Origin of the sequence: Paraburkholderia fungorum, assembly GCF_003610895.1 — a bacterium.
Classification (GTDB): Bacteria; Pseudomonadota; Gammaproteobacteria; order Burkholderiales; family Burkholderiaceae; genus Paraburkholderia; species Paraburkholderia fungorum_B.
The window spans coordinates 1-54808 of sequence record NZ_MCAS01000042.1; the positions used below are offsets into that span (position 1 = coordinate 1).

The following is a 54808-nucleotide window of genomic DNA, read 5'->3' on the forward strand; positions in this document are numbered from 1 at the left end:
CGAAAGACCGGCCGAAGTGGAAGACCGCGCGGTGCCCGGGCATTGGGAAGGCGATCTGCTGGCGGGCTCGAACAACACCTACATAGCCACACTGGTGGAGCGGCACTCGCGTTATGTGATGCTGGTCAAGGTGGCAGGCAAGGACACGGCAAGTGTGGTGTCCGCGCTGATAAAACAGGTGAATAAACTGCCGAAACAACTGCGTGGCTCACTGACATGGGACCGGGGTACCGAGATGGCGAGCCATCGGAACTTCACGATTGCCACGGACGTGCAGGTGTATTTCTGCGACCCGCGAAGTCCATGGCAACGCGGCAGCAACGAGAACACGAATGGGCTGCTGCGTCAGTATTTCCCCAAAGGCAAGCCAGTGGACGGCTATTCGCAGGCAGACCTGAACAAGGTCGCTGCGCAACTGAATGGTCGACCCCGTCAGACCTTGCAATTTATGAACCCTGCTGAAAAACTGGCAGAAACGTTGGGTGTTGCAATGACCGGTTGAATCCGCCGGCTCACCCCGCCAGCTCATAAGCGGGTCCCCCGCACAGTTGCGGTAGTGGCGCATCTGGAATCTGTGCCCTCGCACATTCGGCGGCAGTGACACAGCAGTCATACTTCCGGCGGCGCTGCGCGCGCCGAGATCCATTCCAAAAGACAATCAGTTATGCAAAGCATATCTTGGTTTCCCTGGCAGACCCGTCCGCGACGCACGCAGTGCTGAGTGGGAGCTGACGAATCCTTTGTCACTCACGCGGAGTGTGCGGGGGCACGGATTCCAGATGCACCACTACCGTGGCTGCGCGGGGGACCCGCTTAAGAGTTAGCGGTTTGAGCTGCTTTCTCTTGCCTACTTCTCTTTGCAGCCGGCAAAGAGAAGTAGGTGCCGCCCCGCACAGGGGCAACGCTAATAGACCAATAACAAATCAAGGAAAGGCCAAAGCAGAAGCCAGAAGAAGGAAATGCCAATACCATAAAACCACGGACAAACCAGACCACCAACCAATCAAGAAAAGGCCAAAGCCACAGGCAAACAGACAAAAGGCCAACGCCACAGGCAAACAAACAAAACAAAGCGCCACGCAGGCCAAAAAACCATCCCCCGGCATACCCCTTGCTGCACCAAATTGAAATGCAAAACCCAAGGACAACCACCATGCCGGACTACGCCACCGCCACCGCCACCGCGACAGCCCTCCCGAAACACGCTCACCGCCCCGAGCCCATCGAGCCACCATCACCGCCCCCTGCCGAGCCCGACACGATTCCGAACCCCAGCCCAACACCCGACCCAATCGAACCGGTTGCACCTCCAATCGGCGATCCCCCACCGCAACCCACGCAAACGCCGAGCGCCGCTCAGCGCTCACCCTCAGTGCAACTCTGACACGCCCCACACCCTGAACCCCGGCCCGCCGCATCGATTTTATGTACTTGTTACAAAGCCGGCGCATCTTTTACCGGCAATTTGCCGTAACGACCCCTACACTAAGTGGATGCCGTCCCGATGACGGCGGGCTTCCCCGGAGGCATCGATCATGAGACATCCAGCACTGCGACGCTCCGCGCGCCACGCGAAGCGCGATTCCCGGCCCGGCAGCAGCCAGAACAGCCCAGCCGAGTCCCCAGACCCGGCAGCGCAAAACCGCGTCGCGCCGAATGCGCCGCCAGACGGCGAGCACAACCAGGGCGGCGTGCGTCAGGAAGGGCTGGAGTACCAGCGCGATCTCGGCTCGGAGCAGGACGCCTGAGCCCGCCCGGCGGCCAGTAGCAAGGGTTCCGGTTTCGTCATACAAAGCAGAAAAAAATTCTTCGCAATGCTTCACTGTTGCGTGTTTTTGCTCGCTCGATACATTTGTAACCATTTTTATTTCCAACATCTCAAAAAACGGCACGCGACTTGCATACACCTTAAACGCACATATCCGTATGCAACGAAACAACTGACGAGGTGGAGCACCAATGAGCAGACTGATCGTGGTATCGAATCGTGTGGCGCCAATCCAGGAAGGCCGCCCGGCGGCAGGTGGCCTCGCGATCGGCGTGCTGGACGCATTGAAGGAAACCGGCGGAGTCTGGTTTGGCTGGAGCGGTGAAACGGTGAGCGAGCCGTCCGCTCCGGTGATCGAGAAGCAGGGCAATGTGACATACGCGACGGTGGGCCTGACCAAGCGCGATTACGACCAGTACTACCGCGGCTTTTCGAACGCGACGCTGTGGCCGACGTTCCACTATCGCAACGACCTGTCGCGCTACGATCGGCAGGAGTACGCGGGCTATCAGCGCGTCAACGCGACGCTCGCCAAGCAGCTCAAAGAACTGCTCAAACCCGATGACATCATCTGGGTGCACGACTATCATCTGCTGCCGTTCGCGCGCTGTCTGCGCGAGCTCGGCGTGAAGAATCCAATCGGCTTCTTTCTGCATATTCCCTTTCCAGTTCCAGAAGTACTCCGTACGATTCCGCCGCACGAGGAACTGGTCAAGGCAATGTGCAGCTATGACGTGGTCGGCTTCCAGACCGAGGCGGACCGCCAGTCTTTCGTCGACTTTATCGAGCGCGGCCAGCACGGCACCTCGAGCGAAGACGGCATGGTGCACGCCTGCAACCGCTTCCTGAAAGTGGCGGCCTATCCGATCGGCATCTATCCGGACGCGATCGCCAAGGCCGCCGAACAGTTCACCGACCGCAAGCCGGTGCGCAGCCTGCGTGACGGCATGCGTGGACGCAAGCTGATCATGAGCGTCGACCGGCTCGATTATTCAAAGGGGCTGGTGGAGCGCTTCCAGGCATTCGAACGGCTGCTGCTGAATGCACCGGGTTGGCACGGACGCGTATCGCTGGTGCAAATCGCGCCGCCGACGCGCGCCGATGTACAGACCTATCAGCGCATTCGTCAGACGTTGGAAGGCGAAGCGGGCCGCATCAACGGCCGTTTCGCGCAACTCGACTGGACGCCGATCCAGTACCTGAACCGCAAGTACGAGCGCAATCTGCTGATGGCGCTGTTCCGTCAATCGCAGGTCGGCTATGTGACACCGTTGCGCGACGGCATGAACCTCGTCGCCAAGGAGTACGTTGCATCGCAGGATCCGGCCGATCCCGGGGTACTCGTGTTGTCGCAATTTGCGGGTGCCGCCGAGCAATTGCCGGGCGCGCTGGTCGTCAATCCATTCGATCTGTCGCAGATGGCCGAGGCGCTGGAGCGCGCATTGTCGATGCCGCTCGCCGAACGTCAGGCACGTCATGCGGACATGATGGCGCCGATGCGTGAAAACAATCTGTCGGTCTGGCGCGATACGTTCCTGGACGATCTGCGCAACATCGCGACTGCCTCTTCGGTGACGGCCAAAGCGGTAAAGCTCGCTGACGTGACGGCATCGTCGTAGCCGCATTCGCGGCGGCGCGGCTCCTTCAGGAGTCGCGCATGCTGGTCACGTCGAACTGTTTGGGCGAGGCAGAAACATTGAAAAAGGGCGTGGACCGCGGCATGCGATTCGCGCCCTTGTTGTATGCGGGGACAGTCCTGCAATGATGCCTGTCAGACGCTCACGGCGTCTGCAACCGCTTCTACGCTTACGCCCGCTGCATCACGCGCAAGGTGCTGACCACGGCCGCAACCGCCGAAAAGCACGCGGCAACATACAGCACGATAGTCGGCCCATGCTGCGGCGCGATGCCGAAGATCAATGCGACGAGCGCAGCGCCGAGCGTCTGTCCGGTCAGGCGCGCGGTGCCGAGCATGCCGCTCGCGCCGCCGCTGCGCTCACGCGGCGCGGAAGACAGCATGGTCCGGTTGTTCGGCGACTGGAAGATCCCGAAACCCGCGCCGCACAGCGCCATGCGCCACGCGATCTGCATGGGCTCGGGATGCGCGCCGAGGGTGGCGAGCAGCAGCAGGCCCACCGTCATCGCAGCGAGTCCGATGCCGCCTAGCCAGCCCGACGACACCTTGTCCGACAGCACGCCGGCAATCGGCGCCGCGATGATGATCACCGCCGGCCACGGCGTCATCAGCAAACCGGTATCGACCTGCGAGAAACCGAGCGTGTCCTGCAGCAGAAACGGCAACGACACGAAGGCCAGCATTTGCGCGCAGAACGAACAGACCGAGGTGCCGATCGACAGGGCGAATACCGGAATCCTCAGCAAATCGATCGGCAGCAGCGGCGCGGGCTGGGTCAATTGACGGCGTACGAAGAAGTAGCCGATCACGACCGCGCCGAGTGCTTCCGCGGCGACCCAGCCGATGGACTCGCCGTGGCCGAGACCGTCGACGGCGAAAATCAGCAGGCCGAACACAAACGCGTTCATCACCGCGCTCAGATAGTCGTACGGAGACTCGTGGCCGGGGTTCATCGGCAGCGCCTTGAAGCCGCCGATAATCGCCGCGATTCCGATCGGCACGTTGATCGCGAACAGCCACGGCCAGGAGGCAACGGCGAGCACCCCGGAGGCGATGGTCGGCCCGACTGCCGACGACACCGCCACCACCATCGCGTTGATCGCGACGCCACGTCCCAGTTGCGACGGTGGATAGATCATGCGCACGAGGGCGGTATTCACGCTCATGACGCCCGCCGCGCCGAAGCCCTGGACCACGCGGGCGAGCGCGAGCGTCGGCAGCGAGGTGGATAACGCGCAGCCGAACGACGCCACCGTAAACAGGATCAACCCGGCCAGATAGATGCGCCGGTAGCCAATACGATCGCCGAGCGACGCGAGCGGCAGCAGGGAAATGGTGATGGCGAGCTGGTAGGCGTTGACGACCCAGATCGAGCCGGCTGCGCTCGCATGCAGATTGCGCGCGATGGTGGGCAGCGCCACGTTGGCGATCGCGCTGTCGAGCACCGCCAGCGTGAGGGCGAGGGCGATGACCAGCATGGCCCAGTAGCGTTGCGGAATCGGCAAGCCTTGTTCGGTGCCATCCGCGAATGGTGTGTCGGCGGCGAGTGAGGCAGCGGCGCCGGCACCGGCCGGCATCGGAGTGTCCTTGCGCGATGGTTGTGCGTGCATCGTTATTCTGGATTTGGAGTAGAGCCGCTGATCGATCAAGCGATCAAGCCGATCAAGCGACCCGGCGATGAACCACGCGCGCTGCGTGCGGCCCTGCAAAGACAAGACGATACAGCGACGATGCCGAAGCGCGGCAACCGCGCAACGGCATCGCGTCTCGCGCGTTATTTGAGTTCGTACAGACCAGTGTGGGTGGTCGAATCGAGCTCGTTCAGATGGGTCATGAAACGCGCCACCGCATTGGTGGTCTCCGCGTTGACCGGCAGGTGCGGCACCTTCAGTGCATGCAGGCGGAAGATGTAGCGATGCGTCCTGTCGCCACGCGGCGGCGCGGCGCCGCCGTAGCCGACCGTGCCGTAGTCGTTGCGCACCTGCAGCGCGCCCTGCGGCAGCAGCGAGCCGTCCGCCTTGCCGGCGTTGCGCGGCAGGGAGCGGGCATCGGCCGGAATGTTGACGATAACCCAGTGCCAGAAGCCGCTGCCGGTGGGCGCGTCGGGATCGTGAACGGTGAGTGCGAAGCTTTGGGTGTCGGCCGGCGGCGCGTCCCACTGCAACGCGGGCGAGATGTTCTCGCCGTCCACGCCGAAGGCCTTGTCGTGATATTCGTGGGCTTTCGGCATAAAGCCGTTGGTGGGGAAATCGTCGGACCAGAGACGGAAATCAGCCATGGTGTGCCTCCCTTTCTTAAGCGGTTCTGGGATGGTGGGAGCGTGCGTTTCTGCCGCCGGCCTGCTGTCCGATTTCTGCAGATTCGGCATGCAAAAAATGTCCCAAGCTAGCCAATCGAGTGTATCACCAGCAGCTTCGGGATTCGTTCGAAGCGGGCAGGCTACAGGCAGCTTTCAGCCGCGTTCCTCGAAGTGCGTCGCGTCGCTCTTCAACCACTCGACGAGCCGCTGCAACACACCCTCGATATCGCGATTGGCGCCGCGCAAAGCGCATTCCCATACGACGCCGACGCGCCAGCCGCTCGCGAGCAAGGCCGCTCGAACCTTCTCGTCGTTGCTGCGATTGCGGCCGATCTTGTCGCGCCAGAATTCCGGTCGCGTTTGCGGCCATTTGAAGAGATGACAGTCGTGGCCGTGCCAGAAGCAGCCGTGTACCAGCACAACGGCACGGTAGCGCGGCAGCACGATGTCCGGGCGCCCCGGCAAGTCGCGCGCGTCCAGACGGAAGCGAAAACCCTGGCGATGCAGCAGGCTGCGGATCAGAATTTCCGGTTTGGTATTGCGGCCGCGAATGCCGGACATCATGCGGCTGCGTGTTGCGCTGTCGACGATATCGACCATGGCTAGCGCCCGGATACCGGATCGGGCCGCTCAGGAATAGAGCGAAAGGGCTTGCTTCGAGCCATTGTGCGTTTCCTCGGCGAGCAGGGTTTGCACGTGCGGCAGCATGATGCGCGCCACTTCCCGCATCACCGGCATGACGACGCTGTTGCCGAACTGCCGGTACGCCTGGGTGTCGCTGACCGGAATCCGGAAGGTATCGGGAAAGCCCATCAACCGGGCGCATTCACGCGGCGTCAGGCGCCGCGGCCGCAGCTGTTCGCCCTGATAGACGAGAATTTCCGAGCCATCCTTGTGATAACGCGCGGAAAGGGTACGCGTGACACTGTCGGGATACGCCATGCCGAAACCAAAGCCGTTTCCCGCCGCGCGATGCTTTGCTGCGTAGTTTTGCAGATAGGTCCAGAGATTCGGCGTGAGCGTGTACTTCGGCTGCACGCGTTTGGCGGCGTGGTCGAAGAACCGGTCGTGGTCCCACGGCAGCACCGGCTCGCTACCGTCGGTGCGATGCAGGATCGAGCCGAGGCGCGGACCGCTTTCCGGCAGACGCAGATCGTCCCACGAGAACGACGTCTTGCCGCGAAAGCCGACGATGATGATGCGCTCCCTGTGCTGCGGCGTGAAATGCTGGCCGTCGACCACGCGGTAGTGCACTTCGTAGCCGAGTTCGTCGCGCAGGGTTTGCAGGATCACGTCGAAGGTACGGCCCTTGTCATGCGAGAGCAGATTCTTCACGTTTTCGAGCAGGAACGCGGCGGGCCGTTTTGCCGCGATGATCCGCGCGACGTCGAAAAACAGCGTGCCTTGCGTCGTGCATTCGAATCCGTGCGGGCGGCCCAGCGCGTTTTTCTTGCTGACGCCCGCGATCGAAAACGGCTGGCACGGAAAGCCGCCGAGCAGCACGTCGTGGCTCGGCACTTCTTCGGCGGGAAACGAAACAATGTCGCCGATCAGTGCGTGCTCGCTGTCGGGCGGGTAGTTCTCGCGATAGGTCTTGGTGGAGAAATCGTTCCACTCACTCGTGAACACGCAGTCGCCGCCGTGCGCCTCGAAACCCATGCGAATGCCGCCAATGCCGGCAAACAGATCGATAAAGCGGAATTGGGCGCCATGCGTTGCCGCGCCGGCTTTCTCCCGGCCGCTGCTGTGCAGCAGATCGCGCAAGGCCGGTTCGAGCATGGACGGGCACGGCGTTTCGCCCTTTTCCCAGCGGCGCACCGTCTTGATGTCCTTACCGACGTGCGCTGCGATTTCGCGTTGGGTAAAGCGGGCGCGGGCCTGTTTGAGCAGGTCGAGCGGTGCGGCGACGGTCACGGAAGTCCTTGCTGGGAATTTTTGCGGACATTATGACCTAAGGTCGTCCCTTTTTCCTATTTTTGCCGCCGAAGTCAGGAAATCTCCCGTAACGCGCAGACCGCTTTCGTCTAAACGCGACTGTCACAGTTGGACGTGTAGGCTGGCGGTGTGACGCGAATTCCCCGCGTTGCGACGTGTTCAGGCCGCGACAGGATTCGCGGCCTTTTTTTAACGGGAAGAAGTTGGACGAGGCGGCGCAGAAGGCCGGCCATCAAGGCTTGTAGCGGATCAGATATGAGGGTGGGCGGTCACGGCGTGCAATGGCGGGCGCGGCGTAACGGTTGCCGGGGGCAGTTCATCCCATGCGGGCTGGGCGCTCGCCTCGAACTGATCGAGCTGCAGCAGGAGGCTATCTACCCCGCATAGTTGCGCATGGGACAACTGGCCCGTGTCGAGCAACTGGTGCAGGCGCTTGCGCCAGTAGGTGGCGGGCAGAATCGGGCCGCCCAGATCACCGTGTAAAGACGGCCGCATGACGCGCCCGATATGCGCGATGTCCTGATCGATCAGCGTTGCCTGGGTCGACCCCGCCAGCTTGATGAGTGTGCGTTCCATAGCCCCTCCATGGCTCCTTTACGGCAAGCTGCGGCAGGACTTTAGGGCATTTTGAAAATATTTTTTGTGGCCGGCTTGACGAGTCAAAACGCATGCAAAACGGTAGGCGCCGGGTGCGGGCACACCCGTTGCTGAATCGGGATACTGGCGCAACCTCGCGCCGGCATTTCAGATATCGGAGCCGAGCATGAACAAGGATCAAGTCAAGGGCGTGGGCGAGCAGATCAAGGGCAAGGTCAACGAAACCGTCGGTAAAGCGACCAACAACCCGGGTAAGGAGCTCAAGGGCGACCTCCAGCAAGCCGCCGGCAAAGTGCAAAAGGCTTATGGCGATGCCAAGGAAGACGCCAAGGACAAGGCAAAGCACAACGCGCCGTAATTCGGCTCGCGGTGTTGCCTGACGGGGGAGGCGCTTCGGCGCCTTTTTTTGTTTCCGCCTGGGAGTAACCCGGGTTCGCCGTCGCGGACGCTCCGTGCACCCTGCGCCGCCTTTAGACTTGGCGCATCCAACCCGGAGGAGACGCCCATGACACCCGAAAAAGTGCTTTCGATGTTCGAGCGGCAGTACCTGCAGGGCAAAGCGCCCGTCGACCTCGAAACCACCTGTGCAAGTTTTGCCACCTGGCTGGCAGCGACGTGGGAGCAACTTGGCGACGAGCAAAGGATCCTGCTGCTGACGGTCGGCGCGGTGCTGTGGCGCGAAGGATATGACCTGCGCGCCGGTACGGCGACCAAGGACTTGTGGTGAGCCTGGGCGTCGCCTTGCTTTTGGCGGCTAGGAAAGCGCGTTGATTGTTGGGTGCTCACGGGTGCCCACCTTCGTGCCGGGGTTTGAGTCGGTCCAGTACGCGTTGTGCCGAGTCGGTTTATATTTGGCGGTCGCGCGTTCGGGTCTTTCGTTTCGGCCTGCTGGCCGATCGCGGATTCCCGATTCCGTTTTCCAGCCGAAGCTCTCGCACAAGGGTTACACCATCACCATGACCGATCTCTCCGCCTTCCCGATCACGAAGAAATGGCCTGCCGAGCATCCGGACCGGATTCAGCTGTATTCGCTGCCGACGCCCAACGGCGTGAAGGTGTCGATCATGCTCGAAGAGACCGGTCTGCCCTATGAGCCGCACCTTGTGCGCTTCGATACGAACGATCAGATGTCGGCCGAGTTTGTTTCGCTGAATCCGAACAACAAGATTCCGGCGATCATCGATCCGAACGGCCCTGGTGGCAAGCCGCTGCCGCTGTTCGAATCCGGTGCGATTCTGATTTACCTGGCGGACAAGAGCGGCAAATTGATGCCGCAGGATGCCGCCGGCCGTTATGAAGCGATCCAGTGGGTGATGTTCCAGATGGGCGGCATCGGCCCGATGTTCGGCCAGGTTGGCTTCTTCCACAAATTCGCCGGCAAGGAGTACGAAGACAAGCGCCCGCGCGACCGTTACATCGCTGAGTCGAAACGTCTGCTTGCGGTGCTGGATCGGCAGCTCGAAGGGCGCGACTGGATTCTGGGCGATGCGTACTCGATCGCCGATATCGCGACTTTCCCGTGGGTGCGTAATCTGATCGGCTTCTACGAAGCAGGGGACCTGGTCGGGATCGACGACTTCGCGAATGTGAAGCGCGTGCTGGCGGCGTTCGTTGCGCGTCCGGCGGTGGCTCGGGGATTGGAGATTCCGAAGCGGCCGGCTTGAAGAGGGGCCGCGCGCATCTCAAGCGGTGCGTGCGGCCAGCTAGCTTTGGCGGAAATCCCAATCCGTGTTGTCGTTGTCAAATGGCGTTGCGCCGACGTCTCCTGCCCAGTTACCCGCTGCGGTAATAGCGCTGAATATGTCGATGGTCGGGTCATACTGGCGGCCAAGGGTTAGTGTTCCATATTGCTGCGAGGAGAGGCCTATATATGCCTGCCGACCAAAGATTCGTCCGTCCCGGGCGAGCGCGCCGTTGCTGGCATTAAAGCCGCTCTCCAGCCGAAAGACCGCGCTCACTCCGCCACCCAGAGATTCGTTGCCCTTGATGCCCCAGCGGCTGCCCACGACGTCGCCGCTCTGAATCTTGTAGGCCGGGCCATCACCGCCGTTGTTTGTGAAGTTAATACCTTCCTCGATCAGGCCATACATTGTCACGCTGCTTTGGGCATGCGCCCCCGCGCTGACAAGCGCCAAACTACCCGCCAATTTCCATATCAAACGTTTCTCGACTTTCATGGCTCTTCGTCCGATTCAGTGTTAATTCGTTGGATGCAAGGACCTGGCGATCAATGCCAAAGAGACGCACTACTCCGGTACTCATCAACATTCATGATTAGTTATACGAATTTGTGTGTCGACGCGAAATTCCGCGTCACCGATTCACGCCATCGCTGCGATTGCGTCGAACAAGGCGAGGTGCTGGGCCTTCACATCGTTATTGGTCGGCTTCGGTTGTGAGGAAAACTTGGCGATCACAGTTTCCCGTAGCGGGTCGATGTATAGCCACTGGCCGTGAATTCCGATCGCGAAGCAGGCTCCACTGGCATTGCCGACCTGGTACCACTTGTTGCGGTACTTGCCGTTCGGCAACCAATCGGCGAAATTCCCCTGTTGCCACGCCTCGATGCTCCCGCCGGTCAGCGTATCTTTTATCCAGTCGGCGGGTATCAGGCTGCGTCCGCCGACAGTGCCGCCGAGGCGCACCAACTCGCCAATCCTCGCCAGATCGCGCACGGTCATGCACAGGCCACCGCCCGAACGCGCGGTGCCGGCGAGGTCCACCGTCACGCAGCCGTCGTGTCGTAGACCCAGCGGTTGCCACAGACGCGTGGCCGCGAAGTCGGCGTAGCGCTTGCCCGAGGCACGTTCGATCACGAGGCCGAGCACGTCCGAGTTGGGGGAGCAGTAATGGAACGGACCGCCATGTTCTCCCGCGCCTTTGGGCAGCGAAGCGAGGAAGCCGATTACCGTCTCAGGTTCCTCACCGTCCCGTCGAGGATCCAGCAGACCGGCCCGGCGATAGCGGGCATAGACGCCGTTCGGGTCCAGATAGTCTTCGTTGAACGCGAGGCTGGTGCGCATATCCAGCACGTGCCTGACGCGTGCGTCGCCAAATGCCGAGGGTGCGAGTTCCGGCACGTAATGCGCAACTGGGGCGTCGGGGTCGAGAAGGCCGTCTCCTACGAGCATACCGGCGAGCAGGCCCGCGACGGACTTGCTGGCCGAAAACAGGATGTGGCGGCTCTGCAGGGTAAAGTGCGGCGCGTGGAAATCAGCGACAAAGCGCCCGGCTCGCATCACCGTGATGGCATCGGTCGAGGTCTCGCGGAGAATCGCCGCGACCTTGCAGCGTTCGCCGTCGAGTACGAATTCGTGTTCGGTCAGCGCGGCGGCATCGACCTTGGGTTCTTCGGCGAGACCGGATGTGGCCGGAATGCGCGCCGTCGGAATCAATTCGTGGACATGGCGAAAGGCCCAGACGTTCCAGGGCGCCTCACGCCAGTTGTCGTGCTGGACGCTGTCCCGGCGAAAGCCGTAGTCGCTTTCGAAATGTGAAGAAATCATATTGGCTGCGCACTCCTATGGCGGGCAATCGTGAATCGTGAAAGCATCAATGAACGTGCTGCAGGAACTCTCGGAAGCGCTCTCCCGGCGGCGTCGACAGCATCTCGACGGGCTTGCCGTCGTGCACCACGCGGCCGGCTTCCATGAACAGCAGGCGCGAACCCACGCGTTGCGCAAAACCCATTTCGTGAGTGACCACGACCATCGTCATGCCCTCGCTCGCGAGCGTCTGCATGACCTTGAGCACTTCCTGGCGCAACTCCGGGTCCAGCGCCGAAGTTGGCTCGTCAAACAGCATCAGCTTTGGCTGGACGGCAAGCGCTCGCGCGATTGCGACGCGCTGCTGCTGACCGCCGGACAGCTGTGACGGATAGTGATGCATCCGATCCGACAGACCGACTTTTTGCAGCAGCGCGGCGGCTATCTCGCGCGCCTGCGCCCGCGTTTGGCCGCGGGCCCGGATCGGCCCGAACATGACGTTCTGCATCGCCGTCAGGTTTGGAAACAGATTGAACTGCTGGAACACCATGCCGGCTTCCAGCCTGATGCGCCTGACGTCACGCGAGGAACCCAGCACGCTGATGTCGTCGACACGCAAGTCGCCGTCGCTGATTTTTTCGAGTCCGTTGATGCAGCGGAGCATCGTCGACTTACCGGACCCGGAGGGGCCGACGATCACCACGACTTCTCCTCGTTCGATCGCGAGATCGAGTGGATGCAGCACGACGTGGGCGCCGAAGCGCTTGGACGTTTGTTGAAATTCGATCATGCTCATGGCAGACGTACTCTCCGTTCCAGGACTTGCAGACCCAGCGCGAGCAGGCTGATCACAATCAGGTAGATGATCGCCACCGCGGTCCAGATTTCCACCGCCCGAAAGTTCTCGGCCATGATCTCCTGCCCTCGCCGGGTCAGTTCGCCGACACCGATGACGAGAAAGATGGAGGTGTCCTTGACCAGACTGACGAATTGGTTGCCCATCGCCGGCAGCGCGCGCCGAAAGGCAATTGGCGTGATGACATGAGCCAGCACGGTGCGAAAGGGGAGGCCCATCGCGAGACCGGCCTCGCGCAGGCCGAACGGCACACCGTCGAGCGCGCCACGGACGATCTCCGCGTTATAGGCCCCCGAGTTGACGATCAAGGTGATGATGGCGGCGCTGGTCGCGCTAATGCGTATGCCCATCATGATCGGTAATGCGAAGTAGATGAACATCACCTGAACCACGATTGGCGTGCCGCGGATCAGCGCGACATAGACCTGCGCCGGGATGACGGCGAGCCGGCCGCCATAGGTCAGCGCCACGCCCGTGAGGATGCCGAGCGCGACACCCCCCGGCAGTCCGGCCAGAGCGATCACGATGGTGAGCCGAAGGCCTTGCAGAAGGTCCGGCAGTGCGGCAATGACGGCTGCCCAGTCAAAGCTCATGCCGACGCCTCGCCGAACCATTTCCGGTTGAGCGCCTGGAGCCGGCCGTCGCTCCTCATGGCGGCGAGCTGAAGATTGGCCGCGGCGACGAGCGGGCTGCCCTTCTGGAAGCCGATGCCGACGTCAAGTCCTTCCAGCGCCGGCAGTATCACCCTGACCTTGTTCTTGCCTGCGGTATTGGCGTAGTAGAGGAGTTGGGGTTTGTCGTAGACGACCGCATCGGTGCGGCCGGCTTCCAGTGCCAACAGCGCGCTGTTGATGCCGGGCAACTGATCGAGCGTGACGTCCTTGATGTGCTCCCTGATGTATCCGACTGCCACCGTGCCGGTTTCGGTGCCGATGCGTTTGCCGGCGAGATCGGCCGGAGAGTGGATGGTGGTGTTGTCGATGCGGGTCAGCGCGATCAGGCCGCTTTTATAGTAGGGATCGGAAAAATCGATAACCTGCTGACGCTCCGGTTTGATGAAGAGTTGCGACACCACGGCGTCGATGTTGCGAGTTTGAAGCGCCGGGATCAGCGCGCCGAACTCCATCGGTTGCAGGCGCCATTTGCGGTTCAGGCCTTTCGCGATCTCGCTCCAGACTTCGACGTCGAAGCCGCTATAAGTGTCGCCTTGCTTGAATGCGAACGGGGGCGAGCCGACGTTGGAGCCGACGATCAGTTCTGCGTCAGCGGCCCGAACGGTACGGGACAGCAGGAGAGCGGGCGCGGCTGCGAGGCTGAGTTGCAACAGTTGACGGCGATTCATGATGCTTCCTCCACGGTAAGGGAATCGTGCCGGTCCTGCCGTTTCCTGGGCGGTCCGGTGTTTGTTATGACGAGGCGTTTCGTTGTGGTCCGGTATGAATGCCGACGCCGACGGTGTCCTACGGGCGTAGACGCAACTCGGGTGTCAGCGCGACAGTGAGTTCGATTTCGAGCAGGCCGTTGCCCGGCAAGCTGGCGACGCCGAGGGCTGATCTCGCGTGGCGGCCGTTTTCGCCGAAGATTTCGTGCAGCACGCTGGAGGCTTCATCCATGACCCGGCTGTGGTCCACGAAGTCGGGCACGGCATTGACGAAGCCGCGCAGGAACAGAATGCGTCCGACCGCGGTCGTGGCCGGCAGCGTTGCAACGAGCACGCTCAGCGCGCGCAACACGCACGTTCGAGCCGCGCGCCTGATGACGTGGTGCGGCGTATCACGATCGACGGGGCCGACGATGACCTCGTCGCCGACACGGCTAACCTGGCCGCTGATGTAAGCGATGCCATCGTGGATCACCGCACCGACGTAGGCGCCGCGGGGCGATGGCGGAGGTGGCAGCGCCATGCCCAACTGCGCTAGCCGGGCGACGACGTCGGTCGTCATGACGAGGCCCCGGCGTGCGCTTCGAAGCGAACCGGGCCGCCAAGCCAGCAGCCGTCCGGGCGGGCGTGCTCGAGACCGGAGTCGAGACTGAAGCGCACGGAGATTTGCGACGGGCGTTTCATCGCGCGTCCCTGGCGAATCGTGATGGTCCGCTCGGACGCTTCCACCATGCCGTTGGCGAGCAGACCAAATGAGAGTGCAGAGGCCGCGATCCCGGTGGCCGCATCCTCCGGATAACCCGAGGCGCGCGGAAACTGCCGGGCGTCGAAGATCTGCCGGTCCGCGTCGAAGGCGGCGTAGGGGTAGAGGCCGGTGGAGCCGATGCGCTCGCACAGCGCCTCAATTTTCTCGTAGCGCGGTTGAAGGGCGTCGAGGTCGGCGGTGCCGGCGAGCGGAATCAGCGTCTTGACCCGGCTTGTGCAGGCGTTCTGAATCGGCAGGGGGGCCAACTGCGCGGCGCTGATGTTGAGCACGTCGAGAATCTCATCCCGGCTGAGTAACGCCTCCGGTAATGGCTCGATACGGCCCGTGGGTTGTGAAATCTCGACCGCCGCGCCTTCCGCCTGGCTCCCTGTCACGCGGATCCTGACCTGACCGCTGCGGGTCTGGATGGTCAGCCGGTCGCGCTGCAAGCGCCCGGTTTGATGGAGCAGCCAGACCGCGCCGACCGTGGCGTGTCCGCACATCGGCATCTCGTGATTGGGGACCCAGAAGCGAAATTCATAGTCGCAGCCGGAGTCGGGCGGCGCCGGTAACACAAAGCCGCTTTCATGACCGTAGTGCCGGGCCACCTCCTGCATGTCCGCGTCTGACATGCCCGCGGCATCGACCACGATGGGCGCCGGGTTTCCGCCATTGGGACCTGCGACAAACACGCTGACGAGTGCGACTGTGTGGCGCTGAGACATGACCGTATGAACCCCGCTGACCGGAGAGTTGTTTCAATCCGATCAGATTACGGAGATCTATGACGCGCCGCGCGCTCGAGCGGGCCCTACCTTTTGTCCGAACGGGCCATTCTCGTGCGCAGATCAGAAGGCGAATGGCCGCCGATGCGGCGCATTGCGCGCGCGAGGGCCGCGCCGCTTTCGAAGCCGACACGGAACGCTACTTCGCCAACCGGCAGATCCGTTTCGGCCAGCAGCCGGCAGGCGTTCTCATAACGCGTGCGCTGCTGGAACTCGCCGATCGAGAGGCCGGTGCCTTCGCGGAACAGACGCGTAATGTGGCGGCGGGAGATGCCGAAGCGTTCTTCCAGAGCGTCGAGCGGAATGTCCTGATCGGCATGGCGGGTTATGAAGGCTTCGAGTTCGGCGACCAGCGCCATGCCGTGCTCTTGCGGCGAAGCTCCCGGCACCGTCTGGCCGGTCATGACCTCGCCGATGCACTGCATCAACAAGGCCGACGATAGGGCCTGGCGGACGGTCGGGCCGCCATAGCTCCCCATGTCGTTGCGCAGCGAGAGTTCCTGTAGCGCGCGAATCGCGGAGGTTCGATGCGCGAGAATCGGGGCGCGCGTGCGTCGGCGGAATTCACCGAGCGAGCCAGTCCTGGCATCGAGTCTTTGCAGTGCGTCTTCCGTCACGTAGATCGCAACGTGCGTGTGGGTCGCGAATCCCGCCCGTGTCTGATGCGCCCGCCCGGGTGGCACTACCGCGAAGCGATCCTGCGACAGCCAGGTGCCTCCGCGCTGGTCTTCATGCTTAAGCTCGACGGCGCCGTGGCTCGGCAGGATGAACATCAGGCAATCGTGCCAGTGCCACGGCATCGCGTAAGTGCCGCCGCCGGTGAGCGTCGCGTGTCCATCGTCGGCGGCGACCAGCAGGTCTTTGTCGGCGGGCTGACAGAGTTGGTCGAACGATCGCAGCATGGCGATACTCCCATGCGATATGAAATGGGTGTCGTGCTTTGTGCCGGGTTTCGGGTTGATGCGCGTCGCCGGACGCGGTCGGGAAAGGGTAGAGCCGGCATGCACGAGATGTGGCGCAGGGTAGCAGGGCAAAAAAACGGGGGATATTGCGTTTTCCACCGATGCTGGGGTGGGAAGTGGCGGACTGATGGGGCCCTTATGCGTACAACGTTGAATCGGTTCGCGAGCACTTTGTTGACAGCGTAGTGGATCGTCGCGTAGATACTCTGGAGCGCAGCCAGTCGTCGACGTTTCCGACGCGGTGCGACTGGACGGCGCTGTAAATGGAAAACCCCGCGAAGCGTGACTTGGCGGGGTTTTGGGCATTTTTTCAGACTTCCTGGGAAGCGATCTGGTCCCCCCGACAGGAATCGAACCTGTATCTAGCGCTTAGGAGGCACTTGTTCTATCCATTGAACTACGGGGAGATAGATGTTTTCAATGGGTAGACTGGAGCCTTGCTGCTATTGGCTCAAGCCTTATCCCGTGGGCGTTTCCGGCATTTCTGCTTCTTCCTAAATGAAGCGCCGTGACAGCCTGTGAACCCCAGTTTATAGCAGCGTCTGCTACACTTTTGCTACAAATCGGTCCTGTAGCACCGAAAAATGATCTGGTACTGCTACAGTTTTCGATCGGGGAAAAACATGGCTTCAATCCTGCCAGTTGGCAGTCGCTGGCGTGCCCAGGTGCGCAAGCGAGGGCAGAGTATAGCAAAAACGTTCAAAACGAAAGGTGCGGCTGAAGCCTGGGCGCGGGCCAAGGAAGTCGAGATCGACAACGGCCAGAATGCCGTGGATGCGGCCACCGTCAAGGTCGGTGAGCTCGTCAGGAAATACCGCGAAGCGCGCGCAGACTCCGGCCGGCCGGTCAAGGAAAAGTCAAACGAGGACTACATCCTGAAGCGACTGGAAGATGCGTTCGAAAGTGACTTTGCAGCGAAGCTCACGACACAACGTATCGTCAAGTTTGCGCAGGATCGTAGGAAAGCCGGCGCCGGTGGCTATACCGTCGACATGGATATCTCGAAGCTCGGCACCGTCCTGCGCCACATGGGGTCATTGCTCGAATTGACGCTGCCCGATGCGATCGGTACGGCTCGTCCGACGCTCCACCATCTGCGCCTGATCGAAGCCGGCGGCAAGCGTGAGCGTCGACCAACTCCCGAAGAAATCGAGAAAATCTTTGCGTGGTTCGCCGAGCATCCGGAGCGTCAACAGGCGATGCCGGATCTGTTACGCGTCGCCATGCAGTGTGCGTTTCGACGTGGCGAGCTGTTCAACCTGCGCTGGGATGATATCGACGCCGAGAATCACCTCGCGCTGGTGCGCGATCGCAAGCACCCCCGGCAGAAGGTCGGCAACAACGAGTGGATCCCGCTGATTGGCGACGCGTTCGAAGTCATCATGCGGCAACCGCGTTACCCGGTGCCGCCGGAGTACACCGAGAAGCGCAAGGCAGATCCGAAGACGCCGCCGCACAAGAATGACTACATTTTCCGGTTCGACAAGGGAACCGCGAGCAAGTACTTCAAGCAGGCCTGCGACGCCAAGGGCATCGTCGATCTGCATTTTCATGACCTGCGCCATGAAGCGACCAGTACACTTTTTGAAGCTGGTTGGCAGATCCCGGAAGTGGCCGCAGTGACAGGGCATAAGGACTGGCGCAATCTTAAGCGCTACACTAATCTGGATCCGGTGCAAGTTGCTAAGAAGGGGCGCTTGAGACTAATTAAAGCGACATCGAGCTGACTGCCATCTAGCCATGGCGACTCGTGCTGTGGCCAACTACTTGAGTGGGATTGCCATGATTGCAGATCAGAAGTCAGCATTAGATGCGGCCCGTGCCACTGCCATTCAGCTATTGGATGCTATGGAGACCGAGGATCTCCCTGTGGAGCGTTACCTCATGCTGGCAAAGCGACTCGCCCGGCTGATGAGAGACAACGATGGGCAGACATGGCTTGGTTTGGAAACAACGGGGTATCCGAGCAGTTTTGATATTTCAAAGCTTGGCGATAGCGCTCTTTATGCCACACGTGTTGGTCGCATAACGCCAGATGGCCAGCAATATTACACTGCAAGCTTACCTCAGTTGGAAGGTGAGTATTTTGCGCAGAAGATCCGCCTTGAGAGTGCCGCGCCGAAGGCCGCTACCGGCAGTGCTCAGGATTTTTTGGTGGCAAACGCTACGCAACGGATGTTCAACAATCAGTCGGTTGCTTTCAACGAGCTGAAGGAAGCATATGTCAAGACTTCAGCCCTTTTTACTGCTTTCAAAGGTGCTTTGCATAGCTATGCAACCGACGCTCTAATATCGCTACAGTTTGGCGACGTAGCCGAGTCGATATTCGATCAATTGCGTTACGAGGTTGACGCTTTCGTACGGACGCGAGCGCCGAAAGCGGCGGAGAAGCTGGTCGCGATTGCAGCTAGGATCGGGGAAGGGAATCCTGAGGCGTTGGCAGAAGCGTTGGCGTCGTGCCGACGACTTCTTTTGAGCCTTGCAGATTCGCTATTTCCTCCCTCGGAGGTTGAATGGAGGTCCAGCAGCGGAAAGGCGCGTAAGGTCGGCGTTGACCAATACAAAAACAGATTGATTGCGTTCATCGAGCAGGGAATAACATCGGACGGCACGAAGGCGTTGCTTGAAAGCGAGCTCGACCATCTATGCGCGAGGCTCGATGCGGTGTACGACAAAACCAATAAAGGCGTGCATGCCGACGTGACGCTCGAAGAGGCGCGCCTGACGATCATACAGGCCTACATATTCATCGGTGAACTGGCCCGGGTGGACCGCGGTGTGTTGCGAGAGACCTCGCCAGCGACCCCATTGTCTGGCGACTCTGACATTGCTGTTTGAAATCTAGCCTGAATATTCATGGTCCGTCATCTTCGCCGCGGCCGGTGGATTTCCGCGATCATGCGATTGCCAGTGCTCGAGCCTTTTCCGACATTTTGTCGAGGTAGTCGGCTACAGCGTCATAAGCGGCGTAGCGTGCGGCCCCCTCTTTGTAGGTCGGAATTGGAAACGTTTCGGCGCTGACCTGGTTGCGAATCGTGCCCTCGGACATTGCCAGCAGGGTCGCGAGTTGACCCATGGTCAGGCGTACGCCGAATTTCTCTAGGATATACGCGCGAGTCAGTAGTCCCATCTCATTCCCTCCCGTTGACGACCGGCAACGGTCGCACAAGCCCGATTTCCAGATTGACGAATGCGCCGCAGCCGACGAGTGCCATGCTCACGCGTTTCTCGGGAAAATGCGCAGGCGTAATGTGCGTCATGCATCCCTCCGCAAGAGAGGCGTTTTTCTCCACCAAAATGGGCCGAAATCGCGGCCTATCAATGCAGCGCATTCAGTGACCGCGCGGCGCATCGCGCGGCGCCGTTCAGCGCAATCCAGGTCGGGCAGCTTGTCGACGTTGATGTCTTCGTGCGTGAAGATTCGCATCGCACCAACGCCAGCCATTGCAGCGACATACTCATTGTGGTGATTGACATCGACGCGGGCTGCGGCTGCCAGCTTGTGCGAGTCGGAGTCGTGCTTCAACGGATTGAAGGGACGCCAAGGTGCAGTGGTGTCGTGGCGCGGCCGTACGTGGACGGCCGCGTGGTAGCGGCGCGTCTCCAGATTCGCTGCGCGCGCAGCATAGTAAATGATGTCAAGTTCGTTCATGCGGGCTCCGGAATCTTGCGCGCGACGTCGGCGAGGACCTTCGGTGGCATGGACATGCAGAGCCGGCACAAGGGGAACGCGACACTCGGCGTGACGTTCATGCGCAGCTGGGCGCCTTCGGTCGTGGTTAATATGATGAGTGTCGCTTTCTGGGCGAGCGAGGACAACGATGCAAACAGGGACATTTGTGTTTTCTCCGTGGAAGCTAAGGACGGTGCTGCTGTGAGCGCCACTCGACGAACGGGCGACGCAGGAGGTTGTGAAAGCGTTCGGCCGCGACCTGGTCGGTTGGGAGAGTGCTACGGCTGTCGATCTTGCAGACCGTGCGGATGATTTCCGCGGCTTCGTCGGCAGTCAGTTGATCAACTTGAGTCGCAGACGAAAGCCACTCGCGAAACTTGGGATCGCGCGGCAGCATGCCGGCGAGCTGGGCAATGTTTGGCATGTTGATTCGTCAGCCCGCGAGGGTGTCGTAGTTTCGATCGGAGAGGTCGTCTTCGCTGGGGTAACGTCCCGTCCCATCGACGCGATACCTGCAGAAAAACGAGCCGCGCCAATGCGAAAACCAGTGGCCCTCGGCGGGTGATCGAAATGATCTGGATGTTTGCGCATGAAGTGGCGAGTCGCACAATGGCTGCAGCGAACGTGATATCGCATCGTGGTCAGTCGTCGTAGTCGCCACTCGCACGACGCTTCACGTCGCCTTGCTGGTGCTGCCGGCGCAACTCGCGCGCTTCGCGTGCGCGCGCCGACGCTTCAAGCGTGCGGCGCACTTCGGCGCTGGCGATTGCCTCTTCGAAACTCCCGGTCTTGTGAAGCAACTGCCATTCAATGCGCAGCAGGTGGGATGGAAGCGGGCTCTTTTGCATGGCGCGTCTTAGATACGATGAGCCGATACGGACGCTGCAGTCTGCGGCTCGTCGTCCGCATTGACTGCTGAGATTGCGACGCACACGGCTGCGCTTATCAGGCAGATCAGCCACAAAGGCATGGGCTTTTTCGTGCGGCTCATGCTTCAGCCCCGCACGCGAACGACTTCAGTCACGGAAACGCAACCGGTGACATGCATTGTCTGTTGGGCGGCACTGACTGCGTCAGCAGCCTTTATCTGAATGAACTGCGAGAGCGGGCTCGGCTCCTGGCCCTTCATAAGGTAGTAACAGTGGTAGCTTTTCATGGCATCCTAAAAATGCGTGACACGCATATATGGAGATGCATTCTACGCAAACTGCAAGATGCGTCAAGCGCAAATTTTGGCGAAAAAAAAGCCCGCATATGCGGGCTTGTGTTGGATTGCTCTTAGCGTCTTCGTCGGTATCGACGATGCTCAACCATGACACCGATTATCTGCAACCGCATTTGGTCGCTGCGGATGGATGAGTAATCCGGGTTAAGCGGCACGAGTTCGAATATCTCCGCACCGGCTTCGGTAAGACCGCGCGGCCGGTATTTTTTAAACGTTGCTTCCTCTTTCCCATTCTTAGCTACAACGAAGTCGCCGGGTTGTGGCTGGATAAGGGGATCGATAATTACCTTATCCCCCTCACGAAAATCAGGTTCCATTGATTCGCCTTCGATCAGAAGGGCGAATGAGTTGGGCGACACGTCAATGTCTGTCTCGAGCCACTCGTGGGCCCAGCCTACTGGTAAAGAATCCACCACTTCCGTCAACATCCCCGCTTGAATCGAATTAATAACCGGAATGCGTCTACTACCCATAGTCGATGGGGAGACGTTCTGCAATGCAGGATCCCGGTAAAGCTCTGCGGGGCTTGTGCCTAATTCTTTTGCTATTTTCCTTAGCATTTCGTCGCTGCAGCCTTGCTTGCCGCGTTCAAGGCGCGAAATGTTGCCTACATCGCTCTCAATGCGAGTGGCGAGTTCAAGGATGGTCAGGCCCCGTTCCTTACGAAGGTTACGGATGTTGGACCCGAGAATCAACCTCAATTGAATGTTTCTTTCCATACACTGATTGTTCATCTCAGATGCGTGTGACGCAAAGCGTGTTGCGCATTTTCGATGCGCGCTTTAAGATGCGTGTCACGCATATTTTGTGAGTGACCATGGAACAGACCCAAGTCGAAACTCCGCTGCGGCGCTTGCGTAAGTGCCGGGGCTTAACGGTTGCGGAGGTGTCGCTCGCGATTGGCATTGATCAAGGCAACCTGAGCCGCATCGAGCGTGGCGAGCAATTTTCGCGGCGTGCGGCCGCGGCGCTAGTTGCCTACTACGGTGCCGAGTCCATTTCCGAGCTCGAAATACTGTATCCCGACCGTTTTCCGAGGATGGCGGTATCGCAGGCTCCCTGCGGTGTTGATGCCACGCGCGCCAAGAATTGAGAGAACGCGAGTTCCTCGCGGCGCGCTCGTACCGACAGGCTGATCGCTTTCTTGATCCTTTGCTTGAAGCATGCGCCTTTGCTCGCCATTTTCGCATGTTCGAGGGCGATCTCCTTTTTGTTCATTCGCTTCACCGTTTTGCTGTGGACGAACGAATCGTATGAAAACGAAGCGTGCGTAAACAGCATGAAAAATAGTTATCCACAAGGGGTTAGTGTGACCTGCCGATACAGCGACACAACATGGATCGATGTCCTTTATACGTCGGTACTCAAGACGCCGGGGAAGGTAGAGGACGCCGCGCGCTTTCTGACCGAGCGGCGTGGGATTCGCCTTACCGGCGAATCACTTCGTCTGAAGCTGCGTGAAGTCGAGGGCGCCAGGATCTCGGGCGAAATGTTCGAGCTGATTGTCGAATGGATGCTCGAAAAGAACCAGCCGCATGCGCTCGATGCGGTGCATGCATTCAACGTGCGTTTCGGATTGGTTGCCTCATTGGCCCCCCGCCCAGATGCCCGCGACGGCATAACTGCGCTCGTGACGGCCGCACTTGGCGTCAGCGACAAGACCGGCAAGCTTGCTGAGGAGGTGCGCCGTTCGGCAGAAGACGGCGTGATCGAGCCGCGCGAAGTCGAGGCAATCGAAAGAATCGGGCGCGATGGTCAGCGCCAGATCGAACAGACGATCACGATCGCGCGCGCAGCAGCGGCTCTGAATCGGGTTTAACTCGCACTTCGCATACCGGGGGAATACATGGGTGCAAATGACCCATTGGAAGCGCGCGACCCTATTGCGTCGATAGAGTCTGAGCAGGCCGTGCTCGGCGCGCTAATGCTTGATAACGAGGCGTTCGATCGAATCGTGCACCTCGTCGGCGAAAAGGACTTCACGCTGCCCGAGCATCGTTCGATTTTTCGCGCGATCTCGCGGATGCTGGCCACACAGCGTCAGGCAGACGCGGTCACCATATACGAGTTTCTGTCGGCCCATGGATCGAAGATCCGACAGCCGCTCCAATACCTCAATGAGATCGTTCAGTCGACGCCGAGCGCCGCGAACGTGGTGCGTTACGCTGAGATCGTGCGCGCGCGTTCGCTGCTGCGCGCGACAATGGCCGCGGCGCGACAGGTCATCGATCTTTGTCACAACACGGCCGGGCGCGAGGTGCTCGAAATCATTGATCAGGCGCAGGCGTCTTTTATGCGGCTATCTGACGTCGATCAGCGTGCCGATGGCTTCACCGCGATCGTACCCGCGCTCACGCGCGTAGTTGAACGCGTGGATGAGCTTTATCACAAGGGGCCGGCTGCCGGCATCACCGGGACAGCGACGGGCTTTGATGATCTCGACCGGATGCTCGATGGCATGCACGGTGGCGAGTTGATTATCGTCGGCGGACGGCCATCGATGGGCAAAACCTCGTTCGCCATGAACATCGCAGAGCACGTGGCGATTCGCCTGAGATTGCCCGCCGCCGTCGCGTCGCTCGAAATGCCAACTGAGCAACTGACGCAGCGCATGCTCGCTTCACAGGCGCGCATCAACCAGCATCGGCTGCGCACCGGCAAGCTCGAGCAGGATGACTGGCCGCGACTCACGCATGGCGTGCAGTTGATGGCCGATGCGCCAATTCATGTTTTCGAGGGCGCGGGCCTCACTCCGACCAGCCTTAAGGGCAAGTTGCGCCGGCTGAAACGTGAGCTTGGCCAACTTGGCGTAGTGGTGATCGATTACCTGCAGCTGATGAACGGCGACGGCTCGCACAACGACATGCGCGCCGCGGAATTGAGCGAGATTTCGCGCTCGCTGAAGCTGATCGCGAAAGAGCTGAAGGTACCTGTGATCGCGCTCTCGCAGCTAAATCGAGGTCTTGAGCAGCGGCCGAACAAGCGGCCCGTGATGTCCGATCTGCGGGAGTCCGGCGCGATCGAGCAGGACGCGGACGTGATTCTCTTTATCTATCGGGATGAGGTCTACAACCCCGACAGCGCTGATCGCGGGACGGCGGAAATCATCTGCGCCAAACAGCGCAACGGGCCGATCGGCACGGTGCGCCTTACCTTCCAGAACGCATTAACCCGGTTCGAGAATTTCGCCTCGCCGGGAAGTGGGCATTGATCTATGGCAACTGTAACTCCGTTTTTTACCTGGCGCCGTGCCATGACCTGCAGCGATTTACCGTCGACTACCAAGCTGGTGCTGTTTGTCGTCGCGGAATACGCGAACGCGGTCGATGACATCGTGTGGCCGTCAATCGAATCGCTCGCGGAAAGAGCATCGTTATCCGAGCGGGCCGTTGCAAAGCACCTTGCGATAGCCGAGCGTGATGGCTGGCTGGCGCGCTGGAAGTCGCGCAGGCCAAATCGCAAGTGGGCGCATTCACACTATCGATTCTCGATTCCCGCAGCCGTCGCAAAGCAGCAGCGCGACGCGATTGATCTGGATCTCGCGGCGGCGTCGGAGGGTGATGAAGTTTTGAACAAAGATGAACGTCGTTCCAAGCGCGCTCAAGAAATGGGCAGTTCGGAACCACGTGCAGGTAACTCAGGCGAATTGAATGAACCATGTTCAGGTAACTCGGCCGCATCAGGCGAACAAGGTGCAGGAGATCCGGTTGACGCTGTCCCGGACGCAGTTGATTCCGAAAGTTACCTGCACCACGTTCCTACTAAGTACCCAGTAAACAGAAATTGTATAAAACCCTCTCTCTATCAACCCACAGTGGTAAACGAAGCCACAGGCGTTCAGAGAGAAAAACCCGATGAACAGAGTTTGTCAATTGCGTGGTGGATGTTCGAACGACTGAAGGCCGATGATCCGGGAATTGCAAAGCCGGACATGGAGGTGTGGGCGCGCGAGGTGGACGCAATGATCATGCTCGACGGTCGCGAGACTGACGCAATGGCACGGCTGTTCGGCTACGCGCGGCGCGACAGCTTCTGGGCGAAAGTCATCACGTCACCGGCGCGTCTGCGGAAAAACTGGGAAGAGCTTCGCGTTCGTCGAAACGGTGCGATTGCGTCGAAGCAAGCGCAAGTGTCGACTCAAACAACGTCAAGCGCACCAGACGACCGGGTCTGCGCTCACGTTGAAAACGGCTGCCGATGCACGCATGCGGCAAGCACGATTATTGGCGCCGGCTCAGCACGGCGTGGCTATTGCCGACAGCACATCGGCCTTTACGAAGATTGAATCGGGGAACCCTATGACACTTGATGAGCGTTTGAATAATTGGGCCCGTGCGCAGCGCGGCGGCAGCGGCCATGGTGATTCGATGGTGGCGACGATTTACTTTCCTACCGTCGCGGGCGCATCGATTGACACAACGCTCGACGGCGAAGATGCGCAGAAAGTCGAGCTGGCGTGTCGCGGATTGATGCCTCTGGATCGCAAGGTATTGCAGATGCATTTCGTCTGGCGCGCGCATCCGGCAGTCATCTGCCGCCGGCTTGGACTGAAGGCTCGGCCGACATCGATCTTCGATCTGGCGCTTGCTCACGCGAAGCGGGCCATCGAAGAAAAGCTCGCTGATGTGAAGCCGCAGTACGTGTCGATGCAGGCCATCATCGATCGCCTGAAAGAGAAACCGCTTGCGGAAACAAAGTAGCTCTACTACACTCCGATCCACAATCTGATTCCGGTTCCTACCGAGTGACGCGGCCTTTTCCGGGCATGCGTTCGCCTGAAGGAATTTAAAGCCTCGCCGCTCATGCGTCGGGGCTTTTTGCATTGGACAATCGAAAGAGTCGGTCGTCTGCACGGATAGGTCGCGCTGTGCTGCTTCGGCTGGGTGCGACAGGATCGTGACGCGGCCGGGGACCCTATAGCCGTTCTGGACACGGGGGCTCACACCCGCGTTTTTTCTCTACTGGTGATTCTCCAAGGGGGGTCATATTCATGCCAACCCAACAGCAGATCGCCGACCACCTGGACCTCGATCAATCGGCCGTTTCGCGCCTCGTCGACAAGCTCGGCATCGACTACCGGCAGGCGTCGATCGATGACGTTAGGATCGAGTACATCCGGCATCTTCGCGGGATCGCGTCCGGTCGTGTAGGTGATGGCGGGTACGACCTCGCCACTGAGCGCGCGATGACCGAGCGTGTGGAACGCGAGATCAAGATTCTCACGCTCGCGGAGAAGAAGGGGCAGCTCGTCAATGCGGAACAGCTGGAGCGTGCTTATGGCCAGATGGTTGGCGCCTTCCAGTCGGATCTGCTGTCGCTGCCGGACAAGATCGCGCAGGAGCTGCGCACGCTCTATGGGGTCGACGTCGATGTCGAGCTGCTGAATGAACACATTAACGGATGTCTCGAGCAGCTGGCTCGATACGACCCAGACAGTCCGAGCAGTGATCCGGCGCCTGGCGAAGCTGCTAACGCCAGCCGAGAAGATCGGGACGACGGACTGGGCGAGGCGTTATCGCCGTTTGAGCGCGAAGGCAGCGGCGAGCCCGGGTAAATACAACCCCGAGATCACGCCGTGGGTGCACGGCATGCACGCAGCGCTCGACGATCCGCGCGTGCAGAAGGTCGTCTGTATGAAATCGGCACAGGTGGCGTGGACTGACGGCGTTCTGCTGAATTACGTTGGGCGGCGTATCGATATCGATCCGTGCCCGATGATCATCATGTTCGCGAAGGAAAAGTCGGCCAAGAAATTCAACCTCGAGAAGTTCGAGCCGATGGTCGAGGTGACGCCGCGCCTATCCGCGAAATTGCCCGTGCATGCGGGGCGCGACAAGAACAACCTGTGGGACCACAAGACGTTCGTACGAGGCTTTCTCAAGTTCATCACCTCGAATGCACCGGACGACGTGAAGTCGACGCCGGCACCAGTGGTTGCGGTGGAGGAGCCGGACGATGCGAACCAGAACGTTCGCGAGCAGGGCGATTCCATCACGCTGCTCGAGGAGCGAAACAAGAGCTATTCCGATAGTCGCCGCAAGGTGATTTTCGGCGGCACGCCGACAATCGATGGTTTCTCGCGCATCGCACAGGCCTATGAGTCGTCCGACCAGCGTCGGTATCTGGTGCCGTGTCCCGATTGCGGTGAAGAGCATGAACTGGCATGGGACAACGTTACCTGGTCTGAAAATGCCGAAACGCCGCACGAGGTCTTTGGTCTGGCGACACCCGGTTCCGCGCGTTACGCGTGTCCCTTCTGCGGCAGTCTGTGGGATGACACGGCGCGCTTTCGCGCGGTGCGCCGCGGCCGGTGGGTAGCGACGGCAGCGTTTCACGGCGTTGCCGGCTTTCGTCTGAACGAGCTGGTGTCGCCATTTCCTGGCTCGCGACTCGCTGAACTCGTGAAGAAGCGGCTCGTCGCGGAGAAAGCACTGCGCGCGGGTGACGATACGAAAATGCGATCGTTCGTCAACAACACTGAGGGCCGACCGTACAAGTACGAGAGCGATATCCCTGAAATCGATCTGCTCGCCGAGCGTGCGCTCGACTATGGCGTCTTCACGGTGCCGGTCGGCGCCTTGGTGCTCACAGCCGGTATCGACGTGCAGCATGACCGGATTGCGATCGTGCTGCGCGCGTGGGGGAGAGGAGAAGAAAGCTGGCTTGTGCTGTGGGACGAACTGTACGGCAACGTCCTTGAGCAGGGCACTGATCCGATGGTGGGTGGCGTGTGGGGTGCGCTGACCGACATGTTGACGCAGGGCTATCGGCACGCGAACGGTTGGGTGTTGCGTGTGAAGGCCGCGTCGATCGACTCATCGGATGGCTCGACGTCAGATGCGGTCTATCGCTTTGTGCGTATCGCACAGAAGCGCGGTATCAACATCATGGCGATCAAGGGCGCGAAGGACGTCGGCGCGGAGATATTTAGCGTGCCGAAGGCCTCGGTCGACTCCGTACGCAACAACAGCAAGGCCGCGAAGTACGGTTTGCGTCCGTTTATGGTGGGCGTGAGCAAGGCCAAGGATCTGATCCTCGACAACCGGCTGAAACTCGAAGGTGACGGCCCGGGCCGCATGCACTGGTACAAAGGCGTGCGTGCCGACTATCTGCAGCAGGTCACCGCGGAAGTGAAGGTGCCAGGTCGTATCGGCAGCAAGCGCGTCTGGCAGAAGAAAGCCGGTGCACGTAACGAAGCGCTCGATTGCGAGGTGTACGCGTTGCACGCGGCGCGTAGCGCCAAGACGCATCTCATGACGGAGGCGCACTGGATGCTCGAGCAGCATCGCTTGTCGCAGGTCTCGCTCTTCGACGCGGTGCCCGTTGCCACCGGCTTGCCGCAGATGGCGGACATCGAGCCGCCAACGGATCCACCCACGGCAACTGCCGTGTCCGGCAGTACACACGAAACCCCGCCTCCGAGCGGGGTTTCGCGCATTCAGGGCCGTCGAACGGCACGGTCAACGTATTTGAAGCGCCGATAGGAGCAGGTTATGGCATACACAGCGGCGGATCTCGCCCGCATCCAGTCCGCGATTGCCAAGGGCGAACTCGAAGTCCAGTACGCGGACCGCAAGGTTCGTTACCGCTCGATTGCAGAATTGCGCGAGGCCCAGACCGAGATTGTGCGGGGGCTTGATCGCGCGACTCCCCGATCGCGTGTGTTTCGCCTGCGTCATGGCGGCAAGGGGGTGCGATGAAGGGATCCTATCCATCGCTCGCCCAGCGCGGTTTCGTCATGCCAACGCGCCTGAAAGCGGCAGCGTACGAAGCCGCGAGTTCGGCAGGCGCGCGCGGGCGATCGTGGCAGACATCGAGTGCCGGGCCGAACGCTGCAGCGGTGCAGAACCTGCCGTTGATCCGCAGCCGGGCGCGCGATGCGATTCGCAACGACCCGTGGGCGAAGACGGCGATTGCGCGGCTGGTATCGAACACGATCGGCACGGGAATCCAGCCACATCCGCAACATCCGGACCCGGCTATCCGACGACAGCAAAAGCAACTTTGGGACGACTGGGTCGGCGAGTCCGACGCAGATGGTCTGCTCGATTTTTACGGTCAGCAGACGCTCGCGGCGCGTGCGTTCTTTGGCGACGGCGAGGTGCTGGTGCGCCGGCGCATGCGTCGTCCTGATGATGGACTTTCGGTACCGCTGCAACTTCAGGTGCTCGAGGGCGATCTGCTGCCGGTCGAAAAAAACGAACTGCGACCGAACGGCGGGGAAATCATCAACGGCGTCGAGTACGACGCAGATGATCGTCGGGTTGCCTATCACCTGTTGCGTCGTCATCCGGGTGAATACAACCGGATGAAGAACGCCGGGATGGTGACCGTGCCGGTGCCGGCGGATGACGTTGCGCACGTGTTCCAGCCGTTGCGCGCAGGTCAGGTCCGCGGTGTCCCGGAGTTGTCGACGGTGCTGCTGCGTCTGCACTCGCTCGACAACTTCGACGATGCCGTGCTGTTCCGGCAGGAAATCAGCAACCTGTTCGCGGGCTTTCTGGTCAAGCCGAACGCGGAACCTGGCCTGGGCGGTGATCCGGTCACTGGTGAAGGGTTGGTTTTCGACTCGGACGGTTTCTCGCCGGTTGTGTCCCTTGAGCCAGGAACCGTGCAGGAGCTGGCACCAGGCGAAGACATGCGCTTCGCGACGCCACCCGGCGCCGGAGCAGATTACGGCCCGTTCATGCGGCAGCAGCTAATGGCCGCCGCCGCATCGGTGGGCATGCCGTACGAGATTCTTACCGGCGATCTGCGGGAGGTTGGCGACCGCGTGCTGCGGGTGCTTCTGAACGAGTTTCGACGCTCGATCGAGCAGCTGCAGTGGAACATCTTCATTCACCAGTATTGCCGTCGCGCCTGGGCGTGGTGGGTTGACGCGTGTGCGTTGTCAGGTGCCATGCCGATGCCGGACTTTCATCGTACGCGTCGCGAATATCTGCGCGTGCGTTGGGTGCCGCAGGGCTGGCCGTATATCCACCCGGTGCAGGACGTGAACGCGCAGAAGCTGGCGATCCGATCGGGGCTGACGAGTCGTTCGGCGTCGATCCTGAAGCAGGGTGAAGACCCGGAACAGGTCGACGGAGAAAACGCCGCGGACAACGCGAGAGCTGATCGGCTTGGTCTGAGTTACGACACCGATCCCCGCTCGCGCGACATCGCGGGTGACATCGCACATTCAAAGGCAGGAACCGTAGATGAAAAACCGTAAGTGGTGGGACATCAAGGCGATGACGAACGCGCAGGGCGTGGCTGTCGCCGAGATCCGGATCTATGACGAGATCGGATTCTGGGGCACCGATGCAAAGACGTTCATCGCCCAGCTCGACACCGCGGCGGCCGGCGCGGCCGAATTGATTGTCGCTGTGAATTCACCGGGCGGCGACGTCTTCGATGCATTCGCGATCTACAACGCGCTGCGTCGTTATGCCGGCAAGGTCACTGCGCGCGTGGATGGTGTGGCCGCATCCGCAGCCGGGCTGGTGGTGATGGCGGGCGATCAGGTCGTGATGCCCGAAAACGCAATGCTGATGATTCACAACCCCTGGACAATCGCGCTTGGCACGGCGGCGGATCTTCGCAGCACGGCCGACATGATGGACAAGGCGCGCGATGGGATCCTTGCGGCGTACCGGAGAAAGAGTGGTCAAACAGACGACGAGCTGACCGCGATGATGGATGCGGAGACGTGGCTCACGGCACTTGAGGCGCAGTCGCTTGGTTTTTGCGACGTGATCGAAGAGCCGGTGCGACTCGCTGCGTCGACGAATGCGGCGGGCCTACTCGCCCGGTTCAGGAATTCGCCCGAGCCCGTGCAGGCGCTGGTCGAAACAGGCAGCGATGCGCCTTCGCCCACAGCCCCGGGGGGCGATGACCCTCCGGTCAATGATCCACCAGCAGAAAACCCACCTGCGCCCGCGCCACAGGATCCGGAGACGGTCGTCGTGCGGGAAGAGCCGGGCGTGCTGGCGGCCCATGTGTTCAACACCTGCCGTACAGCAAATCTGTCCATGTGCGCGGAAAGCATCATGACGCTCACCGCATTGAAGGATCGCCCAACGATCGACGCGGCAATCCGGAACGCCACAGACATCGCTGGGCTGTGCCTGGCTGCAAAGCTTCCTGAGCTGACCGCCCAGTTTGTGGGCGACGGACTCGATTCCGATCAGGTGCGCGCACGACTGTTTGATCGCGTCACGCAGGCGCAACCGCGTGTGAATAACCGGCAGCAGCCGGTCGACGGTAACGCGGGCGGATCCGCACAAGGTTCGATGCCAGGTCCAAGGGCGTCGTCCATCTATGCCGCTCGTAAGGGCAATACGAAATCACTTTGATAACGGCCCATTGGGGCGCAGACAAGGAGCTGCTGTATGACCATCATCAAAACCCAAGGTACATCCACTGGCGAGTTCCTTCTGTCGGAAGGTGAGGGCCGCATTTCACGTGAACAGATCATCGTTGCGAAGGGCGATGCGTTGTCGGCCGGGCAACTGCTCGGCACGACCGGCACCGGCGAATACGCGCCTTATAACAACGCCGCGGCAGACGGTTCCGAAATCGCGACGGCGATCCTGTACGCGCCACTTGCGGCGTCAACGGATCCACGTCCGGCCGTCGGCGTTGTGCGTCTTGCGGAAGTCGCTGAGGCTCGCCTGACTGGGCTCGATGCAGCCGCGCGCAGCGACCTCGCTGCCCACTACGTGATCGTGCGCTAGACCGCGCTGTCGTTCTGGTCATGCGGCCGTTTCTGAACGTCGACGGTTGCATCACATACACATTTCAGGAGAATCCTTATGGCGGATATCGCCCTTCTTAACGACGACGCGTTCTCGCTGTCGTCGCTTAGTGCAGCTATCAACGAGCAGCCGCAGGTGCCAAGCCGGCTCGCGACCCTCGGACTTTTCGAGGAAGAGGGCATCACGACCACCGTGGTGCAGATCGAGCGCGACGGCGACACGCTGGCACTCGTCCCGACCGGGCAGCGTGGTGCCTCCGGTGTCATCGTTGTTGGCAGTAAGCGAAACATGATTCCGTTTAACACCGTGCATTTGCCGCAGCGTGCGGCGATCGGCGCCGACGAGATCCAGAATCTGCGCGCATTTGGGTCCGAGACCGATTTAGAAGCGATCCAGACCGTGATCAACAAGCGCCTTGCCAAGATGCGCCGCCAGCTCGACGCCACGCACGAGTTTCACCGCATCGGCGCGGTCAAAGGATTGATCCTCGATGCCGATGGAAAATCGGTTGTTGCGGACCTGCTTGATCGTTTTGGCATTAAACAAACGGTGATCAGTTTCGAGCTGGGCAAGGCCGACACCGAGATCCGCATCAAGTGTGCAGATCTGCTCGACACGATTGAGGACGCGCTCGGCAATACGCCGTTCAGCGGTGTGCGCGTGCTGTGCGGTCGCAACTTCTGGAACCGTCTCATTGTCATGAAGGCGATCAAGGAAACCTATCTCAATACCGCGATGGCGTCGGCGCTGCGCGGCGACGCGCGCGACACGTTCGAGTTTGGTGGCTGTACCTTCGAGCGCTATCGCGGCCGCGTCGGCGACATCGGCTATGTGGCTGACGACGAGGCGTGGGCGGTGCCGGAAGGCGTGCCGGATCTCTTCATCACGCGTTTTGCGCCTGCGGACTACATGGAGACGGTCAACACGAACGGCTTGCCTTATTACGCGAAACAGGAGCTGATGGATTTCGGCAAGGGCATTGAGCTCGAGGCACAGTCCAATCCGATCCACCTGTGCACGCGTCCGAAGGCCGTCATCAAGCTGACGGCCTGACATGGCGTTCCGTGATCTGGTCGCGGACCTCGATGACGCTGTGATCCGCGATCTGGCCGACGACGACATCACGGTCGACGGCAAATCGGTGCGCGGCATGTTCGCCGCGCCCTGGCTTGGACCCGATCTCGGACGGCAGCGCACGCAGCTCGAGCATCCGCAGGTGAGCGTGCGCGATGCCGATGCCGTCGCGATTCGCGAGGGCAGTGTTACGACGGTTGGCGTCGACGAATACGTTGTGTTCGAACTGCAACCTGACGGTACGGGCTGGACGGTCCTGCTGTTAAGACCTGGTTGATGAGGCCACGCTGATGGACGCACTGAAGGTTGAGATTGACGTCAGGGAAGTGACTGCTGCCCTGCATGGACTGTCGCCGTCTTCCATGCAGGCTGCGTGGCGCCGCACGCTGCGCAAGACCGCAGCCTGGATCAGAAGCCAGACAGGCAAGGAAGTTTCCCGCGGTACGCAGATCCCGCAGAAGGTGATCCGTAGCCGGCTGTACTTCTTCATGCGTTCGGCTGATTCGGGCAAGGTCTGGCTCGGATTGAATCCAGTCGAAGCACACCGGCTTGGCTCCGTGCGTGAAACGAACAGGGGCATGCGCGCGGGACGGTTCACCTTCGATGGCGCATGGCGGCAGACAAAGGCGAAACCCGATGGCCCGATCTACCAGCGAAGCGGCAAGGCCCGCACGCCGTTCGAGGTCGTGACGGTGAACTGGTCGAAGACCGGCGACCCGGCGTTTCGTCGGGCGGCGCAGATGTGCGAGGCACGACTGATGGTCATCCTGCGGCAGGAAGTGAACTACGAAATCCAGAAGGCGATTGGAGGTATCCGGCGTGCTCGATAACCTGAAAACGCTGCATGACGCGATGATCGCGGGCCTGCGTGCCAGGCTGCCCGATATCTCGCCGATCGATGCGTATCCGCGCATCGGCCGGAAGATTCCAACGCCCAGCATTGCGCTCGAGCTGTCGGAAATGGAACCGGGACACGATCCCGGCACCGGTCAGACGTCGCTGATCGGGCGCTTTCAGGCGCGGGCGATTTTTGATCCACTTGGCCCCCACGCGGATCTCGCTGTGCGCCAACTGGCCGCGCGCATTGCGTGCGCCGTGCATGCGCAGACGTGGGACGTGCCGGTGACCCCGGCCAGACTGGTGCAGATCGGGGACGATCCCTTCAAGCCCGAGCTCGACGCGTATCTCGTCTGGCTCGTCGAGTGGACCCACGAGTTTGATCTCGGCGACGTGGTGACGCCGTTTCCACCTGATGTTCCGTCTGACGCGCCGGCGGTGCTGTGGGGCGTTGATCCGGACACGGGTAGCGCGGACGGACGCTACTGGGACCCCGCGCAGGATCTGCCAGAAGGAGTGGCGACAGGAACAGGGACATGAGCGACTACGAGATTGGCGAGATCGATCGGCTGATCGCCAGCATTGTGCAGGCGGGTTTCATCGACAGCGTGCAATACGATCCGCCCCGCTGCCGCGTGCGTAACGGCGAATGGGTCAGCGCGCTGCTGCCATGGAAGACGCTGGCGGCCGGGCGGGTTCGCACCTGGTGTCCGCCATCGGTCGGCGAGCAGGCGATCGTGCTGGCGCCGTCCGGCACGCTTGCCGGCGCATTCGTACTGGCCGGTTTCTACAGTGACACACACGGCGGTGCGAACGGCAACGCCGCGAACCTGACTGCAACCGATTATCCGGACGGAGCGTACGAGCACTATGACCACGAAGCGCACGAATACGTCATGTCGGTTCCGGCTGGCGGCCGGATCGTTTTCCGCATCGGCGAAACGCAGATGGAACTGACGGCTTCGGGCATCACGCAGACCGCGCCGAAGCTGCTCGTCGATGCGCCGGACTCGACCTTTACTGGTAACAGCACGACGCAGAAGCGCCTGACGTTCCAGGGCGGCATGACCGGTAGCAATGCGGCGGGCGGTCCTGCATCCGAGATCGACGGCGACGCGAGCTTCACAGGCACCGTGAAATCGAAGGGTGTTTCGCTGCCAGATCACCAGCACTTTGTGAGGCAGGAAGGTGCGCCGAGCGATCCGCCATTGAAAGAATAGAGCCATGAACTCATGGACCATCAGGAAAGTGACTTTGACCTCGCCTGCGCGCGAGGTTTTTTTATTGGAGTTCCGATATGCCGCAAGAGCGCGAGATTCCGAAGTTTGCACGGCTACCTGGGCCTACCGACGTGACAGAGGCCGTGCAGGTTACGTTCCGCGACCGGGCTTTCAGATCGCGCACGATCGTATTCGAAGACGGCAGCACACGGGCAGTCGACAGGAGCACTGTCGTGCTATCCGACCAGGAACAGATCGCCGCGCTTGAGCGCCATCCGGAATTCGAACGCGCTGCGGACGGATCCTGACGATGGGCGCGAACACGGCGCTCGTTGGTATGGACCGGCAGACGGGTAAGCCGATTACCGGCCTGGTGCATCTGAAACAGAGCATTGGCGACATCCTGTCGACGCGAAAGGGTACGCGACGCGAACGCCCTGAATATGGCTCCGATGTTCCCCGGATGGTCGATCTGCCGATATCGCGTGGCTGGATTTCGTCAGCGCAGTCCGAAGCTGCCCGCGCGATCGGGCGTTGGGAGCCTCGAATCAAGGTGTCTCGCGTCGCGGTCGCATCGATCGTTGACGGCAAGGTGACCTTTCGCATTCAGGGCGTCTATGAAGGGGACGACTTGGTTTTCGAGGTGACAACGTGACAACCATTGATCTGACTGCGATCGATCCACCGGATCTGGTCGAAATGCTCGACTTCGAAGATATCTATCAGGAAAAGCTTGAGCATTTCAAAAGCATTTACGCGGACTGGAGTGCGGCGCTGGAGTCCGATCCCGTGGTGAAACTTATCGAGCTTGCGGCGTACCGCGAAGTGAGGCATCGCGCGCGCGTCAACGACGCCGCGCGGGCCGTCATGCTGGCCTTCTCGACCGGTGCCGATCTCGAGCATCTGGCGGCATTGCTTGACATCGGACGGGCGATCATCGATCCGGGCGACGCAGACGCCATCCCACCTGTCGCGCCAACGCTCGAGGGCGACGACAGGTTGAAGTTGCGCGCGCAGATGTCGATCGAGCGCTCGACTGTTGCGGGTCCCTCCGGCAGCTACATTGCACTGGCAATGAACGCATCAGCGGACGTGCTGGATGTGAAGGTTGATCGCCCGAAGGCGGGGACCGTCCGCGTGACCCTGCTGTCAGCAGCTGGCGATGGCGTACCGGTCAGGCAGTTGATCGACACGGTGACGGCAGCACTGACGCCGGAAGAGGTGAGGCCGCTGAACGACGAGGTGCTGGTGACTGCTAGTGAGCGCGTCGATTTTAGTGTGGTGGCCGACGTCTATGTCGGTAGCGGGCCGGGGCGGGAAGCCGTTTTCGAGGCACGTCGCGAGGCACTAAACAAGGCAATCGCCAGTGCACGCAAGCTGGGCGCCGGAATGTCGCTTTCCGCTATCTACGGTGCTTTGCATCCGCCTGGGTCTGGTGTGGTCGATGTCGATCTGCGATCGCCGACCGCGCACGTCGTTTGTACGCCGCGGCAGTTCGCCAATTGCACGTCGATCGTGCTGAACATGAAGGTGGACGATGCGTGACGCCCTTTTGCCAGCTAACCAGACACCGCTGGAAACGGCGTTGGCGATTGTCATGGCCCCGCGTGTCGATCCGGAGATCCTGCGCACGCTCTGGGATGCCGACCGATGCCCTGCTGGCTGGCTGCCCTGGCTCGCATGGGCGCTTGCCGTCGACGGTTGGGAGCTGGCCGAGTCCGACGACGCGCGTCGCGCGCTTATCAAGGCTGCGATCCCACTGCACCAGAAGCGCGGCACGCCATGGGCAATCCGCGAGGTTATCCGGCGGCTCGGCTTTGGCGAAGTTGACCTTGTCGAAGGGCGCAACGTGCGCCGGCGCGATGGCACGGCTCTCTATAACGGCGATTGGGTCCACGGCCGCGATCGCGGCGAATGGGCGCAATACATCGTACGACTCAGACAGCCGGTTACCCGCGACCAGGCGGACAACCTGAAAGCCGTGCTTGAAAGGTATGCGCCGCAGCGCTCGGAACTTTACAAGCTCGATTACACCGCCGCACCGCTTCGCCGCAATGGCGTAGGCCGGTACGACGGCCAATACAACAGAGGGAGTATCAACGCATGACGAACCTTGTCGAAGCCGAACAGTGGGAAGAAGGTATCCGGCAATTCGAAACGTCTGACGCCGTCATGGGTGGCCCTGACGGCGTGGACAATATTCCGCCGCGCCAGCTCGCAAACCGCACGACATGGCTACGCGCCCGGCTGCAGGACGGCGGCGCAACCTATGCGCCCGACACCGGCACAAAAAACAATATCGTCGTGAACCTCACGCCGGCTGCTACCCAGCTCGTCGAAGGCATGGAAGTGTGTTTTGTTGTCGCCTTCACCAACGACGACGCATGCACGCTCACGCCGAACGGCACGGCCAAGGGCGGCATCGCCCGGCTACCGCTCTATGGCGGCGACCATGCGAATCTGTCGGCGAGCGATCTGCCGGCAGGCACGCAGGTTCGCGCACGCTTCACGAAGACTCTGAACGTCGCCGCCGGCGGCGCATGGGTAATCCAGTCCATCACCGGCGGCATGGCGCGCACGGTGACGCCGCCGGTGGGCGACATGTCCACGCGTGCCGCGAACATGGCCGCGCTGTTTCAGGCGACAGACGGGCGGCAAACGGTTGACGTGGCGGGCGACGCCGCAGTGAAGCTGACCGCCGATCAATACGGCGTCGCAATGCTGTCACTCGCCGGCGGCCTGACCGCGCCGAAGGATTTACTTTTCCCGGCTCAAACGGGTCAGTGGATCATCGAAAACAATGCAACCGGCAATTTCAACATCACCGCCAGAGTCGCCGGTGGCGTTGGCGTCGTGCTGCCGGTTGGTTCGCCTGTCATCGTGTGCAGCGACGGCAAGGTAATGAAGTTCGCAAGCGCGGGCGGGCAGGCGGGTTTTAGCGGGATGCCTGTCACCGGCAAGACGGGCACGAGCCTGACCATCATAGGCGGCTATACGCCTGGTGCGCTGATGATCGAAAAAAACGGCGCGATGCTCAAGCCAGGCACCGCGGCTTCGCCCGACTTCATCGCCATAGACGGTTCGACCGCCAACTTCGCCGTGCCGCTTGTCGCAACTGATGACCTGATGATTTACGTGTTCTCCACCTTCAGCGTGGCGAACGCGGTGAAGAAATCGGGCGACAGCATGGGAGGCCCGCTCGCGCTGTATGACGGTTCGACCGCACCGACGCCGGCACCCGGCGACAACAGTCAGAAAGTCCTGAATACGGCCTGGTTCAAGAGTGAACAGGCCGCCGAAGGCAATCAGGGAACCGCGAAGGTTGCAACACAGCCGCAGACCAATGCGGGCATTGACGACACCACCATCGTGACGCCCAAGAAACTGCGGGCCGGATTCTCGATTCTCCTTGCTGCCAATGGTTATTTCGCTTTCCCGTCGTGGTTAGGCGGCCTGATTTTGCAGTGGGGAAAGATGACCACGGCAATCGGGGCTTTGGGGTCTGCAAATCAGTTACTGCCGCTTACGTTCCCTAACACCGTTCTGATTGGATTGTGTGCCCCTATTCAGACTGGCGCCTGGATGGGCACGAATCCCAGCATCGGCGTTACGGCAACCAACAGCTTGATTACTGTCTGGAACAACAACCAGACGGCCATCTCTCCATACACGTGGTGGCTCGCCATCGGATATTAGGTTCGGCAGGCATTTAGCGCGAATAACGTAACTGAATGAGGCAACAGAACAATGTCACTCGCATCCAATCTTGCAGCACTCGCGCGCCTGCTGACGGCTGCCGCAAGCGGCATCGTCAACGGCACCACGCCGGCCGCCGGCGACAACACGAAGGCGCTCATTACGTCTGAATGGTTCAAGGCCGAGCAAGCCACAGAGACGGTGCAGGGCACCGCGAAGATCGCCACGCAGGCAATCACGAACGCTGGCATCGACGACACCATGACGGTGACGCCTAAGAAGCTGCGCGCGGGATTTGCGTTTTCCTTTGGGACTATCGGCTACTTCTGTTTTCCGTCGTGGCTGGGCGGCCTGATTATTCAATGGGGTTTCTACTCGCTCGCTGCTAACTCATACAGCGCAACCATCCCACTTCCCATTGCATTTCCTAACGCATACATGATGGGGGTGGCATGCGATTCAGGGCAGAGCACATACCCGTTCGGGATTACTGGTGCAAGCAAGGCGCAAATCAACGTTTATGTCACTACCGCCAAGGGCGCGAACGCGTCCGGGGCTAACTGGATCGCCATCGGATACTAATCATGGGTCAAAAATTCGCAGCCTACGACGAAAACCGGACTATCACCGGCTATTACGACGACGCACTAAGCCCGCCGCCGAAAGGCTTCCAGGTCGTCGCCATTACTGCCGCGCAACACAAGGCGATGCTTACTGGCGAGGCTTCCGGCAAGCGCACGGCCATTGATCTGAACGGTGTGCCGGTGTTGCTCGATCCGTTGCCGCTCACTGAGGCACAACTCGACGCGGCGAAGCGCATGGAGCGCGATGCGGCGTTGCGCTTTAGTGACTGGTATGCCGCTCGCCACCAGGACGAACTGATGATCGGCAAAGGCACCACGCTCACCGCCGACCAGCTCGACTCGCTGCTCAACTATCGCAAGGCATTGCGCGACCTGCCGCTAAACGACCGTTGGCCTGAAGTTGAGTTGCCGTCGCGGCCCGACTTCCTCGCCGCGCAGGACAGCACATCGCCTTCGCCTTAGCCGGTCGCGGAATTCTCCGTTCAACACTTTCCAGCCGCCCTCTGTTTTCCGGGGGCGGTTTTCTTTTTGTCATTTCCCTGGAGAGCTTCATGGGCGCAACATCGTTTTTCCACGGCGTGACGGTGTCGCTGGTCGACACCGGGCCGCGCACCATCACCGTGCCGAGTTCGTCGATCATCGGCATGGTCAATACCTACGCGCCAGGTGCGGACCTGGCCGCACCGAACGTGCCGGTGCAACTGACGAGCTATCGGGAGGCCGTCGCGGCGTTTGGCGAAACCAGTGCGATCGCTCAGTCCGCACGCACAATCTATGCGCAGAGCAAGGCAGTGATCGTCGCGACCGGTATCGCGGCCGGCGGCGAACCGGCAGCGCTCACCTCGGCGGTCATTGGCGGTGTCAGTGCCGGCGGTGCACGTACGGGTCTGCAGACGATGCTCGACGCAAAGTCGAAATACAACGTGCAGCCGCGTCTGCTGCTCGCTCCCGGTTTCTCGTCGAAACAGCCGGTCGCAACCGCAATGGATTCCCTCGCTGGCAAGCTGCGTGCGATCGGCATTATCGACGGGCCGAACACCGACGACGAGGCGGCGATCGCTTACGCGCAGAATTTTGGTAGCAAGCGGCTCTATATGGTGGATCCCGGCGCGACCATCTGGGATACGACCGCTAACGCGGACGTTGACGCGGCAGCGTCGTCGTTCGCGGCGGGCCTTTTCTGTCAGACCGACGCGAACATCGGTTTCTGGGCATCGCCATCGAACAAGGAAATCACCGATATCACGGGTACGAAGCGGCCGATCGAGTTTCTCGATGGCGACGAGACGTGCCGCGCGAACCTGCTCAATAACGCCAACATCGCGACGATCATTCGCGACGGCGGATATCGCCTCTGGGGTAACCGCACGCTGTCGAGCGATTCGAAATGGAAGTTCGTCACGCGCGTGCGCACGCTCGACATCGTGATGGACGCGGTGCTGGCGGGGCATAAATGGGCGGTCGACCGCGGCATCACGGCCACCTATGTGACGGATGTCACCGAAGGGCTGCAGGCGTTCATGCGCGATCTAAAAAACAAGGGTGCCCTGATCAACTTCGAGGTGTACGCCGATCCGGAGCTAAACACCGCGACGCAGCTCGAGGACGGCAAGGTGTACTGGAACATCCGCTTTACCGATGTGCCGCCGGCAGAAAACCCCAACTTCCGCTTTGAGGTCACCAACCAGTGGCTGACCGAAGTGCTCGATACCAACCCCTGATACAGATACCGAGAGGTGACGCGTGACTCCGGAAACACTTTATAACTTCAACGTGTATAGCGACGGCAAGGGCTTCGCCGGACGAGCCACGCAGTGCACGCTGCCAAAACTTAAGATCAAGACCGACGATCATCGCGCCGGCGGGATGGACGCGCCGGTCAAGATCGATCTCGGCATGGAAGCGCTCGAGGCCGCGTTCCAGATGTCGACGATGGAGCGCGATGTGCTGAGGTTCTTCGGCCTCGCCGACGCGACGGCATTCAACGGCGTGTTCCGCGGCGCATTCCGCGACATCAAGGGCGCGACCAAGGCCGTCGCCGCGACGTTTCGCGGGATGCTCTCAGAGGTCGACGGCGGCGACTGGAAACCGGGCGAGAAGGTCGACGCCAAATTCACCGTGTCGCTGACCTATTACAAGCTGGAGATCGACGGTGCTGTCGTGCACGAGATAGATGTGCTCGGCATGGTGCGCATTATCAACGGCGTTGACCAGCTCGCCGAGATCCGCAAGGCCATTGGTATGTAACAGCAGCATGTAAAAGCGGGTCGGGCGACAAGGTTACTTTTTGACATGAACGGCGGGCCATACGGTTCGCCGTTTCTATTTGGAGGCGGAACAGATGGACAGCAATGTGGATAGCAACGTGGCTAGCGATGCAACCGATCGTGTCGACAGCGTCACGATCCGCCTGAATTATCCGGCGACGTTCGACGGCGTGGTGCGCGACACCCTGACGTTGCGGCGCCCGAAAGTGCGTGACATGCGCGCTGCGCAGAAGATTGCCCCGGGCGACGAAGAAGGGCAGGAACTGGCAATCTTCGCGGCGCTCGCGGGCGTGTCGCCGAATGACCTGGAGGGCATGGATCTCGGTGATTATCACCGCGTCCAGGATGCCTACTTTCGCCTCACATCCGCTGGCAAGAATCAGCCAGAAAACGCTCAAGGCGCTGGCAAAGCGGCTGCTTAAGGAGCACGGCGTGCAACCCACCTCGATCGACGGGATGACGCTCGATGAGGTGATCTGGTGGCTGACGGATTAGCGGGAAAATGACAGGGGGATTTGATGGCAAGCGACATCGCACTCGGGATCGTGATCGGCGGCGCCGTGTCGGCGACATTCGGGCGCGCGATCACCGAAACCAGTTCGCGGATCGTCGGGCTGCGGAAGACCGCAAACGAGACGCGGCTATGGCAGCGCACGATCGGCGAGACAGTGAAGCTGCAGGACGAGTTTCGCCGCTTGCACGCGGCCGGCGACCGTGCGGCGGACGGTATCCGTCGAAAGATTGAATCGAACCTGCGCACGCTGCGCGAGAACGGCGTCGAGGTCGACAGACTCGACCGGGCGTATTCGCGCCTTGGCCGCACCGTGCGTGGCCTTGAGCTCAAGGCATCCGGGCAGGAGCGTATCGCCGCCGGCAGGGAGGGAGCACGCGGCGTGATTGGCGACGCGGTCAAATTCTCGGCAGCGGTTGCGGTGCCGGCGACGATCTCCGCGGACTATCAGGCAATCATCCGCGACATCGCGATCAAGGCAGGTATTGCGCGCTCGGCGCAGGAAGCGTCGATGGGCGAGCGTATCCGTCGTGACGCGCGCGATAACGGCATTGGCCGCAACGAGCTCGCCGACGCAGTCAACCAGATGGTCGCGGGCGGCATGGATGTGAGTCGCGCGCTCGACTTCGCGCCGCTTGCCGCGAAGTTCTCCATTGGTCAGGCGGCGACCACGGTCGAGACCGCGAGGATGATCCAGGCGCTGCAGCAGAACGCGAAGATCACCGACCCGAAGCAGATGGAGAAAGCGTTCGAAGCGATCGCGTTTCTCGGCAAGGAAGGATCGTTCGAATCGGCGGACATGGCCCGCTGGTTTCCAGTGCTGCTTGCCGAAATGCAGAAGATCGGCATCACCGGGCAGGACTCGGTCACGCAGCTCGGCGCGATGTTGCAGGTACAGATGAAGACGGCCGGCAATGCAGACGAAGCGGCCAACAACCTGAAAAACTGGTTTTCGAAGATCGGATCCAATGAAACCGCAAGCAACTACAAAAAGGCCGGCGTCGACTACGAAGCAAAAATGCATGAAGCGATTGGCAAGGGCTGGTCGACGCTCGAGGCTTCCTTCGTTCTGGCGCGCGCGTATATCGAGCGTACCGATCCGGCCAAGGCAAAGCAGCTTTCCGACGCCGCGAGGAGCATAAACGGCGAGTCCGACCCGGATAAGCGCCGCGCGCAGATCGCCGCGTTCGAAGACACGATGAAGACAGGTGACCTCTTCAACGACATGCAGGTGAAGGCTGCGCTCACCGCGTACCTGCAGAACGCTGACCTGTACCAGAAACTGAAGAAGGAGTCGTCGCAAGCGAGCGGCGAGATTGCAAAAGATCTCGCTGACCGGCGCGATGCATCGAAGCAGATCTGGAGTGAAGTCGGGCAGCAATGGAACGATGCGATGCGCAGCATCGGAGACGCGTTACGGCCTGTGACCGACGCTGTCGGGAACGCGACGAAGACGGCGGGCCAGGGGCTGGCGAAGATTACGGACGCCGCACCGAAAACGACGATGGCGGTCACTGGCATTGCGGCCAGCCTGATCGCGTATCGCGGCGCAAAGTCACTTTTCCAGATTGGTCGCGGCGCACTCGACATTGCGCGCGGTTCGATTCTCGTCGCGCGCGGCGGCGCAGGCGGTGCGAAGGGCACAGGTGCAGCCGGTCCCGTGGGGCGCGCAATCGAGGCGCTCGGTGGTGCCGCTGCATCGGCCGGCGTGCAGCGGGTTTTTGTCATCAACATGCCGGGCGGCGCTGGCGGGCTGGGTGGTGCTGCCGGCGCGGTCGCTGACGAACTGGCTGCGGCGGGTAAAGGCGGCCCAGCCGGAAACGCCGCAGGCAAAGGCGGGCGCTTTGCCCGTGTGTTCGGGGCAGCTCGCGGCGTACTCGGTCGTGTGATGCCGTATGCCGGCAAGCTTGCTCTCGCAGGCACCGTACTCAAGCTTGGGCTGGCGGCAAACAATGCATACGCCGTGGCGACGGGTGACGACACGCGGGCAGCGAAGGCGCAGGGATTTGCCGGGATCGCCGGCAGTCTTGCCGGCGGCATCCTGGGTGCGAAGGTTGGCGCCGTGATCGGTGCGTTCGGCGGGCCGGTGGGCGCTGCGGTTGGCGGTTTGGCGGGTGGAGCGCTGGGGACGTTCGCGGGTGAGAAGGCCTTCGGGGCGATTGCGAAGCTGGCGTTCTCACGCGATGACGCACAGCAACCCTCGGTGGCTGCAGCGCTCGCGAAGGCGAAGGCGCTCGAAAAACCGGCCGGCGCTGACAAACCAGTGGCGAAGATCGACCAGCAGAACAGCTTTGCACCAGTCTTTCACGTGACGTTCCAGGGCGAGCCGGGCAACGACGCGGCGGACCGCTTCCTTGCCAAGGTGTCGCCGCAGTTGCAGCGCCTGATGAAAGACGAACTGGCGAAGAACAACCGCTCGGCGATGTTCGATAGCCCTCACCTGTAGCACGCCACTTTGGGAGGCAATGTGGATTTCACAAGACAGATCACGCAGGCCGCGACGCAGGCGAGCATTGCGACCGAACGCGTGCGCAATATGAACCGCGTATATGAACGCAACCGGCCGGCGAGTGCGAACACGGTGGCAGTGCTGCAGAAGCTCGCTACCGGCAATCTGACGAGCGCCGCGGAATTGCTCTCCGGCGCCGGCAGCGCGTTGTCGGTCGCGGGCGATCTGGATCCAAAGGTCGGCACGGTAGTGCGCAGCTTCAACGCCGTGCAATCGTCGGTCAACAGTGTCCTCAAAATTGCGACGGCGTCGAATCACCCGCTGGTGAAGTCGGCGGCCGACTCGGTGAACACGGCGCTCAAGGATGTCCGTACGAAGTTCAATGCGTGGGCGGGCATCAAGGAGACGCCGTCGCCCGCATCGCTTGCAACTTCGACGGGCGCGGGGGCGATGCTATCGGGTCTGCTCGACGGTGCATCCGGTGCCACACCTCACCTGATGACGCTCACGTCCGACGCGGGCGACACGTTCCACTTCAACCTGTCGACCGCGGCGTTCGACAAGCTGCGGCGCACCACGAAGTACAAGGTCGCATCGCAGGAGCGGTTGAACCGCCAGGAGGCACTGCAGGCGGTCAGCCAGGGCGGCGAGACCATCACGCTGTCAGGCGTTGTGTTCGCCGCATACGGAGCCGGAGCGAAGCAGATCGACGCATTGCGTGCGATTGGCGGCCGCATGGTGCCCGTGCAGCTCACGACCGGCTACGGCGAAGTGCTTGGTCGCTGGTATCTGCAGGGCGTCGACGAAGAGCAGGAGGCGCTGATGTCGGACGGCGCACCGCGCAAACAGACCTTCAGCCTGGAGTTCGGCCGCTATGGCGAAGACTATAAGAACCTCTGACGGCGACGTGCTCGACGAGATCTGCTATGCGTTCTACGGGGCGCTCGCGGGCGTTGTCGAGGCGGTGTACGAGGCAAATCCGGGGCTGGCCGCACGCACGCAGCCGTTTGTCTCAGGAATCATCATCGCGCTGCCTGATCTCGACGTGCAGCGCGATGAACCGGTCCAGCTCTGGACATAGGAGGGGCGATGCAGGCTATTTTCCAGATCGTCGCGAACGGCGACGACATCACGCGCGTGATCCAGGATCGCGTGCTGCGGATCCGGACGGTGGACAAACCAGGGCTTGAGTCTGACGAGTGCGAGATCGAGCTCGACGATCGCGACGGCAGGATCCAGTTTCCGCCGAAGGGTGCCACGCTGAAGATCTCGCTCGGCTGGAGCGGCAGGGGTCTGTCGTTCCTGGGTGAGTACGCGGTCGACGAGATATCGCTGAAGGGGCCGCCCGCATCGGTTGTGATCCGCGGCAGGCCGGCGAATATGCGCGCCACGGCGAAGACGCACCGGTACGGTAGCTGGGAGAACGTGAAGCTTGCCGATGTCGTTGGTGACATTGCGCGGCGCAACAGGTGGACAGCCGCGTGTAGTGTCGATGCCCAGGTGCCGCGTGCCGACCAGTTTGGCGAGAGCGACCTGCACTTCATCACGCGTCTTGCGCGGCAGCATGGTGCAACGGCGACGGTGAAGGCCGGCAAGCTGATCGTGGTCGGCCGTGGCGCTGGCAGGAGCGCGGGTGGGAAGTCGCTGCCCACGATCATGCTGACGCCTGACTCGCTGCTCGATTACGAGATCACGTTTCCCGATCGCGCGAGCTTCGTCGCCGTGCGCACGAAAGTGCATGACACGAAGACCGGAAAGAAGATCGATCTCACGATTCCGAATCCTGATGCGCCACCCGGTGCATCCGCGGTGCACACCGAGCGGCATGCATTCGCGAGTCCCGAGGCGGCGAAAACGGCCGCACAGGCCCGCTTGCAGAAGCTCAATCACCACACCGCGAAAAGCACGATGACGATGACGGGCCGGGCCGATTTCGCGGCGGAGAAGACAGTCACGCTGAAGGGCTTCAAGAAAGACGCGGACGGGGATTTCCTGATCGAGTCTGTAACGAACACCTACGCGGGCCGTAGCTGGGAAACACAGGTCGAACTTAATGCCGGTAACAAGGGCAAGGCGAAGGTCGGACACGAGAAAAAGAAGGGCAGGAAGATCAACCTCGTGGTGCCAGCGCAGTCGCACTGACGCGATCGACAGAAGACAACAACTAGCACGACAACGAACCGCCCGCGCTCGCACAAGTTGAGTGGGGCGGTTTTTTTATTGAACGGACGGTCCGATGGGTGAACAGCACAACAACGATCTGGCGGTGCAGATCGCGCGTTTCGGCGAGCAGCTGCGCAGCGTCGCGGCAAGCCTTGAGGACATCAAGACATCGGTGCAGCCGGTCGCCGCGCTCGATCGTGCGATTGCGGAAATGGCGATTCACAACCAGAACGCACGCAAGGATATCGAGCTGCTGTGGGCGCGTGTGGCTGAGGGCAAGAAGGAGCGCGACGCGCTGGAGCAGCAGATCGGCGACGTCGACGACAGGGTCGCTGCGATGAAGAACACGGCGAGGGGCGCGATGTGGGTGCTCGGGATTGTGCTCGGTATCGTTCAGACCTTCCTGGTGGGCTCAATCGTGTGGGTGTTCACCCATATCAACGAAGGCGACATCCTCAACCGGTTACAGCAGCAGCGCCTCGAAGTGCTTGAACAGACCGTGACCAGGGGAACGAAATAAGGAACGAAGCAATGAAACTTGACGAAAAAATCGACGCGCTGATTGGCCGCGAGGGCGGGTACTCGAACAACGCGGCCGACTCCGGTGGCGAAACGATGTGGGGCATCACGGTCGCGGTCGCACGCGCATTCGGCTATGCCGACGCGATGCGCGACATGCCACGGTCGACGGCCGCGCAGATCTATCGCAGCCGCTACTGGTTGCAACCGAAGTTCGATCTGGTCGATGCGCTCTCACCCGCGCTCGCCGACAAGCTGTTCGACATCGGCGTGAACGCGGGGCAGGTGATGGGCGTGCGGTTCATGCAACGTGCGCTGAACGTGCTGAACCAGAACCAGCGCGCCTTTCCCGATATCAACGTCGACGGAGGCATCGGCGCCATGACGATCGCGGCGCTGAAGGCTTTCCTCGCTGCGCGCGGTGCGGACGGCCACCGGGTGCTGCTTGGCATGGTGACCGCGCAGCAGTCTGTCTATTACATCGAGTGTGCCGAAAAGCGCGTGGAGAACGAAACGTTCGAATATGGCTGGCAACTCAATCGTGCATTTGGGGTGAGCGCATGATGGACTTCCTGAAAACGGTGGCGCCGTGGCTTGTCACGGCCCTGACCGGCGGCGTACCCGGCATTGCTGCGATGGCTGCTTCGGCAATCGCTGGCAAGCTCGGTCTGTCCGATGGTTCGGTCGATGCTGTCAGATCGGCGCTGACCGGCCAGCAGATGACGCCCGAGCAACTGCTCGCGCTGAAGCAGGCTGACGATGACTTCGCGCTGAAGATGCGGCAGGCGGGTTTCACGCATGCGGAGAACATGGCCGGCATCCACGTGCAGGCCGACAGGGTAGCGGCCGATGATCGCGCGAGCGCACGAAACTTTGCGGTGGTGGAGCACGACCATACGGCGCGCAATCTCGCCTATATGTATACGACGGCACTCTTTGCCGTGATCGGACTGGAGTTCCTGCTCGCGGCGCAACAGATCACCGTGGACGACAGCGTGATGCGTGCGCTCGATACATTGTTCGGGATTCTGATTGCGATGGTGCTTGGCTCGAAGGAATATTTCTTCGGCTCATCCTCGCACGCTGACAGGCAGGCCGCTGCGATTACGCAGTTCGCGGTGTCGCCCGACACCATCGTCGCGCAGGCGACTTCGCCAGATCGCACATCAATGCCGCGGTCGCCGGCAGAAGGGCAAAGCTAGCATTAGCAAGTTACTTTGACCGCACCGCGTCGCTGTAGCGCGGCTGCGGAAAAGACAGGGCGACCGGGGTGATGTTCGAGCATTTCCCCCGGCCGCCTTTCCACTGAACCAGCCAGTGAATTAGCCAAAGCCCTGACACCTACCGGTAGGCGGGGCGAATTCTAACAAATTCCCAACAAGGCAATCCACATATGGCAACTCCAATCATTCCCTGGATCGGCGGAAAGCGCCGTCTGGCAGACCATCTCATCCCGCGCTTTCCTGCGCATGAGTGTTATGTCGAGGTGTTCGCGGGCGGGGCCGCGTTGTATTTCATGCGGCCGCCGGCGAAGGTCGAGGTTATCAACGACATCAACGGCGAACTGGTGAACCTGTACCGTGTCGTGCAGCACCACCTCGAAGAATTCGTGCGCCAGTTCAAATGGGCGCTCAGCAGTCGCCAGGTATTCAAGTGGCTGCAGGACACGATCCCGGAAACGCTCACCGATATCCAGCGGGCGGCCCGCTTCTACTATCTGCAGCAGAATTGTTTCGGCGGCAAGATCGAAGGGCAGTCGTTCGGCACGGCGACGACAACGCCACCGGGGCTGAACCTGCTTCGGCTCGAAGAGACGTTGTCGGCCGCGCACCTTCGTTTGTCCAACACGTTCGTCGAGCGGCTCGACTGGAAGTCGTGTATCGACAAGTATGATCGACCGCACACGTTGTTTTACCTGGATCCGCCGTATTGGGAAACAGAGGGTTATGGTGTGCCGTTTCCGTATTCCGAATACCTCGAGATGGCGGCCAGACTACGATCGCTGAAGGGGCGAGCGATTGTTAGCCTGAACGATCATCCGGACATTCGACGGGCATTTGCCGGTTTTCACATCGAAACCGTCGATATCAAGTACATCGTTGGCAGTGCCGACCGGGCCGCGGCCCGTAAGGAAGTGATCATCTTCAGTTGGGACGAGGCTCTGCAGCCGGCAGGCCTGTTCTGATTCTAAAAAGCCCACGCATGTGGGCTCTTTTCGGCTTGATCGTGGCAGGACACCACGGCGTTTTCCTAATTGTCCGCTTACCACCTATCAGACGATCCTCCGTTGCCCAACCTTAGCGTACGAAGACGTGCATCCCTTGATCCCGCTCCAACGCTATCTCAAAAGACGCTTTACCTCGATATTCGATATCCCACCCGTGGCACGGTCTCTATCGGGTACGAACATCGGGCTTGACGCAGTACTGCTCGTATTCTGCAAAGGTGCACATCTACTATGCGTGGCGTAACTGAGTCCTTTTCGCCCCAGACACTCTTCACGATAATTTCGCGCGACAGAACCTCGCCCGCGTGTTTTATCAGAAGGTGAAGCAATTTGAACTCGGTCGGACTGAGGTAAAGGTCAGTCCGCTTGTCAGAATCCAGCACGAAAACTCTGTGAGTGTTTGGGTCTAACGAGAGCTCCCCCAAAACAAGAAACGGCTCCGGTGTCGACGTGGGCCTCGGACGCAAAATTGCTTTAACCCGGGCGAAGAGCTCGACAGCAGAGAAGGGGGTTGTGACATAGTCGTCGGCGCCAGCCGTCAGGGTGTCGATGCAGTCGTCTTCGTCGCCAGCGGGAGCAATGACGATAACGGCAAGGTGCCGGGTGCGGACTGCTAATCGAAGCGCTTTCAGAAAAGAGCGATATCCAGGTTTGTTGTTTCCGCAGGCCAGTATCAACGCATCCGGTAACGGGTCACTTGCTAACATCGTTAGTCCCGCATCCAGATTGGACGCAAGTTCGGGGCGGAAACCGCAGCGAATGGCATTCGTCCACAGAACTTCTGCCGATTCAAGGTTCTTTTCAACAAGCACAATACGCCCACTCATTCTATTTTTCCTGCGGGGAATACATTCTCATTGTGACAATGTGGATGTGGGGCGACGTGCCTTCGTTTTCAGACACCGTACACACAGAAGGGTGCTATCTGGCCCTTCTGTGTGTATGTGTCTTTCGGTAGCCCTGCAACCAATATACGCATTCGCTTTTCTAGCCGAAACATCGTACCAGAGAGGCAATTTGCCGCTGAAGGGCAACGGTTTTTGTAGGAGAACGAGACGACATCCGAGTCGACGAAACCCGGCAGGCCGGGTTGGAATGCATTTCCAGCGGCGAATGTGTCAGCGTAACAATCGTCACATTGGTGGCACACAATAGTGCCCTCTTTCCTTTTGAATCGACATCAGATGAACAGATCATTGGCCGCCGTGGCACTCATCGCATTTTGCTCTCTCGTTCAAGCGAGTCCGGCGTCCGAGCCGAGCAATGGCTTTCTCACTGGAAAACTCTTTCGAGGAGGGAGTCAATCACTGCGTACTGCTTACGTGATTGGTGTGCTCGACGGCTTCTCCTATGCTCCTGCGTTTGGAGCGCCGGATACGAAAATCGGGAAGCTACAGCGCTGCGTCGGAGCAATGCACGCCGATGCACGACAGATCGGCACCATCGTAGATCAATACCTCGATGCACATCCCGACTCGTGGAATGAAAAGATGCAACCGATTGTCCTGCGCGCAATGCGGCAGGCCTGCGCGACTAGTGGGAACGCGGTCGACTGAAAATCAGTCTTCCAGATTGTTCCTCTTTCGCGCGGGGTACCGCGCCGCATACATGAACTATCCCCCAATCCCGCAATCCCACAATCGGTGACCGGGAGGCAACTGCCGTCCTCCCGTTGCACGACTTTGGCCAGTGCGCGTCGAGCGCATGAAGCGCTCGCCTTCAGCCCAGCAGTTACTTGGGAATGCTCTCGTAGCCGTCATTCAGCGTTTTCACAAACGCAATGATGTCGTCGATATCCTGATCCGTCATCGCAGGCTTGTCGCCAAACTTGCGATCGAATGGGGCGTCAGCAACGTCGATATTCGCACGGTATTGTTCAGGTAGATCGTCATACACGAGAACCTTGCCCGACGCGTCATGCGGGTAAATTTTCGCCGGGTTCGTGTTGCGAAGGTTGTAGAAGTCCATAACCTGTTTAAGGTTGTGATAGACGCCGTTGTGGAAGAACGTGCCGCGCGTTGCCGAGTTGCGCAGGGTCGGCGTCAGGAACATGCCGCAGTATTGCGTATCTTTTGGCATATCGGTCCGGAACGGCCCGCACACGCCCATATCGAAGAACTTGGGATCCTTGTTCTGCGCAAGTTCGTGATTCCGCGGAACGCCGAGGGCCTCATACTGCGTATCCGTGAATAGCGGCGGCAGTCCGTCGGAACTCGGTTGGCTCAGGTGGCAACCGGCGCAATTCGCTTTGTCCTTGTCGTTGAATAGACGCAGCCCTCGCAGTTCGGCCTGGGTAAGACGCGCATGTCCTTCGAGCCATGCGTCGTACTTGCTTGTGAAGGGGTGAAACGCAGGGTCTTCGAACTGGTAGCGGCCAATCGCAAACATGGCTTCCGACACTAGCAGGTTAGGGTCGTTGACGACGCGCGGACCAAATAACTGCTTCATCGTACCGATGTACTTCGAGTGCATCAGCTTGTCGGCGACCGCCTGCATGTTCGGGTTCGCCATCTCCACCGGGTTCGTCAGCGGTCCAATCGCCTGATCCTGAAGCGTGCTCGCGCGGCCATCCCAGAAGAACCCGCCTTGCGGCACCATTGCGGGCGCGGCGGGGGCAACACCCGCGTTTTTCTGGGCGCGTTGTACACCTTGAGCGGCAGACGCAAGCACATCAAGACTGACCGGTGCAGCGTCGGTATCGCCCTGATCGGGGCCGATACTGAACGGCGCCTGGCGGTACAGATAAGCGATTGACGGCGACGGCCGATAGCCGGCGTCCGTCATGTGGGGGCCGCCCAGTTGCACCGAAAGATCGTTGGGTGGTCCGAAAGCATGTTCGGCGCTGTGACACGACGCGCACGACTGCTTGCCCGACGCCGACAGTGAAGGATCATTGAACATGTCCCTGCCCAATAGCGCCGCTGCGCTAAGCGGCGCGACCGGGGGCCGCAGGAGCGTGATCGGGTGAGCGTTCGCGCCCGTTAAATCCTGGATCTTTTCGCCGATCGCCGTGGGCATACGTTCGGGGTAGATCAGCGCGTAGCCAGTTACGACAACGCATGCCAGCACGATACTCAGCAGTACCCACAGGATCCGGTGGCGCAGCGTGCGCTTCGCAGCGTCGGGCGATGGGTCGTGTCCGGTGGGAAGTTGCGAAGGTAAGGTGGCATTCGAAGGAAGATTCATGGCGATAGCTGTAGCAAATCTGAACTGCAAATAAGCAAGTCGAGCCACCGTACCGGCTGGCTCGACGCCTTTACTGACTGTCTGTTATCAACGGTCCGTTCACTGAACGTCATGCCTCAGGATTGACCAGTACTTCCCTGCGGCATGACGGACAGTCAAATCGGAAACGTCAGTCTGACTACCTAGTTCGTCGCCGGTGCAGAGGAAAGCTTGGTACCAGCATTCGAGTCGAGATAAACCACCGGCGTGCTGCCGCCATTCGTGAAGTCGAACAGCGAATTGATGCTGCCCGTCGTCGCGTCGTGCGATGCGCCACCGAGACGCGTGCCGCCAAGCCAGTTGTCTTCGATGAACTTGACAACGGATGCCTGGGTGATCAGCGTATGGTCGATGTAGTTGGTACGTGCATACGGCGAGATCACGATTAGCGGCACACGCGTGCCCGGACCGCAACGACCGTTCACTGCAGCGCCCGTCACACCAACGCCTTGAGTTGCGCCCGTTGCGTTACACGTACCTGCGCCGTTCAACTGGTCGGCGGTAGCGTCGAACGACGAAGTCGTCGGCGTCGCATAAGCATGGTCGTACCAACCGTCCGAATCGTCGTACGTGATGATGACGGCAGTGTTCTTCCAATCCGGCTGTTGCTCGAGGAAGTTGACGACCTTCGTGTAGAACGCCTGCTCGTCAATCGGATCCGAATTACCCGGGTGGCCATCGCCGACTGCCGGCGCTTTCAGATAGCTGACCGACGGGAAGTTACCCGACGAGACGGCAGCGAAAAAGTCATTGACGTCATATTGATGGTGCACCGGCGTAGCCGTCGAATCGAGCGGATCCGTCTGGCCGATGAGTGCAGTCGAGGTCGGGCGGGTGTGCGCCAGGTTAGCCGTTGTTTGATAGTACGCGAACCAGTTGTGGTGGGGCACATAGTCCGTCTTTGTTGCTCCGAGGACGGGCGAATACGAACTGCGTTTGCATCCCGTGGTGCCATTCGGGTTTGTGGCGGTCAGATTGAAACCACCCATGAAGCCGCCCCACGTAATGTTCTTCGCATTGAGCAGGTCACCGATGTTCTTGTTGGCCGTGGTCATCGACACATTGTCGGTAGTGGACGTCGAAGAGCACACGTCGCCCGTCGGGTCGGAGTCACCATTGACCGTGAAGCCTCCCGCGCCATCGGCGATGACGTTGTCGCCTTGCGCCGCGCCGTTCGCGGGAACGCCACCGTTCGTTTGTCCCGAGATGACTTCAAGTGCGCCTGGCGTCGACGGACCGTAAGTGTCCGTGTACATGTTGTCGCTCATTGCGAAGTTCTGGGCGTAGTTCCAGAGCGCCGTGACCGTATTGCCGTCGAAGTAACCCATCACGAGACCCGGCGTACCGAATGTCGAACCGCTACTTGCACCGTTATTCCCCGTGTACTTGGGAAACAGGTCAGCCGCGCCGTTGTCGTAGGCAAGCTGTTCCTTCGCGTAGTCGTGCGACTGGCCGTTCGTGTTGGCCTGGCTCCGGTCCAGCCGGAACGGGTTGATACCGCTGCCTGCGGAAGCCGCGTTGTTGGCCGTGTTCAGGAAGTTCGGGTTGCTCGTCAGAAGTGATTTCTGATTCAGATTGTTGATCTGGGTCGGCGTATTTGCCGCCGCCGTGAATGCGGGTTCACCAACCGGGTTCTGCGCATTCGGGTAGGTGCCGAAGTAGTGATCGAAGGAACGGTTTTCACCGAAGATCACGACCAGGTGTTTGATCGGTGTTGCGGTGGCCAGCGAATCCTGCGCCGATACGGCAGCCGTCGGCGCAGAGGCGGCGGAGCTAGGGGCAGAGGCGGCGGCAGGAGAGCTGACGTTATTACTGCTCCCGCATGCGGTCAGCACAAACAGTGCTGCGGCAAACGGAATCGGCAAAAGGGTTCTGCGAAACATTAGGGGGCTCCACATTCGCTATCCAGCCCTTCCGTCTGGAAGTGCGGATGGTGCTGGCGTTTGTTGTTAG

At 60.8% G+C, this 54808-nt stretch carries 67 protein-coding genes, 1 tRNA gene and 1 pseudogene; 44 read left to right on the forward strand and 25 right to left on the reverse strand.

Annotation, left to right across the window (positions count from 1 at the left end):
* The coding region (locus tag BCY88_RS30345) for an IS30 family transposase (protein ID WP_120345929.1) at positions 1-502 on the forward strand (502 nt) is incomplete at its 5' end.
* A gap of 421 nt (positions 503-923) precedes the next feature.
* On the opposite strand, the gene BCY88_RS39640 is transcribed toward BCY88_RS30345, so the two are convergent.
* Positions 924-1142 carry a hypothetical protein gene (locus tag BCY88_RS39640; protein WP_147408572.1) on the reverse strand — a complete coding sequence of 73 codons (219 nt, stop codon included), beginning with the start codon at positions 1140-1142 and terminating at the stop codon, positions 924-926.
* 11 nt (positions 1143-1153) lie between these two features.
* Here BCY88_RS39640 and BCY88_RS40490 point away from each other — a divergent pair, with 11 nt between their 5' ends.
* The 3 genes from BCY88_RS40490 to otsA all read left to right on the forward strand — a co-directional run bounded on the left by BCY88_RS40490 (position 1154) and on the right by otsA (position 3387).
* Entirely contained in the window at positions 1154-1384 is a 231-nt protein-coding gene (locus BCY88_RS40490) for a hypothetical protein (RefSeq protein ID WP_120347849.1), read from the forward strand.
* 151 nt (positions 1385-1535) lie between these two features.
* A complete protein-coding gene (locus BCY88_RS30355; protein WP_120347850.1) occupies positions 1536-1748 on the forward strand; it encodes a hypothetical protein in 213 nt (70 codons plus the stop codon).
* A gap of 211 nt (positions 1749-1959) precedes the next feature.
* Positions 1960-3387, forward strand: a complete 1428-nt coding sequence (otsA, locus tag BCY88_RS30360; protein ID WP_120347851.1) for an alpha,alpha-trehalose-phosphate synthase (UDP-forming) — start codon at positions 1960-1962, stop codon at positions 3385-3387.
* A 187-nt stretch (positions 3388-3574) separates the two neighbouring features.
* On the opposite strand, the gene BCY88_RS30365 is transcribed toward otsA, so the two are convergent.
* From BCY88_RS30365 to BCY88_RS30380, 5 genes are all read right to left on the reverse strand, one after another.
* Entirely contained in the window at positions 3575-5014 is a 1440-nt protein-coding gene (locus tag BCY88_RS30365; RefSeq protein WP_120347911.1) for an MFS transporter, read from the reverse strand.
* Positions 5015-5178: 164 nt separating this feature from the next.
* Positions 5179-5682, reverse strand: coding sequence for a YbhB/YbcL family Raf kinase inhibitor-like protein (locus tag BCY88_RS30370; RefSeq protein WP_120347852.1), 504 nt, complete (start codon positions 5680-5682; stop codon positions 5179-5181).
* Between the two features lie 174 nt (positions 5683-5856).
* Positions 5857-6303, reverse strand: coding sequence for a very short patch repair endonuclease (locus BCY88_RS39970; protein ID WP_183081489.1), 447 nt, complete (start codon positions 6301-6303; stop codon positions 5857-5859).
* Positions 6304-6333: 30 nt separating this feature from the next.
* On the reverse strand, positions 6334-7617 hold the full coding sequence (dcm, locus tag BCY88_RS39975) for a DNA (cytosine-5-)-methyltransferase (protein ID WP_183081490.1): 1284 nt from the start codon (positions 7615-7617) through the stop codon (positions 6334-6336).
* 270 nt (positions 7618-7887) lie between these two features.
* On the reverse strand, positions 7888-8214 hold the full coding sequence (locus BCY88_RS30380) for a hypothetical protein (RefSeq protein WP_120347853.1): 327 nt from the start codon (positions 8212-8214) through the stop codon (positions 7888-7890).
* Positions 8215-8401: 187 nt separating this feature from the next.
* Here BCY88_RS30380 and BCY88_RS30385 point away from each other — a divergent pair, with 187 nt between their 5' ends.
* From BCY88_RS30385 to BCY88_RS30395, 3 genes are all read left to right on the forward strand, one after another.
* Positions 8402-8593, forward strand: coding sequence for a CsbD family protein (locus BCY88_RS30385; protein WP_120347854.1), 192 nt, complete (start codon positions 8402-8404; stop codon positions 8591-8593).
* Positions 8594-8740: 147 nt separating this feature from the next.
* A complete protein-coding gene (locus tag BCY88_RS30390) occupies positions 8741-8962 on the forward strand; it encodes a hypothetical protein (protein WP_120347855.1) in 222 nt (73 codons plus the stop codon).
* 229 nt (positions 8963-9191) lie between these two features.
* Positions 9192-9899 (forward strand): glutathione S-transferase N-terminal domain-containing protein, encoded by a 708-nt coding sequence (locus BCY88_RS30395; protein ID WP_120347912.1) that lies wholly within the window; start codon positions 9192-9194, stop codon positions 9897-9899.
* A gap of 48 nt (positions 9900-9947) precedes the next feature.
* On the opposite strand, the pseudogene BCY88_RS30400 reads toward BCY88_RS30395, so the two are convergent.
* The 9 genes and pseudogenes from BCY88_RS30400 to BCY88_RS30440 all read right to left on the reverse strand — a co-directional run.
* Positions 9948-10412, reverse strand: a pseudogene (locus BCY88_RS30400) (porin); the annotation flags it as partial.
* Between the two features lie 144 nt (positions 10413-10556).
* The gene (locus BCY88_RS30405) at positions 10557-11741 is read right to left on the reverse strand and encodes a serine hydrolase domain-containing protein (protein ID WP_120347857.1); all 1185 of its coding nucleotides are present in this window, start codon (positions 11739-11741) and stop codon (positions 10557-10559) included.
* A gap of 46 nt (positions 11742-11787) precedes the next feature.
* Positions 11788-12516, reverse strand: a complete 729-nt coding sequence (gene glnQ, locus BCY88_RS30410; protein ID WP_120347858.1) for a glutamine ABC transporter ATP-binding protein GlnQ — start codon at positions 12514-12516, stop codon at positions 11788-11790.
* Positions 12513-13169 carry an ABC transporter permease subunit gene (locus tag BCY88_RS30415; protein ID WP_120347859.1) on the reverse strand — a complete coding sequence of 219 codons (657 nt, stop codon included), beginning with the start codon at positions 13167-13169 and terminating at the stop codon, positions 12513-12515. The genes glnQ and BCY88_RS30415 overlap by 4 nt, the downstream gene beginning before the upstream one ends.
* Positions 13166-13918 carry a transporter substrate-binding domain-containing protein gene (locus BCY88_RS30420; protein WP_120347860.1) on the reverse strand — a complete coding sequence of 251 codons (753 nt, stop codon included), beginning with the start codon at positions 13916-13918 and terminating at the stop codon, positions 13166-13168. Before BCY88_RS30420 ends, BCY88_RS30415 begins: the two co-directional genes overlap by 4 nt.
* A 118-nt stretch (positions 13919-14036) precedes the next feature.
* A complete protein-coding gene (locus tag BCY88_RS30425) occupies positions 14037-14519 on the reverse strand; it encodes a RidA family protein (RefSeq protein WP_120347861.1) in 483 nt (160 codons plus the stop codon).
* Positions 14516-15427, reverse strand: coding sequence for a PhzF family phenazine biosynthesis protein (locus tag BCY88_RS30430; protein ID WP_120347862.1), 912 nt, complete (start codon positions 15425-15427; stop codon positions 14516-14518). The genes BCY88_RS30425 and BCY88_RS30430 overlap by 4 nt, the downstream gene beginning before the upstream one ends.
* 86 nt (positions 15428-15513) lie before the next feature.
* Positions 15514-16389 (reverse strand): helix-turn-helix domain-containing protein, encoded by an 876-nt coding sequence (locus BCY88_RS30435; protein ID WP_183081491.1) that lies wholly within the window; start codon positions 16387-16389, stop codon positions 15514-15516.
* Between the two features lie 392 nt (positions 16390-16781).
* Positions 16782-16856, reverse strand: a tRNA-Arg gene (locus tag BCY88_RS30440).
* A gap of 216 nt (positions 16857-17072) precedes the next feature.
* Here BCY88_RS30440 and BCY88_RS30445 point away from each other — a divergent pair.
* A complete protein-coding gene (locus tag BCY88_RS30445) occupies positions 17073-18176 on the forward strand; it encodes a site-specific integrase (protein ID WP_120347864.1) in 1104 nt (367 codons plus the stop codon).
* A gap of 55 nt (positions 18177-18231) precedes the next feature.
* On the forward strand, positions 18232-19287 hold the full coding sequence (locus tag BCY88_RS30450) for a hypothetical protein (RefSeq protein ID WP_147408573.1): 1056 nt from the start codon (positions 18232-18234) through the stop codon (positions 19285-19287).
* A 58-nt stretch (positions 19288-19345) separates the two neighbouring features.
* On the opposite strand, the gene BCY88_RS30455 is transcribed toward BCY88_RS30450, so the two are convergent.
* The 7 genes from BCY88_RS30455 to BCY88_RS30480 all read right to left on the reverse strand — a co-directional run bounded on the left by BCY88_RS30455 (position 19346) and on the right by BCY88_RS30480 (position 22066).
* Entirely contained in the window at positions 19346-19579 is a 234-nt protein-coding gene (locus BCY88_RS30455) for a hypothetical protein (RefSeq protein ID WP_120347866.1), read from the reverse strand.
* Position 19580: 1 nt separating this feature from the next.
* A complete protein-coding gene (locus BCY88_RS40495) occupies positions 19581-19709 on the reverse strand; it encodes a hypothetical protein (RefSeq protein WP_259461558.1) in 129 nt (42 codons plus the stop codon).
* On the reverse strand, positions 19706-20101 hold the full coding sequence (locus tag BCY88_RS30460; protein WP_120347867.1) for a hypothetical protein: 396 nt from the start codon (positions 20099-20101) through the stop codon (positions 19706-19708). Before BCY88_RS30460 ends, BCY88_RS40495 begins: the two co-directional genes overlap by 4 nt.
* Complete coding sequence (locus BCY88_RS30465; RefSeq protein WP_120347868.1) at positions 20098-20286, reverse strand: hypothetical protein; 189 nt, start codon at positions 20284-20286, stop codon at positions 20098-20100. The genes BCY88_RS30460 and BCY88_RS30465 overlap by 4 nt, the downstream gene beginning before the upstream one ends.
* Before the next feature lie 20 nt (positions 20287-20306).
* Positions 20307-20546 carry a hypothetical protein gene (locus tag BCY88_RS30470; RefSeq protein WP_120347869.1) on the reverse strand — a complete coding sequence of 80 codons (240 nt, stop codon included), beginning with the start codon at positions 20544-20546 and terminating at the stop codon, positions 20307-20309.
* Between the two features lie 217 nt (positions 20547-20763).
* Entirely contained in the window at positions 20764-20970 is a 207-nt protein-coding gene (locus BCY88_RS30475; protein ID WP_120347870.1) for a hypothetical protein, read from the reverse strand.
* A gap of 430 nt (positions 20971-21400) precedes the next feature.
* Complete coding sequence (locus BCY88_RS30480; RefSeq protein WP_259461559.1) at positions 21401-22066, reverse strand: LexA family protein; 666 nt, start codon at positions 22064-22066, stop codon at positions 21401-21403.
* A 98-nt stretch (positions 22067-22164) separates the two neighbouring features.
* Here BCY88_RS30480 and BCY88_RS30485 point away from each other — a divergent pair, with 98 nt between their 5' ends.
* The 34 genes from BCY88_RS30485 to BCY88_RS30650 all read left to right on the forward strand — a co-directional run bounded on the left by BCY88_RS30485 (position 22165) and on the right by BCY88_RS30650 (position 49588).
* The gene (locus BCY88_RS30485) at positions 22165-22440 is read left to right on the forward strand and encodes a helix-turn-helix domain-containing protein (RefSeq protein WP_120347872.1); all 276 of its coding nucleotides are present in this window, start codon (positions 22165-22167) and stop codon (positions 22438-22440) included.
* Positions 22441-22518: 78 nt separating this feature from the next.
* On the forward strand, positions 22519-23166 hold the full coding sequence (locus BCY88_RS30490; protein WP_310796137.1) for a phage regulatory CII family protein: 648 nt from the start codon (positions 22519-22521) through the stop codon (positions 23164-23166).
* Between the two features lie 27 nt (positions 23167-23193).
* Positions 23194-24558 carry a replicative DNA helicase gene (dnaB, locus tag BCY88_RS30495; RefSeq protein WP_120347873.1) on the forward strand — a complete coding sequence of 455 codons (1365 nt, stop codon included), beginning with the start codon at positions 23194-23196 and terminating at the stop codon, positions 24556-24558.
* A 42-nt stretch (positions 24559-24600) separates the two neighbouring features.
* On the forward strand, positions 24601-25632 hold the full coding sequence (locus BCY88_RS30500) for a helix-turn-helix domain-containing protein (protein ID WP_120347874.1): 1032 nt from the start codon (positions 24601-24603) through the stop codon (positions 25630-25632).
* The gene (locus BCY88_RS30505) at positions 25592-26047 is read left to right on the forward strand and encodes a hypothetical protein (RefSeq protein ID WP_259461560.1); all 456 of its coding nucleotides are present in this window, start codon (positions 25592-25594) and stop codon (positions 26045-26047) included. The genes BCY88_RS30500 and BCY88_RS30505 overlap by 41 nt, the downstream gene beginning before the upstream one ends.
* A 290-nt stretch (positions 26048-26337) precedes the next feature.
* Positions 26338-26901 (forward strand): helix-turn-helix domain-containing protein, encoded by a 564-nt coding sequence (locus BCY88_RS30510; RefSeq protein ID WP_120347876.1) that lies wholly within the window; start codon positions 26338-26340, stop codon positions 26899-26901.
* Positions 26870-28831, forward strand: a complete 1962-nt coding sequence (locus BCY88_RS30515; RefSeq protein ID WP_120347877.1) for a phage terminase large subunit family protein — start codon at positions 26870-26872, stop codon at positions 28829-28831. Before BCY88_RS30510 ends, BCY88_RS30515 begins: the two co-directional genes overlap by 32 nt.
* Before the next feature lie 9 nt (positions 28832-28840).
* Positions 28841-29047: a phage head-tail joining protein gene (locus BCY88_RS30520; protein WP_120347878.1), complete on the forward strand. Its 207-nt coding sequence runs from the start codon at positions 28841-28843 to the stop codon at positions 29045-29047.
* Positions 29044-30558 (forward strand): phage portal protein, encoded by a 1515-nt coding sequence (locus BCY88_RS30525; RefSeq protein WP_120347879.1) that lies wholly within the window; start codon positions 29044-29046, stop codon positions 30556-30558. The genes BCY88_RS30520 and BCY88_RS30525 overlap by 4 nt, the downstream gene beginning before the upstream one ends.
* A 19-nt stretch (positions 30559-30577) precedes the next feature.
* Positions 30578-31681, forward strand: coding sequence for a head maturation protease, ClpP-related (locus tag BCY88_RS30530; protein ID WP_404935750.1), 1104 nt, complete (start codon positions 30578-30580; stop codon positions 31679-31681).
* 36 nt (positions 31682-31717) lie between these two features.
* Positions 31718-32062 carry a head decoration protein gene (locus BCY88_RS30535; RefSeq protein ID WP_120347881.1) on the forward strand — a complete coding sequence of 115 codons (345 nt, stop codon included), beginning with the start codon at positions 31718-31720 and terminating at the stop codon, positions 32060-32062.
* Between the two features lie 78 nt (positions 32063-32140).
* Positions 32141-33136 carry a major capsid protein gene (locus tag BCY88_RS30540; protein WP_120347882.1) on the forward strand — a complete coding sequence of 332 codons (996 nt, stop codon included), beginning with the start codon at positions 32141-32143 and terminating at the stop codon, positions 33134-33136.
* Position 33137: 1 nt separating this feature from the next.
* Complete coding sequence (locus BCY88_RS30545; RefSeq protein ID WP_120347883.1) at positions 33138-33434, forward strand: head-tail joining protein; 297 nt, start codon at positions 33138-33140, stop codon at positions 33432-33434.
* A gap of 13 nt (positions 33435-33447) precedes the next feature.
* Complete coding sequence (locus BCY88_RS30550; RefSeq protein ID WP_120347884.1) at positions 33448-33987, forward strand: phage tail protein; 540 nt, start codon at positions 33448-33450, stop codon at positions 33985-33987.
* Positions 33977-34534, forward strand: a complete 558-nt coding sequence (locus BCY88_RS30555) for a hypothetical protein (protein ID WP_120347914.1) — start codon at positions 33977-33979, stop codon at positions 34532-34534. Before BCY88_RS30550 ends, BCY88_RS30555 begins: the two co-directional genes overlap by 11 nt.
* The gene (locus BCY88_RS30560; protein ID WP_120347885.1) at positions 34531-35214 is read left to right on the forward strand and encodes a phage baseplate assembly protein V; all 684 of its coding nucleotides are present in this window, start codon (positions 34531-34533) and stop codon (positions 35212-35214) included. Before BCY88_RS30555 ends, BCY88_RS30560 begins: the two co-directional genes overlap by 4 nt.
* 77 nt (positions 35215-35291) lie before the next feature.
* Complete coding sequence (locus tag BCY88_RS30565; RefSeq protein ID WP_120347886.1) at positions 35292-35522, forward strand: hypothetical protein; 231 nt, start codon at positions 35292-35294, stop codon at positions 35520-35522.
* Between the two features lie 2 nt (positions 35523-35524).
* Complete coding sequence (locus BCY88_RS30570) at positions 35525-35869, forward strand: GPW/gp25 family protein (RefSeq protein ID WP_120347887.1); 345 nt, start codon at positions 35525-35527, stop codon at positions 35867-35869.
* Entirely contained in the window at positions 35866-36759 is an 894-nt protein-coding gene (locus BCY88_RS30575) for a baseplate assembly protein (RefSeq protein ID WP_120347888.1), read from the forward strand. The genes BCY88_RS30570 and BCY88_RS30575 overlap by 4 nt, the downstream gene beginning before the upstream one ends.
* Entirely contained in the window at positions 36752-37321 is a 570-nt protein-coding gene (locus BCY88_RS30580) for a phage tail protein I (RefSeq protein ID WP_120347889.1), read from the forward strand. The genes BCY88_RS30575 and BCY88_RS30580 overlap by 8 nt, the downstream gene beginning before the upstream one ends.
* Positions 37318-38910, forward strand: coding sequence for a gp53-like domain-containing protein (locus BCY88_RS30585; RefSeq protein ID WP_120347890.1), 1593 nt, complete (start codon positions 37318-37320; stop codon positions 38908-38910). Before BCY88_RS30580 ends, BCY88_RS30585 begins: the two co-directional genes overlap by 4 nt.
* Before the next feature lie 51 nt (positions 38911-38961).
* Entirely contained in the window at positions 38962-39492 is a 531-nt protein-coding gene (locus BCY88_RS30590; protein ID WP_120347891.1) for a gp53-like domain-containing protein, read from the forward strand.
* 2 nt (positions 39493-39494) lie between these two features.
* The gene (locus BCY88_RS30595; protein ID WP_120347892.1) at positions 39495-39956 is read left to right on the forward strand and encodes a tail fiber assembly protein; all 462 of its coding nucleotides are present in this window, start codon (positions 39495-39497) and stop codon (positions 39954-39956) included.
* A gap of 89 nt (positions 39957-40045) precedes the next feature.
* Positions 40046-41215 (forward strand): phage tail sheath subtilisin-like domain-containing protein, encoded by a 1170-nt coding sequence (locus BCY88_RS30600; protein WP_120347893.1) that lies wholly within the window; start codon positions 40046-40048, stop codon positions 41213-41215.
* A 22-nt stretch (positions 41216-41237) separates the two neighbouring features.
* Positions 41238-41741 carry a phage major tail tube protein gene (locus BCY88_RS30605; RefSeq protein ID WP_120347894.1) on the forward strand — a complete coding sequence of 168 codons (504 nt, stop codon included), beginning with the start codon at positions 41238-41240 and terminating at the stop codon, positions 41739-41741.
* A gap of 94 nt (positions 41742-41835) precedes the next feature.
* Complete coding sequence (locus tag BCY88_RS30610) at positions 41836-42183, forward strand: phage tail assembly protein (protein ID WP_120347895.1); 348 nt, start codon at positions 41836-41838, stop codon at positions 42181-42183.
* Between the two features lie 96 nt (positions 42184-42279).
* Positions 42280-44718, forward strand: coding sequence for a phage tail tape measure protein (locus BCY88_RS30615; RefSeq protein WP_120347896.1), 2439 nt, complete (start codon positions 42280-42282; stop codon positions 44716-44718).
* A gap of 21 nt (positions 44719-44739) precedes the next feature.
* A complete protein-coding gene (locus tag BCY88_RS30620) occupies positions 44740-45621 on the forward strand; it encodes a phage tail protein (protein ID WP_120347897.1) in 882 nt (293 codons plus the stop codon).
* Entirely contained in the window at positions 45596-45802 is a 207-nt protein-coding gene (locus BCY88_RS30625; protein WP_120347915.1) for a tail protein X, read from the forward strand. Before BCY88_RS30620 ends, BCY88_RS30625 begins: the two co-directional genes overlap by 26 nt.
* Before the next feature lie 8 nt (positions 45803-45810).
* The gene (locus BCY88_RS30630) at positions 45811-46863 is read left to right on the forward strand and encodes a phage late control D family protein (protein WP_120347898.1); all 1053 of its coding nucleotides are present in this window, start codon (positions 45811-45813) and stop codon (positions 46861-46863) included.
* A 94-nt stretch (positions 46864-46957) separates the two neighbouring features.
* Positions 46958-47404, forward strand: coding sequence for a hypothetical protein (locus BCY88_RS30635; RefSeq protein ID WP_120347899.1), 447 nt, complete (start codon positions 46958-46960; stop codon positions 47402-47404).
* Positions 47405-47415: 11 nt separating this feature from the next.
* Positions 47416-47967 (forward strand): glycoside hydrolase family 108 protein, encoded by a 552-nt coding sequence (locus tag BCY88_RS30640; protein ID WP_120347900.1) that lies wholly within the window; start codon positions 47416-47418, stop codon positions 47965-47967.
* Positions 47964-48605 carry a hypothetical protein gene (locus tag BCY88_RS30645; RefSeq protein WP_259461561.1) on the forward strand — a complete coding sequence of 214 codons (642 nt, stop codon included), beginning with the start codon at positions 47964-47966 and terminating at the stop codon, positions 48603-48605. The genes BCY88_RS30640 and BCY88_RS30645 overlap by 4 nt, the downstream gene beginning before the upstream one ends.
* Before the next feature lie 191 nt (positions 48606-48796).
* Entirely contained in the window at positions 48797-49588 is a 792-nt protein-coding gene (locus BCY88_RS30650) for a DNA adenine methylase (RefSeq protein WP_120347901.1), read from the forward strand.
* A 170-nt stretch (positions 49589-49758) separates the two neighbouring features.
* On the opposite strand, the gene BCY88_RS30655 is transcribed toward BCY88_RS30650, so the two are convergent.
* Positions 49759-50457 (reverse strand): winged helix-turn-helix domain-containing protein, encoded by a 699-nt coding sequence (locus BCY88_RS30655; protein ID WP_120347902.1) that lies wholly within the window; start codon positions 50455-50457, stop codon positions 49759-49761.
* 357 nt (positions 50458-50814) lie between these two features.
* On the opposite strand from BCY88_RS30655, the gene BCY88_RS39645 reads away from it, so the two are divergent.
* Complete coding sequence (locus BCY88_RS39645; protein ID WP_147408574.1) at positions 50815-51186, forward strand: Rap1a/Tai family immunity protein; 372 nt, start codon at positions 50815-50817, stop codon at positions 51184-51186.
* 175 nt (positions 51187-51361) lie between these two features.
* Here BCY88_RS39645 and BCY88_RS30660 read toward each other — a convergent pair whose 3' ends face one another.
* Entirely contained in the window at positions 51362-52816 is a 1455-nt protein-coding gene (locus BCY88_RS30660; protein ID WP_120347903.1) for a cytochrome-c peroxidase, read from the reverse strand.
* Between the two features lie 182 nt (positions 52817-52998).
* The gene (locus BCY88_RS30665; RefSeq protein WP_120347904.1) at positions 52999-54738 is read right to left on the reverse strand and encodes a phospholipase C; all 1740 of its coding nucleotides are present in this window, start codon (positions 54736-54738) and stop codon (positions 52999-53001) included.
* Positions 54739-54808 lie beyond the last annotated feature (70 nt).

Bases quoted from the DNA above. Each gene is read 5' to 3' on its own strand.
- BCY88_RS40490 (WP_120347849.1), top strand. From the start codon at position 1,154: ATGCCGGACTACGCCACCGCCACCGCCACCGCGACAGCCCTCCCGAAA.
- BCY88_RS30355 (WP_120347850.1), top strand. From the start codon at position 1,536: ATGAGACATCCAGCACTGCGACGCTCCGCGCGCCACGCGAAGCGCGAT.
- otsA (WP_120347851.1), top strand. From the start codon at position 1,960: ATGAGCAGACTGATCGTGGTATCGAATCGTGTGGCGCCAATCCAGGAA.
- BCY88_RS30365 (WP_120347911.1), bottom strand. From the start codon at position 5,014: ATGCACGCACAACCATCGCGCAAGGACACTCCGATGCCGGCCGGTGCC.
- BCY88_RS30370 (WP_120347852.1), bottom strand. From the start codon at position 5,682: ATGGCTGATTTCCGTCTCTGGTCCGACGATTTCCCCACCAACGGCTTT.
- BCY88_RS39970 (WP_183081489.1), bottom strand. From the start codon at position 6,303: ATGGTCGATATCGTCGACAGCGCAACACGCAGCCGCATGATGTCCGGC.
- BCY88_RS30380 (WP_120347853.1), bottom strand. From the start codon at position 8,214: ATGGAACGCACACTCATCAAGCTGGCGGGGTCGACCCAGGCAACGCTG.
- BCY88_RS30385 (WP_120347854.1), top strand. From the start codon at position 8,402: ATGAACAAGGATCAAGTCAAGGGCGTGGGCGAGCAGATCAAGGGCAAG.
- BCY88_RS30390 (WP_120347855.1), top strand. From the start codon at position 8,741: ATGACACCCGAAAAAGTGCTTTCGATGTTCGAGCGGCAGTACCTGCAG.
- BCY88_RS30395 (WP_120347912.1), top strand. From the start codon at position 9,192: ATGACCGATCTCTCCGCCTTCCCGATCACGAAGAAATGGCCTGCCGAG.
- BCY88_RS30405 (WP_120347857.1), bottom strand. From the start codon at position 11,741: ATGATTTCTTCACATTTCGAAAGCGACTACGGCTTTCGCCGGGACAGC.
- glnQ (WP_120347858.1), bottom strand. From the start codon at position 12,516: ATGAGCATGATCGAATTTCAACAAACGTCCAAGCGCTTCGGCGCCCAC.
- BCY88_RS30415 (WP_120347859.1), bottom strand. From the start codon at position 13,169: ATGAGCTTTGACTGGGCAGCCGTCATTGCCGCACTGCCGGACCTTCTG.
- BCY88_RS30420 (WP_120347860.1), bottom strand. From the start codon at position 13,918: ATGAATCGCCGTCAACTGTTGCAACTCAGCCTCGCAGCCGCGCCCGCT.
- BCY88_RS30425 (WP_120347861.1), bottom strand. From the start codon at position 14,519: ATGACGACCGACGTCGTCGCCCGGCTAGCGCAGTTGGGCATGGCGCTG.
- BCY88_RS30430 (WP_120347862.1), bottom strand. From the start codon at position 15,427: ATGTCTCAGCGCCACACAGTCGCACTCGTCAGCGTGTTTGTCGCAGGT.
- BCY88_RS30435 (WP_183081491.1), bottom strand. From the start codon at position 16,389: ATGCTGCGATCGTTCGACCAACTCTGTCAGCCCGCCGACAAAGACCTG.
- BCY88_RS30445 (WP_120347864.1), top strand. From the start codon at position 17,073: ATGGCTTCAATCCTGCCAGTTGGCAGTCGCTGGCGTGCCCAGGTGCGC.
- BCY88_RS30450 (WP_147408573.1), top strand. From the start codon at position 18,232: ATGATTGCAGATCAGAAGTCAGCATTAGATGCGGCCCGTGCCACTGCC.
- BCY88_RS30455 (WP_120347866.1), bottom strand. From the start codon at position 19,579: ATGGGACTACTGACTCGCGCGTATATCCTAGAGAAATTCGGCGTACGC.
- BCY88_RS40495 (WP_259461558.1), bottom strand. From the start codon at position 19,709: ATGACGCACATTACGCCTGCGCATTTTCCCGAGAAACGCGTGAGCATG.
- BCY88_RS30460 (WP_120347867.1), bottom strand. From the start codon at position 20,101: ATGAACGAACTTGACATCATTTACTATGCTGCGCGCGCAGCGAATCTG.
- BCY88_RS30465 (WP_120347868.1), bottom strand. From the start codon at position 20,286: ATGTCCCTGTTTGCATCGTTGTCCTCGCTCGCCCAGAAAGCGACACTC.
- BCY88_RS30470 (WP_120347869.1), bottom strand. From the start codon at position 20,546: ATGCCAAACATTGCCCAGCTCGCCGGCATGCTGCCGCGCGATCCCAAG.
- BCY88_RS30475 (WP_120347870.1), bottom strand. From the start codon at position 20,970: ATGCAAAAGAGCCCGCTTCCATCCCACCTGCTGCGCATTGAATGGCAG.
- BCY88_RS30480 (WP_259461559.1), bottom strand. From the start codon at position 22,066: ATGGAAAGAAACATTCAATTGAGGTTGATTCTCGGGTCCAACATCCGT.
- BCY88_RS30485 (WP_120347872.1), top strand. From the start codon at position 22,165: ATGGAACAGACCCAAGTCGAAACTCCGCTGCGGCGCTTGCGTAAGTGC.
- dnaB (WP_120347873.1), top strand. From the start codon at position 23,194: ATGGGTGCAAATGACCCATTGGAAGCGCGCGACCCTATTGCGTCGATA.
- BCY88_RS30500 (WP_120347874.1), top strand. From the start codon at position 24,601: ATGACCTGCAGCGATTTACCGTCGACTACCAAGCTGGTGCTGTTTGTC.
- BCY88_RS30510 (WP_120347876.1), top strand. From the start codon at position 26,338: ATGCCAACCCAACAGCAGATCGCCGACCACCTGGACCTCGATCAATCG.
- BCY88_RS30520 (WP_120347878.1), top strand. From the start codon at position 28,841: ATGGCATACACAGCGGCGGATCTCGCCCGCATCCAGTCCGCGATTGCC.
- BCY88_RS30525 (WP_120347879.1), top strand. From the start codon at position 29,044: ATGAAGGGATCCTATCCATCGCTCGCCCAGCGCGGTTTCGTCATGCCA.
- BCY88_RS30530 (WP_404935750.1), top strand. From the start codon at position 30,578: ATGACGAACGCGCAGGGCGTGGCTGTCGCCGAGATCCGGATCTATGAC.
- BCY88_RS30535 (WP_120347881.1), top strand. From the start codon at position 31,718: ATGACCATCATCAAAACCCAAGGTACATCCACTGGCGAGTTCCTTCTG.
- BCY88_RS30540 (WP_120347882.1), top strand. From the start codon at position 32,141: ATGGCGGATATCGCCCTTCTTAACGACGACGCGTTCTCGCTGTCGTCG.
- BCY88_RS30545 (WP_120347883.1), top strand. From the start codon at position 33,138: ATGGCGTTCCGTGATCTGGTCGCGGACCTCGATGACGCTGTGATCCGC.
- BCY88_RS30550 (WP_120347884.1), top strand. From the start codon at position 33,448: ATGGACGCACTGAAGGTTGAGATTGACGTCAGGGAAGTGACTGCTGCC.
- BCY88_RS30560 (WP_120347885.1), top strand. From the start codon at position 34,531: ATGAGCGACTACGAGATTGGCGAGATCGATCGGCTGATCGCCAGCATT.
- BCY88_RS30565 (WP_120347886.1), top strand. From the start codon at position 35,292: ATGCCGCAAGAGCGCGAGATTCCGAAGTTTGCACGGCTACCTGGGCCT.
- BCY88_RS30570 (WP_120347887.1), top strand. From the start codon at position 35,525: ATGGGCGCGAACACGGCGCTCGTTGGTATGGACCGGCAGACGGGTAAG.
- BCY88_RS30580 (WP_120347889.1), top strand. From the start codon at position 36,752: ATGCGTGACGCCCTTTTGCCAGCTAACCAGACACCGCTGGAAACGGCG.
- BCY88_RS30585 (WP_120347890.1), top strand. From the start codon at position 37,318: ATGACGAACCTTGTCGAAGCCGAACAGTGGGAAGAAGGTATCCGGCAA.
- BCY88_RS30590 (WP_120347891.1), top strand. From the start codon at position 38,962: ATGTCACTCGCATCCAATCTTGCAGCACTCGCGCGCCTGCTGACGGCT.
- BCY88_RS30595 (WP_120347892.1), top strand. From the start codon at position 39,495: ATGGGTCAAAAATTCGCAGCCTACGACGAAAACCGGACTATCACCGGC.
- BCY88_RS30600 (WP_120347893.1), top strand. From the start codon at position 40,046: ATGGGCGCAACATCGTTTTTCCACGGCGTGACGGTGTCGCTGGTCGAC.
- BCY88_RS30610 (WP_120347895.1), top strand. From the start codon at position 41,836: ATGGACAGCAATGTGGATAGCAACGTGGCTAGCGATGCAACCGATCGT.
- BCY88_RS30615 (WP_120347896.1), top strand. From the start codon at position 42,280: ATGGCAAGCGACATCGCACTCGGGATCGTGATCGGCGGCGCCGTGTCG.
- BCY88_RS30625 (WP_120347915.1), top strand. From the start codon at position 45,596: ATGGCGAAGACTATAAGAACCTCTGACGGCGACGTGCTCGACGAGATC.
- BCY88_RS30630 (WP_120347898.1), top strand. From the start codon at position 45,811: ATGCAGGCTATTTTCCAGATCGTCGCGAACGGCGACGACATCACGCGC.
- BCY88_RS30635 (WP_120347899.1), top strand. From the start codon at position 46,958: ATGGGTGAACAGCACAACAACGATCTGGCGGTGCAGATCGCGCGTTTC.
- BCY88_RS30640 (WP_120347900.1), top strand. From the start codon at position 47,416: ATGAAACTTGACGAAAAAATCGACGCGCTGATTGGCCGCGAGGGCGGG.
- BCY88_RS30645 (WP_259461561.1), top strand. From the start codon at position 47,964: ATGATGGACTTCCTGAAAACGGTGGCGCCGTGGCTTGTCACGGCCCTG.
- BCY88_RS30650 (WP_120347901.1), top strand. From the start codon at position 48,797: ATGGCAACTCCAATCATTCCCTGGATCGGCGGAAAGCGCCGTCTGGCA.
- BCY88_RS30655 (WP_120347902.1), bottom strand. From the start codon at position 50,457: ATGAGTGGGCGTATTGTGCTTGTTGAAAAGAACCTTGAATCGGCAGAA.
- BCY88_RS39645 (WP_147408574.1), top strand. From the start codon at position 50,815: ATGAACAGATCATTGGCCGCCGTGGCACTCATCGCATTTTGCTCTCTC.
- BCY88_RS30660 (WP_120347903.1), bottom strand. From the start codon at position 52,816: ATGAATCTTCCTTCGAATGCCACCTTACCTTCGCAACTTCCCACCGGA.
- BCY88_RS30665 (WP_120347904.1), bottom strand. From the start codon at position 54,738: ATGTTTCGCAGAACCCTTTTGCCGATTCCGTTTGCCGCAGCACTGTTT.